Origin of the sequence: Ruminococcus sp. AM43-6 (assembly GCF_003461785.1) — a bacterium.
GTDB classification, from domain to species: domain Bacteria; phylum Bacillota; class Clostridia; order Oscillospirales; family Ruminococcaceae; genus Hominimerdicola; species Hominimerdicola aceti.
In genome coordinates this window covers 230,686-288,356 of sequence record NZ_QTXU01000002.1, presented here as the reverse complement: position 1 = coordinate 288,356, position 57,671 = coordinate 230,686, and the positions used below count along the sequence as shown (strand labels likewise).

At 43.7% G+C, this 57,671-nt stretch carries 50 protein-coding genes (2 of these 50 only partly in view); 7 read left to right on the top strand and 43 right to left on the bottom strand.

Going from position 1 to position 57,671, the window contains the following annotated elements:
* A protein-coding gene (gene groL, locus DW938_RS03010) for a chaperonin GroEL (RefSeq protein WP_117877148.1) crosses the window boundary here: on the bottom strand, nucleotides 1–1,088 show its 5' portion. The gene continues 556 nt to the left of window position 1, outside the view; only the first 1,088 of its 1,644 coding nucleotides appear in the window; its start codon is at nucleotides 1,086–1,088; its stop codon lies beyond the left edge, outside the window.
* Nucleotides 1,089–1,131: 43 nt separating this feature from the next.
* Complete coding sequence (locus tag DW938_RS03005; RefSeq protein WP_022288719.1) at nucleotides 1,132–1,404, bottom strand: co-chaperone GroES; 273 nt, start codon at nucleotides 1,402–1,404, stop codon at nucleotides 1,132–1,134.
* 1,029 nt (nucleotides 1,405–2,433) lie between these two features.
* Here DW938_RS03005 and xylA point away from each other — a divergent pair.
* Complete coding sequence (xylA, locus tag DW938_RS03000; RefSeq protein WP_022287212.1) at nucleotides 2,434–3,759, top strand: xylose isomerase; 1,326 nt, start codon at nucleotides 2,434–2,436, stop codon at nucleotides 3,757–3,759.
* Between the two features lie 106 nt (nucleotides 3,760–3,865).
* Here the strand turns inward: xylA and DW938_RS02995 are convergent, their stop codons facing one another.
* The gene (locus tag DW938_RS02995) at nucleotides 3,866–5,131 is read right to left on the bottom strand and encodes a cation:proton antiporter (protein ID WP_118123830.1); all 1,266 of its coding nucleotides are present in this window, start codon (nucleotides 5,129–5,131) and stop codon (nucleotides 3,866–3,868) included.
* Between the two features lie 220 nt (nucleotides 5,132–5,351).
* Complete coding sequence (locus tag DW938_RS02990; protein ID WP_181984352.1) at nucleotides 5,352–6,560, bottom strand: cellulase (glycosyl hydrolase family 5); 1,209 nt, start codon at nucleotides 6,558–6,560, stop codon at nucleotides 5,352–5,354.
* A 314-nt stretch (nucleotides 6,561–6,874) separates the two neighbouring features.
* Here DW938_RS02990 and DW938_RS02985 point away from each other — a divergent pair, with 314 nt between their 5' ends.
* Nucleotides 6,875–9,589, top strand: a complete 2,715-nt coding sequence (locus DW938_RS02985) for a cellulase family glycosylhydrolase (RefSeq protein ID WP_181984351.1) — start codon at nucleotides 6,875–6,877, stop codon at nucleotides 9,587–9,589.
* Nucleotides 9,590–9,716: 127 nt separating this feature from the next.
* Here DW938_RS02985 and DW938_RS02980 read toward each other — a convergent pair whose 3' ends face one another.
* The 5 genes from DW938_RS02980 to DW938_RS02960 all read right to left on the bottom strand — a co-directional run bounded on the left by DW938_RS02980 (nucleotide 9,717) and on the right by DW938_RS02960 (nucleotide 16,575).
* Nucleotides 9,717–11,480, bottom strand: coding sequence for a glycosyltransferase family 39 protein (locus DW938_RS02980; RefSeq protein WP_118123828.1), 1,764 nt, complete (start codon nucleotides 11,478–11,480; stop codon nucleotides 9,717–9,719).
* A gap of 1 nt (nucleotide 11,481) precedes the next feature.
* Nucleotides 11,482–13,044, bottom strand: a complete 1,563-nt coding sequence (locus tag DW938_RS02975; protein WP_117863606.1) for an NAD(P)/FAD-dependent oxidoreductase — start codon at nucleotides 13,042–13,044, stop codon at nucleotides 11,482–11,484.
* A gap of 17 nt (nucleotides 13,045–13,061) precedes the next feature.
* Nucleotides 13,062–13,523, bottom strand: coding sequence for a GtrA family protein (locus DW938_RS02970; RefSeq protein ID WP_117927943.1), 462 nt, complete (start codon nucleotides 13,521–13,523; stop codon nucleotides 13,062–13,064).
* 333 nt (nucleotides 13,524–13,856) lie between these two features.
* Entirely contained in the window at nucleotides 13,857–15,728 is a 1,872-nt protein-coding gene (locus DW938_RS02965) for a GGDEF domain-containing protein (RefSeq protein ID WP_118123827.1), read from the bottom strand.
* A gap of 148 nt (nucleotides 15,729–15,876) precedes the next feature.
* Nucleotides 15,877–16,575: a hypothetical protein gene (locus DW938_RS02960; RefSeq protein ID WP_118123826.1), complete on the bottom strand. Its 699-nt coding sequence runs from the start codon at nucleotides 16,573–16,575 to the stop codon at nucleotides 15,877–15,879.
* A gap of 584 nt (nucleotides 16,576–17,159) precedes the next feature.
* Here DW938_RS02960 and DW938_RS02955 point away from each other — a divergent pair.
* Entirely contained in the window at nucleotides 17,160–18,470 is a 1,311-nt protein-coding gene (locus tag DW938_RS02955; RefSeq protein ID WP_118123825.1) for an SGNH/GDSL hydrolase family protein, read from the top strand.
* Nucleotides 18,471–18,546: 76 nt separating this feature from the next.
* Here DW938_RS02955 and DW938_RS02950 read toward each other — a convergent pair whose 3' ends face one another.
* The 6 genes from DW938_RS02950 to DW938_RS02925 form a co-directional block, all read right to left on the bottom strand.
* Nucleotides 18,547–19,251: a hypothetical protein gene (locus tag DW938_RS02950; protein ID WP_118123824.1), complete on the bottom strand. Its 705-nt coding sequence runs from the start codon at nucleotides 19,249–19,251 to the stop codon at nucleotides 18,547–18,549.
* A gap of 1 nt (nucleotide 19,252) precedes the next feature.
* Nucleotides 19,253–20,005 (bottom strand): hypothetical protein, encoded by a 753-nt coding sequence (locus tag DW938_RS02945; RefSeq protein ID WP_117927938.1) that lies wholly within the window; start codon nucleotides 20,003–20,005, stop codon nucleotides 19,253–19,255.
* On the bottom strand, nucleotides 20,002–20,865 hold the full coding sequence (locus tag DW938_RS02940; protein WP_118123823.1) for an ABC transporter ATP-binding protein: 864 nt from the start codon (nucleotides 20,863–20,865) through the stop codon (nucleotides 20,002–20,004). Before DW938_RS02940 ends, DW938_RS02945 begins: the two co-directional genes overlap by 4 nt.
* Entirely contained in the window at nucleotides 20,858–21,229 is a 372-nt protein-coding gene (locus tag DW938_RS02935; RefSeq protein ID WP_118123822.1) for a GntR family transcriptional regulator, read from the bottom strand. The genes DW938_RS02940 and DW938_RS02935 overlap by 8 nt, the downstream gene beginning before the upstream one ends.
* A gap of 368 nt (nucleotides 21,230–21,597) precedes the next feature.
* Nucleotides 21,598–22,122, bottom strand: a complete 525-nt coding sequence (locus tag DW938_RS02930) for a hypothetical protein (protein WP_118123821.1) — start codon at nucleotides 22,120–22,122, stop codon at nucleotides 21,598–21,600.
* Nucleotides 22,123–22,318: 196 nt separating this feature from the next.
* Nucleotides 22,319–24,727 carry a glycosyl hydrolase family 65 protein gene (locus DW938_RS02925; protein WP_046439168.1) on the bottom strand — a complete coding sequence of 803 codons (2,409 nt, stop codon included), beginning with the start codon at nucleotides 24,725–24,727 and terminating at the stop codon, nucleotides 22,319–22,321.
* A 343-nt stretch (nucleotides 24,728–25,070) separates the two neighbouring features.
* On the opposite strand from DW938_RS02925, the gene DW938_RS02920 reads away from it, so the two are divergent.
* Together DW938_RS02920 and DW938_RS02915 are read left to right on the top strand one after the other, a co-directional pair.
* Nucleotides 25,071–26,096 (top strand): hypothetical protein, encoded by a 1,026-nt coding sequence (locus DW938_RS02920; protein ID WP_117896600.1) that lies wholly within the window; start codon nucleotides 25,071–25,073, stop codon nucleotides 26,094–26,096.
* A gap of 16 nt (nucleotides 26,097–26,112) precedes the next feature.
* Nucleotides 26,113–26,673 (top strand): hypothetical protein, encoded by a 561-nt coding sequence (locus DW938_RS02915; protein ID WP_118123820.1) that lies wholly within the window; start codon nucleotides 26,113–26,115, stop codon nucleotides 26,671–26,673.
* A gap of 55 nt (nucleotides 26,674–26,728) precedes the next feature.
* Here the strand turns inward: DW938_RS02915 and DW938_RS02910 are convergent, their stop codons facing one another.
* From DW938_RS02910 to DW938_RS02820, 19 genes are all read right to left on the bottom strand, one after another.
* The gene (locus DW938_RS02910; protein WP_038670225.1) at nucleotides 26,729–27,010 is read right to left on the bottom strand and encodes a hypothetical protein; all 282 of its coding nucleotides are present in this window, start codon (nucleotides 27,008–27,010) and stop codon (nucleotides 26,729–26,731) included.
* 234 nt (nucleotides 27,011–27,244) lie between these two features.
* A complete protein-coding gene (locus tag DW938_RS02905) occupies nucleotides 27,245–28,750 on the bottom strand; it encodes a DUF4340 domain-containing protein (protein WP_118123819.1) in 1,506 nt (501 codons plus the stop codon).
* Nucleotides 28,751–28,769: 19 nt separating this feature from the next.
* Entirely contained in the window at nucleotides 28,770–30,494 is a 1,725-nt protein-coding gene (locus DW938_RS02900) for a GldG family protein (protein WP_118123818.1), read from the bottom strand.
* Nucleotides 30,495–30,509: 15 nt separating this feature from the next.
* Nucleotides 30,510–31,214: an ABC transporter permease subunit gene (locus DW938_RS02895; RefSeq protein WP_038670220.1), complete on the bottom strand. Its 705-nt coding sequence runs from the start codon at nucleotides 31,212–31,214 to the stop codon at nucleotides 30,510–30,512.
* Nucleotides 31,214–32,191: an ATP-binding cassette domain-containing protein gene (locus tag DW938_RS02890; RefSeq protein ID WP_022287264.1), complete on the bottom strand. Its 978-nt coding sequence runs from the start codon at nucleotides 32,189–32,191 to the stop codon at nucleotides 31,214–31,216. The genes DW938_RS02895 and DW938_RS02890 overlap by 1 nt, the downstream gene beginning before the upstream one ends.
* A gap of 282 nt (nucleotides 32,192–32,473) precedes the next feature.
* Nucleotides 32,474–33,922 (bottom strand): glutamate--tRNA ligase, encoded by a 1,449-nt coding sequence (gene gltX / locus DW938_RS02885; protein ID WP_022287263.1) that lies wholly within the window; start codon nucleotides 33,920–33,922, stop codon nucleotides 32,474–32,476.
* A gap of 27 nt (nucleotides 33,923–33,949) precedes the next feature.
* Nucleotides 33,950–34,489, bottom strand: a complete 540-nt coding sequence (locus tag DW938_RS02880) for a transposase (protein WP_118123817.1) — start codon at nucleotides 34,487–34,489, stop codon at nucleotides 33,950–33,952.
* Entirely contained in the window at nucleotides 34,486–35,415 is a 930-nt protein-coding gene (gene ribF, locus DW938_RS02875; protein WP_022287261.1) for a riboflavin biosynthesis protein RibF, read from the bottom strand. Before ribF ends, DW938_RS02880 begins: the two co-directional genes overlap by 4 nt.
* Before the next feature lie 26 nt (nucleotides 35,416–35,441).
* Nucleotides 35,442–36,356 carry a tRNA pseudouridine(55) synthase TruB gene (gene truB / locus DW938_RS02870; protein WP_118123816.1) on the bottom strand — a complete coding sequence of 305 codons (915 nt, stop codon included), beginning with the start codon at nucleotides 36,354–36,356 and terminating at the stop codon, nucleotides 35,442–35,444.
* Nucleotides 36,356–37,303: a bifunctional oligoribonuclease/PAP phosphatase NrnA gene (locus DW938_RS02865; RefSeq protein WP_038670212.1), complete on the bottom strand. Its 948-nt coding sequence runs from the start codon at nucleotides 37,301–37,303 to the stop codon at nucleotides 36,356–36,358. Before DW938_RS02865 ends, truB begins: the two co-directional genes overlap by 1 nt.
* Before the next feature lie 15 nt (nucleotides 37,304–37,318).
* Nucleotides 37,319–37,702, bottom strand: coding sequence for a 30S ribosome-binding factor RbfA (gene rbfA, locus DW938_RS02860; protein ID WP_118123815.1), 384 nt, complete (start codon nucleotides 37,700–37,702; stop codon nucleotides 37,319–37,321).
* A 65-nt stretch (nucleotides 37,703–37,767) separates the two neighbouring features.
* Nucleotides 37,768–40,284 carry a translation initiation factor IF-2 gene (infB, locus tag DW938_RS02855; RefSeq protein WP_242992346.1) on the bottom strand — a complete coding sequence of 839 codons (2,517 nt, stop codon included), beginning with the start codon at nucleotides 40,282–40,284 and terminating at the stop codon, nucleotides 37,768–37,770.
* 28 nt (nucleotides 40,285–40,312) lie between these two features.
* Nucleotides 40,313–40,645 carry a 50S ribosomal protein L7 gene (locus tag DW938_RS02850; protein ID WP_038670206.1) on the bottom strand — a complete coding sequence of 111 codons (333 nt, stop codon included), beginning with the start codon at nucleotides 40,643–40,645 and terminating at the stop codon, nucleotides 40,313–40,315.
* Nucleotides 40,638–40,907, bottom strand: coding sequence for a YlxR family protein (locus tag DW938_RS02845; RefSeq protein ID WP_038672821.1), 270 nt, complete (start codon nucleotides 40,905–40,907; stop codon nucleotides 40,638–40,640). The genes DW938_RS02850 and DW938_RS02845 overlap by 8 nt, the downstream gene beginning before the upstream one ends.
* Nucleotides 40,897–41,985: a transcription termination factor NusA gene (gene nusA, locus DW938_RS02840; protein WP_022287254.1), complete on the bottom strand. Its 1,089-nt coding sequence runs from the start codon at nucleotides 41,983–41,985 to the stop codon at nucleotides 40,897–40,899. The genes DW938_RS02845 and nusA overlap by 11 nt, the downstream gene beginning before the upstream one ends.
* Nucleotides 41,986–42,046: 61 nt before the next feature.
* Nucleotides 42,047–42,541, bottom strand: a complete 495-nt coding sequence (gene rimP / locus DW938_RS02835; protein ID WP_022287253.1) for a ribosome maturation factor RimP — start codon at nucleotides 42,539–42,541, stop codon at nucleotides 42,047–42,049.
* A 215-nt stretch (nucleotides 42,542–42,756) separates the two neighbouring features.
* Nucleotides 42,757–43,155 carry a hypothetical protein gene (locus DW938_RS02830; protein WP_242992344.1) on the bottom strand — a complete coding sequence of 133 codons (399 nt, stop codon included), beginning with the start codon at nucleotides 43,153–43,155 and terminating at the stop codon, nucleotides 42,757–42,759.
* 39 nt (nucleotides 43,156–43,194) lie between these two features.
* A complete protein-coding gene (locus DW938_RS02825; RefSeq protein ID WP_022287251.1) occupies nucleotides 43,195–44,112 on the bottom strand; it encodes an LCP family protein in 918 nt (305 codons plus the stop codon).
* Between the two features lie 122 nt (nucleotides 44,113–44,234).
* Nucleotides 44,235–44,891, bottom strand: coding sequence for an SLOG family protein (locus tag DW938_RS02820; RefSeq protein ID WP_242992343.1), 657 nt, complete (start codon nucleotides 44,889–44,891; stop codon nucleotides 44,235–44,237).
* A gap of 80 nt (nucleotides 44,892–44,971) precedes the next feature.
* Between DW938_RS02820 and alr the strand changes: the two genes are divergently transcribed.
* Nucleotides 44,972–46,135, top strand: coding sequence for an alanine racemase (gene alr, locus DW938_RS02815; RefSeq protein WP_118123814.1), 1,164 nt, complete (start codon nucleotides 44,972–44,974; stop codon nucleotides 46,133–46,135).
* 16 nt (nucleotides 46,136–46,151) lie between these two features.
* A complete protein-coding gene (locus tag DW938_RS02810; protein ID WP_118123813.1) occupies nucleotides 46,152–47,429 on the top strand; it encodes an amidohydrolase in 1,278 nt (425 codons plus the stop codon).
* 99 nt (nucleotides 47,430–47,528) lie between these two features.
* On the opposite strand, the gene DW938_RS02805 is transcribed toward DW938_RS02810, so the two are convergent.
* The 9 genes from DW938_RS02805 to DW938_RS02765 all read right to left on the bottom strand — a co-directional run.
* Nucleotides 47,529–48,323: a zinc ribbon domain-containing protein gene (locus DW938_RS02805; protein WP_118123812.1), complete on the bottom strand. Its 795-nt coding sequence runs from the start codon at nucleotides 48,321–48,323 to the stop codon at nucleotides 47,529–47,531.
* A gap of 35 nt (nucleotides 48,324–48,358) precedes the next feature.
* Entirely contained in the window at nucleotides 48,359–48,862 is a 504-nt protein-coding gene (locus tag DW938_RS02800) for a hypothetical protein (protein ID WP_147338942.1), read from the bottom strand.
* A 69-nt stretch (nucleotides 48,863–48,931) separates the two neighbouring features.
* Entirely contained in the window at nucleotides 48,932–49,693 is a 762-nt protein-coding gene (locus tag DW938_RS02795) for a zinc ribbon domain-containing protein (protein ID WP_117896611.1), read from the bottom strand.
* Nucleotides 49,694–49,873: 180 nt separating this feature from the next.
* The gene (locus DW938_RS02790) at nucleotides 49,874–50,704 is read right to left on the bottom strand and encodes a purine-nucleoside phosphorylase (RefSeq protein WP_118123811.1); all 831 of its coding nucleotides are present in this window, start codon (nucleotides 50,702–50,704) and stop codon (nucleotides 49,874–49,876) included.
* Between the two features lie 14 nt (nucleotides 50,705–50,718).
* The gene (locus tag DW938_RS02785; protein ID WP_118123810.1) at nucleotides 50,719–53,694 is read right to left on the bottom strand and encodes an ABC transporter permease; all 2,976 of its coding nucleotides are present in this window, start codon (nucleotides 53,692–53,694) and stop codon (nucleotides 50,719–50,721) included.
* 18 nt (nucleotides 53,695–53,712) lie between these two features.
* Nucleotides 53,713–54,765 carry an efflux RND transporter periplasmic adaptor subunit gene (locus tag DW938_RS02780; RefSeq protein WP_117856908.1) on the bottom strand — a complete coding sequence of 351 codons (1,053 nt, stop codon included), beginning with the start codon at nucleotides 54,763–54,765 and terminating at the stop codon, nucleotides 53,713–53,715.
* A gap of 258 nt (nucleotides 54,766–55,023) precedes the next feature.
* Complete coding sequence (locus tag DW938_RS02775) at nucleotides 55,024–56,073, bottom strand: carbohydrate ABC transporter permease (protein WP_117856911.1); 1,050 nt, start codon at nucleotides 56,071–56,073, stop codon at nucleotides 55,024–55,026.
* A 12-nt stretch (nucleotides 56,074–56,085) separates the two neighbouring features.
* Entirely contained in the window at nucleotides 56,086–57,168 is a 1,083-nt protein-coding gene (locus DW938_RS02770; RefSeq protein WP_242992341.1) for a sugar ABC transporter permease, read from the bottom strand.
* Nucleotides 57,168–57,671 carry the end of a DUF5696 domain-containing protein gene (locus tag DW938_RS02765; protein WP_118123809.1) on the bottom strand. The gene runs 1,974 nt beyond the window's last position, so 504 of the gene's 2,478 nt are visible here — the last part of the coding sequence; its start codon lies beyond the right edge, outside the window — the gene reads right to left on this strand; the stop codon is at nucleotides 57,168–57,170. Before DW938_RS02765 ends, DW938_RS02770 begins: the two co-directional genes overlap by 1 nt.

The window sequence follows — 57,671 nt, the reverse complement described above, 5'->3', positions numbered from 1 at the left end:
AGCTTTTCTCTGTCGAAATCAGAAGTTGTGTTCTCGATCTGTGACTTGATCTGACCAACTCTTGCCTTGATATCGTCGCTGTTGCCTGCGCCGTCAACAATGATAGTGTTCTCTTTCTGAACGACTACCTGTCTTGCTCTGCCCAGCTGCTCCATAGTTGTTTCGCTGAGTTCAAGACCAAGTTCAGATGAAATTACCTGACCGCCTGTGAGGATAGCGATATCCTGAAGCATTTCCTTTCTTCTGTCGCCAAAGCCAGGAGCCTTTACAGCTACGCAAGTGAATGTGCCTCTCAGCTTGTTTACGATAAGAGTTGAGAGAGCCTCGCCCTCAACGTCCTCGGCAATGATAAGAAGCTTCTTGCCAGCCTTTACGATCTGCTCGAGAAGTGGGAGAATTTCCTGAATGTTAGAGATCTTCTTGTCTGTGATAAGAATGTAAGCGTCATCAAGGACAGCTTCCATTTTATCTGTATCTGTTACCATGTAAGGTGCGATATATCCTCTGTCGAACTGCATACCCTCAACGACTTCGCTGTAAGTTTCAGCAGTCTTTGACTCTTCAAGAGTGATAACGCCGTCAGCAGTTACCTTTTCCATAGCCTCAGCGATAAGCTTACCAATGTTCTCATCAGCGGCAGAAACTGCACCTACTCTAGCTATCTCATCAGAGCCTTCTATCTTCTTTGAGTTAGCGACGATAGTTTCAACAGCAGTATCTACAGCCTGATCCATACCTTTCTTAAGTACCATTGGATTAGCGCCTGCTGCGATATTCTTCATACCCTCTCTAACAAGAGCCTGAGCAAGCAATGTAGCTGTTGTTGTACCGTCACCGGCAGCGTCGTTAGTCTTAGTAGCGACTTCTTTTACAAGCTGTGCGCCCATGTTCTCAAATGGATCGTCAAGCTCGATCTCCTTAGCTATAGTAACACCGTCGTTTGTGATAAGAGGAGCACCGTACTTCTTATCAAGAACTACATTTCTGCCCTTAGGTCCCAGTGTTATCTTAACAGTGTTTGCGAGCTTGTCGATACCGCTCTGCAAAGCTTTTCTTGCGTCTTCGCCAAAAATTATATCCTTAGCCATTGTAAATTACCTCCGTTTATATACTATTTAAAATGCAGTGAAATCAGTCAACAACTGCGAGAATGTCGTCCATTTTAACGATAATGAACTCTTCACCGTCCAGCTTAACATTAGTACCGCTGTACTTAGAGATAAGCACCTTGTCGCCCTTATTAACACCCATAGTAACGTCCTTTTTACCAGGGCCTACAGCTATTACCTCTGCGACCTCAGGCTTTTCCTTCGCTGAGCCTGTGAGAATGATACCACTCTTTGTGGTTTCCTCAGCCTCTGTCATCTTAACTACAACTCTGTCCTGCAATGGTTTGATCGCCATGATAAGTTCCTCCTTTTATAATACCTTTTAATATACTAAATTAGGATCCTTCGTGGTCGCACCTATGTTTTCAGCACTCTCACGATCAGATTGTTAGCACTCAGTCTTTCTGAGTGCTAATTATATTTTAGCACCTTTTTCGCAAAATTCAAGTCATTTAAGGTCATTTATGTGATTTTTGTAGGGTTGCACAATATCTATTAAGTCGCAAAATGATTTTGAGAGCATATTGTACAATTTATTGTGGGGTATTGCAGGTCTGAAATCAGATTTTCGGGTGAGGATAAATGTATTCAATGGAGGTATGCGTATCAACAGTATCCATAATTGTAGGGGACGACGCCCCCGGCGTCCCGTTCGGAGAGGTAACGCCGTGGTTTTGGTATCTTCGATGTTGAATTATTCGGGGTGACATTGTTGTGATAATCTCTGTTAATTCAATGGGTGAGGAATATCGGGACGCCGAGGGCGTCGTCCCCTACAGATTTGTTGCCGTTGGGTTCGTGTTTCAGCCGTTTATATTCGATTTTCAAGTTACGTTCGGGGTATGACATTTGGTATTATGTCCTAGGTGTTGCATACACAAAATATCACAATGCACGCCCACGTCCTGATACAAGTACTCTACAGCCTGTTCCAGAATCTCTCATCGTATTCACTAAGTCGCAGGGCTTGTACGTGCCCGCAAGTATCTAAGACGCTTTCTACTTATACACGAAAAACACCTCTTTTGTTGCATAAAAAATGCAACAATTGCAGAAATGTTGCCAAATTAAAAGATAAATCATTTGTTTGCACAAGTTTAGCTGTCAGAATTTGTGCAGTTATTACACAAAATTATTACAGAAATATTGATGAAAGTACGAGAAAAAATAGTGTGTCTATGCAGTTATCCCACAATTTTAATTTATATCAATATATGCGATTTTAATAAAAAACAGTTGACAAATGGGTGCGGTTTGGTGTATTATTATATTGTAATCGTTTAATCGTTAAGATCAAACAATAATATATTCGGAGGTCAAAATTATGGCAGAGTATTTTAAGGATATTCCAAAGATCAAGTATGAGGGTGTAAACTCAACTAATCCCCTCTCTTTTAAGTACTATAACCCAGATGAGGTTGTAATGGGCAAGACTATGAGAGAACAGCTCAAGTTCGCTCTTTCATGGTGGCACACAATGGGCGGCGACGGCACTGATATGTTCGGCTGCGGCACTACTGACAAGACTTGGGGCGAGGCTGCTCCTGAGGCAAGAGCTAAGAAGAAGGTCGATGTTGCTTTCGAGATAATGGACAAGCTTTCTATCGACTATTTCTGCTTCCATGACCGTGACCTTTCTCCTGAGTACGGTGATCTCGGCACAACTAACGCAAAGCTTGCTGAGGTAGTTGACTACATAGCTGAAAAAATGGCTGCTGACCCTACTAAGAAGCTTCTTTGGGGTACTGCTAAGTGCTTCGATCACCCAAGATATATGCATGGTGCAGGTACGTCACCTTCTGCTGATGTTTTCGCATATGCGGCTGCTCAGATCAAGAACGCTGTTGACGCTACTATCAAGCTTGGCGGTAAGGGCTATGTTTTCTGGGGCGGAAGAGAAGGCTATGAAACTCTTCTGAACACAAACATGGGTCTGGAGCTTGACAACATGGCAAGACTTATGAAGCTGACTGTTGATTATGCTCGTTCAAAGGGCTACACTGGTGATTTCTACATCGAGCCAAAGCCAAAGGAGCCTACAAAGCATCAGTATGATTTCGATACAGCTACAGTTCTCGGTTTCCTGAGAAAATATGGTCTTGACAAGGACTTCAAAATGAACATCGAGGCTAACCACGCTACACTTGCCCAGCACACTTTCCAGCACGAGCTGAGAGTTGCAAGAGATAACGGTGTATTTGGTTCTATCGACGCTAACCAGGGCGACCCACTGCTCGGTTGGGATACAGACCAGTTCCCTACAAATGCTTATGATGCTACACTTTGTATGTACGAAGTTCTCAAGGCAGGCGGCTTCACAAACGGCGGTCTGAACTTTGACGCTAAGGCAAGAAGAGGCTCATACACAATGGAAGACATTTTCCTGAGCTACATTGCAGGTATGGACACATTTGCACTTGGTCTTAAGGCAGCTGCAAAGATCATTGAGGACGGCAGACTTGACAAGTTCGTTGATGACAGATATGCAAGCTGGACAACAGGCATTGGTGCAGACATCATTGCAGGTAAGGCTGACATGGAGAGCCTTGAGAAGTATGCAGTTGAGAAGGGCGAAGTTACTGACTCACTTTCTAGCGGCAGACAGGAATATCTGGAGAGCGTTCTCAATCAGATCATGTTCAATCTTTAAGCAGGGGCGTGCCCCTGCACCCATATCCGCTATCATTCGTGGTAGCGGATTTTTTTGTACAAAAAAAGAGCGGAGTTTTTTTTTGCTCCGCTCTTTGCTTTTTTCATTACTTTTCTTTTCTTGAGAGTTCCTGCAGCTCCTGTTCATACTGTGAGAAGCCCTCAACAGACTTCATAAGCTCGTCCTCAACGTGTTCTTCATGATTATCCTTAAACACAAACTTCAGGAATACCGGTGTGATTATCGTTGTTGCAACCACCATGATGATGATAGGTGCGAAAACCTCATCGCCCATAAGTCCAAGCTTTTGTCCTTTAGCCGCTACTATAAGTGCGACCTCGCCTCTGGATATCATTCCCATTGCTATCTGCAAGCTTTCCTGATTTGTATACTTACAAACCTTTGCACCTAGTCCGCAGCCTATTATCTTTGTAATTATTGCCACAACAAGGAGCAAAACTGTGAACAGCACCATTTTGCCGCTCATGTTGATACCGTTCATTGTAAGACCGATGCTTGCAAAGAACACTGGTGAAAGGAACATATACGAAAGTGTTTCAAATCTGTTTGAGATATACTTTACGTCCTTTTCGCTTGAAATTGCAAGACCTGCAACAAATGCGCCTGTGATATCTGCTACGCCGAAAAGCTCTGCTACATACGCCATGAGCAGGCAGAAAACGAAGGAAATGATAACGTGACGTCTAAGGTCTTTTTTATCTCTTTTTCTCCACTTTGTGAACACAACATGGTAAACGACTGTACAGCCGATAGCCACTGCAAAGAACGCTACTATCTTAATAAGGACTGTTGCAACGTGAACGCTTGTATCTGCAAGGCTTGTGATAAGGGTCAATGCGATGATACCGAGGATATCGTCTATGATAGCCGCACCGAGAATGGCATTACCTGCTCTTGTAGAGAGCTTGCCAAGCTCTTTCAGAGTTTCTACTGTGATAGAAACTGATGTTGCAGTAAGCACAACGCCTATGAAGAGGTGCTGCAGAAATGGTGAGCAGGCGAGCTTATCGCCCTTGCCTACGCCCATTGCAGCGGCAAGCCCAAGTCCGCCGAACAGTGGTACGATAACGCCAAGAAGAGCAATTATGAATGACGCTTTACCAGTCTTTTTAAGCTCCTTAACGTCTGTTGTAAGTCCTGCGGTGAACATCAGCACGATAACGCCGATTTCTGACAGCTCTGAGATGAACTCAGTTTCTTTTACAACATTAAGAACGGCAGGTCCGAGTATTACACCCGCCAACAACGCACCGACTACCTGCGGCAGTTTCATTTTCTTTGTTACAAGACCGAGAATCTTGGTCGAAAGCAGTATAAGTGCAATAAACAATATGTAGCTATACTCTTCCATGATTTTACTTCCTTTCCACACCGCCATTGTATGACGTTAATGCGTAAAAATAACGATTCACAGCATTTTACTTTCTGCAAATCGTCATTGATTTTCCGTATCTTATTATAGCATTATGCCGCACTATAGTCAACAGACAGCACAATTTGTTCACAAAAAAGAGCAACAAAAAAGAGCCGCAAAAGTCGGCTCTTTTTGTGATTATTTTATCAAAGTTTGTTTATACAGCTTTTTTGCCGTTAGGGAATATCTTATCCTCGCAGATACCTGCCATTTTCTCTATAGCAGGCTGGATATCCTGCCACAGACCACAGCCATCGTCCTGACCGCTTGTTTTCCATGCAAACACACCGTTCCAACCATTGTTGTAAGCGTCCTCATAAGCTGAGGTGATGTCGAAATCGCTGTCGCTTGCAACGGCTGGGCATTCGCCTATAACGCAAGGCTTTGTACCGTCAAGGCCAAAGTCTGTTGGAGATTCGCTGAAAGGATATCCCCACATTCCCTGCATCCAAGTGTACCAATGAGTTGAATAGAAGTCAACATAGGCAAGGCTCTTGTCATACTTATCACCGCTCAAAACGTTCTGAAGCTCGCTGTCGGATATTTTGTTGCCCTGCTGGCTGTCGGAGTTATACTTTATCATACCCAGACCCACGGTTACAAGAACGTCTGAATTTGCATGGATAGCTGCGGCTGCCTTTGCATAATACTGCTCCAGATAGAGCCAATCAAGTTTGCCGCACTCTTCATTTTCAACTATCCAGTCAGGCTCGTTACAAAGGTCTACAGACCAGAAATAGTCGCTCTTGCCATATCTCTGAACGAGAGGAACTATATAGTTATCTACAAACATATCTGTCTTGTCGCTGTCCTGAATGAGCGTTCTCCAAGCCTGATAATTCTGGTTCTGATCCTTGAAGTTATCAAAGGACTGAACTGTTGCCATTATATAGATCTGATACTGCTCTGCAAGATAGAACAGATTGTCAAGATCCTCCCAATGAGCTGTTGTTGCACCGTCAAATGTACCATCTGCTGAGATAGCCATACCAACGTCGCCGTTGCAGATTATCCATATTCTTGCGGCATTTACGCCTGAATTGTGAAGCTTCTGGAAATGATCCTGCCAGAACTCAAAATTAAAGCCTCCGCCAAAGTCGTTCCACTTATCCCATGGAGCGTTCACTCCATTGAACCAAAGCTCCTTGTCGCCCACCATGAATTTTGTTCCGTCGATCTTGACTTTCGCTGAGCCGTCGGTCGTTGTTGCATAATCCTTTTCAGGCATTGCAGTTTCCGAAACAACGGCAGAGCTGTTGGTTTCTTTGCTTTCAGCCTCTGAGCTTGAGGAATTATCTCCGCAGCCCACGGTCGAAACAAGCATCAGCACTGCAAGTGATGATGCAAGCCACTGTTTAACTTTCATAAAATACACCTTTCCTTTCTTTGGACTAAAGTTTTGAACACATTTGATTATAGCACAATACCGCTTCATTTTCAATAGCAAGGTCTGATTTTTTTGCAGATAATACACTCTAAAATTTTAACATTGTATAATTATATTAGCTCTAATAAATCGGCACTTTTCATATAGCGATTAAAAATATGAACATTTGAGATTTATACACAAAAAGAAGGTATGTTATTTGTTTAATAAGCGTATTCTAATTTGAACAGAGATGTGGTATAATAAAAGATACTGATGAGGTTAATATTTTATATATGAAAGGACGGGAAAGAATGAAATCAGTATCAAAAAGATACCTGAGCTTTATTTTATCTCTTTTAATGGCAATGACCATATTTATTGGTCTTGACCTTGGGGATATAAATGCGCAGGCATTGTCGGGAGATACTCTCAAAAACGCTGACACGGAAGCCATACTTGAGGATATGGGTCTGGGCTGGAATTTGGGCAACTCTCTTGACGCAACAGGCGGTTCGGGTCTTAACACGGAAACATCGTGGAGCAATCCTAAAACAACTCAGGCTCTTATAGACAAGGTAAAGTCTTTAGGCTTCAACACAGTGAGAGTGCCTGTTTCTTGGGGCAAGCACGTATCGGGAAGCAACTACACCATAGACTCAGCATGGCTTGCAAGAGTAAAGGAAGTAGTTGACTACTGCTACAAAAACGATATGTATGTTATTTTGAACATTCATCATGACACAAAGTCATCTGCAAGCGCTTCGGGAGCAGGATATTACCCAAGGTCTTCTGCATATTCAAGCTCTGAGAAATTTGTTACCAGCGTATGGTCACAGGCGGCAGAATACTTCAAGGATTATGACTATCATCTTATATTTGAAACATTGAATGAGCCTCGTCTTATCGGCTCCAGCTATGAATGGTGGTTCAACAAGTGGAGCATTCCGTCAGAGGTAAAGGACGCTATCGACTGCATAAACAAGCTCAATCAGAAGGCTGTTGACACCATAAGAGCCACAGGCTCAAACAACAGGGGCAGACTTATCATGTGTCCCGGTTACGACGCTTCCATAGACGGGGCAACCGTTTCAGGCTTCAAGCTTCCTACAGATATCTCAGGCAACAAAAACCGCATCGCTGTATCAGTTCACGCATACAGCCCTTACAACTTTGCAATGAATGTTGGTCCAGGCTCGACCTCTGCATATACATCTTCAATAAAGAGTGAGCTTCGGGACCTTTTCAACACGCTGAAAAGCAATTTCCGTGACAGGGGTATACCTGTCGTTATAGGTGAGTTCGGCTCAACAGACAAGAACAACACTGCAGAGCGTGTAAAGTGGGCGACAGACTACACCGCGCTTGCAAAGAAGAATAACATTCCATGCGTACTGTGGGACAACAATGCTTTTGCAAGATACAACGGAAGCAGCATTATTCTCAACAGTGAATATCACGGCTACATAAACAGAAAAAACAATACTGTTACAAGCCCTGCAAAGGACGTTATCGAGGCTCTTATGAAGCCTTACGGCAACAGAGTAGATCTTAACTGTTCTTCAAGCGTTACGATAATTGCGGGACAGAGCAAGAACATTGGAGCAAGTTCATCAACAAGCGGGGCTGTTCTCACATACAAAAGCACGACTCCGTCAATATGCACTGTTGACAAGAACGGAAACGTGACCGCTCTCAAGACAGGCACAGGATATGTTACTGTTACGGCTTCTGCAAATGGTTATGACAGCGTTTCAAAGGACGTTAAGATAGTTATTTCAAAGAAGAGCCTTAACAACGGACTTCTTACGCTTTCAGAAACAAGCTATGTTTATGACGGCACATACAAAAAGCCTGCGGCTACAGTTACGCTTGACGGCAAGGTGCTTCAGGCAGGCAAGGATTACACTATCTCATACAGAAACAATCTAAACGTTGGCGTTGCAACTGTTATTGCGACAGGCATGGGCGACTACACAGGTTACACATCAAAGAACTTCACTATCACAAAGCGTGCAATGGCAGGCGGAACTGTTTCAGTGACTTCAAGCGTTTCATTCACAGGAAGCAATATTACTCCGTCAGTTACAGTAAAGGCAGCAGGCAGGACGCTCACAAGCGGCACTGACTACACAGTTTCATACTCAAACAACAAAAACGTCGGCACGTCAAACGTTTATGTATACGGCAAGGGCAACTATTCAGGCTCTCTGAGCGCTAAGTTCGACATTGTTCCTGCAAAACAGCAGATACAGAAGCTTGAAACCAGATACAAGGGCTTCTATATTGATTGGGCGCAGAAAGGCTCTGCAACGGGATATGACGTTGAGTATTCTGTAAACTCAAACATGAGCGGTGCAGTTTCAAAGCATTTGACAGCAAACAAGCCTGACACGCTGACAGTAAGCGGTCTGTCGGGGGACAAGACATATTATGTTCGTGTTCGTTCTTACACAAACGTAAATGGCAAGGTATACTACGGCGCATGGTCTGATGTAAAGGGCATAAAGACAGCTAACAACGACATCACAAAGGCTACTGTTTCGGGCATTTCCACAAAGGCGTTCACAGGAAAGGCTATTACACAGAACGTAACTGTAAAGGTGGGAAACACTGTTCTTAAAAACGGCACTGACTACACAGTTTCATACTCCAACAACAAAAAAGTTGGCAAGGCTACTGTAAAGATAACAGGCAAGGGCAAGTATGGCGGAGTTATCACAAAGACGTTCAAGATAAATCCTGCAAAGCAGAAGATACAGAAGCTTACGGCTAAGTCAAAGGCATTCTTTATCGACTGGGCGCAGAAGGGTTCTGCTACCGGATATGAGATTCAGTATGCAACAAACTCAAAGTTCACTGGTGCAAAGAAAGTGACTATAACAAACAACAAGACAGACAAGACCACTGTTTCAAAGCTTTCTGCCAACAAGAAATACTATGTTCGTGTGAGATCTTACACAACTGTAAAGGGCACAAAGTATTACGGCGCTTGGTCGGCTGTTAAGAATGTGACCACTAAGAAATAAGGCTATATTGGCATAATGAAAATACCGACGGCTCGGGTTGAGCGGTCGGTATTTTTTTGCGATATTTTTCAGTTTGTGGGGAAGCTAGGCGGGCGAACGTTGTTCGCCCCTGCATGGGGTCGGGGTTTTATCCGTTGGTGCTTGCCACAAAGAAGTATGTTATGTAGGACAGGACGATAAATGCAGAAGAAAGATAGCTCAGAGTGCTGACTATGGCTTTGCATGGGGATTTTTCGGAGCGGCTGCAAAGGTCTGTGAAAAGTCCGATATTTATAAGTCCTATGAGCATACATGGGATTATGTATCTGAAATTCATTGTGCAGATAAAAGGATATCTGATACAGAAGTTATAATAGTTGCCTAAGATAGTGGCATAGACCACTGTGAACATGAGTTTTTCGGTAAATCTTGCGTTATCGGTCTTTACAAAAAGCACTATGAGCATTGCGATGAACGCTATGACCGCAAGAACCAAGGCTATCCAGAAAAGTGCATATGGCACAAGCATTGCGTTTTCGGGGAAGAAAGTTTCGTTTATGCCCTCGCCGAAAAGCGAGTTTTTAAGCATTGCCATGGTAGGGTTATACTCTTTATAGCTTTCACCGCCCCACTGCTCAAAGACTATTTTGATCTGTGAGAAGCTGAAGTCTGTAAGGCGGTGTTTGGCTGTAAGGCCGCCTATATACTGGCTGTCGGCATTTGAAAGGCTTGGGACATAGTTTGGTTTTACGCCAAAGCGCAGGTAGTTTCTCACGCTCCACCAAAGTCCAAGAGGACAGCATATTACACCGAAAAGGCACATTTGACCCAGGCGGTTTGCCATATTCTTACGATTTTGCACAAGCGCCATAAAGAAAAGTATGGCTACGGCAGGGGCGATAAGCCCTACGGATATTTTTGTCATCATGCCAAGACCGATACAGAGGGCGGCTTTGACGATATTCTTTGCGGTCTGTTCTCTATACCATTTCAGCACACAATATATTGCTCCCACTGTAAAGCACAGCATGAGAGGGTCGTTATTTATTCCACCTGACATAAGGACAAGGTATGGATACATACAGCACATACCAAACGGGATAGTCAGGGCTTTGCCTTTAAGGTCAAAGAGCCTTAATATCTTATAGACTGTTATTGTTACGGCACAGACATAGAAGAGGGTCAAGGCTTGTATGGCCTCGCACGCCATATAATACTCTATGCCTATGGAGGTACAGAATTTCAGCCACACCGCACAGATTATATGGTGGAGAGGCGGGTGATAATACTGCCAAAGGGTAGTGGGGTCGAAATTTGGCAGGGCGTTGTTATTATAGATATACTCTATATAGCCTGCGTGACCGCCCTCGCCGCCGAAATACCACACGTCATTCTGTCTTGTATAGATATCGGACATAAAGACATAAGAATAGCGCAGGACAAAGCCTGCTCCTGCCAAGGCAAGGCAGGTGACACGGTCGTGGAACTTTTTATCGTTATTGAGCAAAACGACATACATAACAAGCACGGCGCAAAGTCCTGCAAAGCAGATAAAAGCCGCTTTATATTGGGTATGTACGAAATAATTCACTGCCGCAAGGGTCAAAAGGGTCTTGCCTGCAAAGGTCAAAACTGCGCCTGCGGTATGCTTTCCGCTGTCATCGAGCTGTTTCAAAAACCGTCTGAGGTAGAAAAGCTCTATTATCATGAAAACGCCACACACAATGACGCCGTTTAAAAACTTATAGCTATAGCTTCCAAAGCCTGTGAGTGCAAGGCATATGAACGCTGCAACTATATAAGGGTGACGGCTGAGGGTGCGGAAGATCGCCTCAAGCCGTCTGTCGCTTATGGCTCTTCTGTTCATGTCTTTCCGCAGGGACAGAAGAAGTCCACCTTTCTTTTTGTTCATATTAGTTTCCAGATTTTTCTTCGTGATATTCTTTTTCTGTGTTCACGTTCCAAATATCTTTTCTGCTCTTTTTGCCTGTTTTTATGGCTTCGGCTGTTTCCATAGCGGTGAGCATTGAATGGTCCATATTATTATATCTATGCTGACCGTTTCTGCCAACGCAATAGAGGTTCGGGAAAGTATCGAGGAACTTTATCATGGTATCGAAATGCTTATATGTATCAAAATAAGCAGGATAGGCTTTCTTGACCTTTTCTCTATGGGAATCGAGCACTTCATTTTCGGAGATGACGCCCATTTTAACAAGCTCGGCGGTTGCGAACTTCACGCAATCCTCCTCGGACATATTCCAGAAATCGTCCCCCTCGGCACAGAAATACTCAAGGCCTATCCAAACTGTATCCTCAGGCTTTTCCACCATATAAGGCGACCAGTTGTTGAATATCTGTATTCTGCCGAGCTTTACGCCCTTATCCTGAACATATATCCAGCAGTCAGGGACGATATTGCCGAGAGTTGTTTTATTTGTTTCATTTTTAAGGTTGAGCTTATTGACAAGAAGTCCAACTGTGACGAAATCACGGTATGGCAGACCCTTGGCTATCTTTATGACGGTATCGCAAGGCTTTGTGCCGTCCATGCCGAGGATAAGGTCTTTGACAGGCATTGAGGAGATAAAGATATCACCTGTGAAGGTCTTTTCGCCCTCAGCGGTATCGCAGACAACGGAGGTGACTTTTCTGCCCTCACACATTATTTTCTTTACCTGACAGCCTGTGAGTATTTTTCCCCCAAGCTCTTTTACTTTCTCAGCGGCAGTTTCCCAAAGCTGACCCGGACCGTATTTTGGATACCAGAACTGTTCGATAAGGGAGGTTTCCACCTCGCCCTTATTCTTTGTGCCGAACACCTTTTTGAACATATCTTTCAAAAGGGCTGTGATAGAGAGGCCTTTTACACGCTGTGAGCCCCAATCTGCAGATATCTCGCTTGGGTGTCTGCCCCAGAGCTTTTCGGTATAGCCCTCAAAGAACATGGAATAGAGGACTTTTCCGAAACGGTTTATGTAGAAATTCTCAAGGTTGGTTTCAGGCTTTTTGAACACGCACGCCCACAGGTAACTAAAGCCTGCTTTCATGGTGGTGACAAAGCCCATGTTCTTTATGGTTTCGGGCTTCATTGAGATAGGGTAGTCGAAGAAGTGCTTATTGTAATAAATTCTCGACACTCTGTCACGGACGAGCATTACATTATCCTCGGTTTCAGGGTCGGGGCCGTTTTCGGCAAGTGGCTTTTCGTGGCCTAGCTTTTTATCGTCATAGGCAGGCTTGCCCTGCAAAGGCATAAGGTCTGCCCACCAATCCATGACCTGCTGATTTTTGGAGAAAAATCTGTGTCCGCCTATATCCATGCGGTTGCCGTTATATCTCACTGTCTGTGATATTCCGCCCATTGCCTGCGAGCCTTCAAGTATGGTCACGTCATAGTCGCCGCCGTTTTTAAGAAGCTCTATTGCCGCAGTCAGACCGGCTGGGCCTGCGCCTATAATAATTACCTTTTCCATGTGTTATCCTCTCCTGTTCAGTCTTTATTTTTATCAAATATAATAAATTTTCTGCCTGCAAAATTCCATATGAAAACTATCACTGTGGAAACGAGTTTGCCCACAAGATAATATTTATCCTGCGGAAGAAGCGTGCCGAATATGAGCTTTGAAGCAAGGATATCCTTGAAAAACCATATTATTGCGGCATTTATGCCAAGTCCCACAACGCCCACGGCGGCAAATGCCGCAAACTCTGCAAGGCGGTTTTTTATCTTTGAATTTTTGAATATCCAAAACGTACTCAGGGAATAATTCACCAAAAGTCCTGCCACGAAAGAGATAGTTGCAGCAATGACGGGGTCGAAGCGGCAAAGCTCCACAAGTGCGGTCATAATGCCATAATCCACCACAAAGGCAAAGCCGCCCACAAAGACGTATCTGAAAAACTGTATGAATGTATTATCGGTATCACCCGAAAAAAGCTGTTTTATCTTCATTTTCACGTTCCGTTCCTAATATGCTGACACATATAAATGCGTTCACAGGGGCAAAAAGTTGCACACAGGTGGTTACTGCGGCTCAACTTCTCCCTTTTGCACAAATATACGTTCTGCTTTTTGTACACATTGTTAGAAACACATAGTTCACAAAGCATTAATTAATATTATACAACTTTTATGTCGTTTCGTCAAGCAAAATTATGCAAAAAATAAAAAACGGACGGTTTTATCCGTCCGCTGAGGGTGTATGAAAATTTTTGCCGATCGGCTAATGGCAAAAAGAGGGCGACCAAAGGTCGCCCATACAAGTTTTTTCAGAACCATTACAGATCATATTCTGTTATGAGGTTTTTGTCTTTTATCTTCATACATATATTTATCGGCGATGTGCATTACATCGTCAAACCAGAAGTTTTCCACCGGAGCAACGGCTGCGCCCACGCTTACTGAGAGGACATAGGATTTTCCGCTTCGTCTGTTCAGCTCTGCCATTTTATCCTTTATCTCCTCCTTGACCTGCTCGGAAAGGTCTGTATCAACGATAGCGAAAAGGGCAAGCTCATCTCCGCCAAATCTGCCGCAGACTTTATTTTCTATGCTCACGCTGTCGATAGCGTTTGCGGCGGCTCTTATGGCATAGTCGCCTGCTTCGTGTCCGAAATTATCGTTTATGTATTTAAGTCCGTCAACGTCAACGGAAACCACCAATGCAAGCTGGTCGTTTCTTCGTGGGAGAGTTTCAAGGGCATTATAAAAGCCTGTACGGTTATAAAGCCCTGTTAGCATATCGTGACGGTACATTTCTTCGATATGCTTTGTCATATACTTCTGATAGGTGACGCTTCGGAAGCTGCCCAAGGCGGTATTCAGGGAATTTACATAGAGTGGTATTTTAAAATACTCGTTGAGCCTGACAGGAAAATAGAAGCAGGCATAGCCAAGTGGTATGCCGATATAGGCAAGTGCGGAGAATATGAGGGGAACTTTATAGTCCATTATATTCTCTATATCGGGAATGATGTTGGTGCGGTCAAAAGGCTGTGGGATATCTCTGTCTTCCACGGCACGGCTCCGCAAAAGTATCATTTTATCGCTAAAAAGCGGTTCTCTATTGCTTACACGAGGGTCTTTACGTTCGTCAAAGAAATCACCATTCACCACAACAGCCATATCGCCAAAAGCATACTCTTTCAGCAGGGCGGCAAGAGTCTTAGGAGTTTCGCAATTCATGACATTCACTGCAAGCTCATAGAGGACACGCTCCTCGTCCTGATAACAGTTCATTCTGTCTCGGAGCATTCTGATATGCTCACCAGTATTTATCTGCTCCACTGAGGGTTTACAGCCGCAGGAATTTTCAACGGACAGATCATAGTCAACTGTATATACCTTTTCGGCCTTTTCACCAGCCAAAGCTTTACTTATAGTATTGATGATGGTTTTAGCAGTATCATCATAGCTACAGCCGCTTGTTGTAAGCATAGGTGTACAGTACCTAGCCTCTTCAAGTCCGTCAAAGCCTGTTATGATAATATCCTCAGGTATTTTATAGCCACGTCTTTGAAACTCAGCCCCTGCGGCTATAGCCATCATATCGTTTGCACAGATGATCGCTCTTGGGACTTTATTTTCTTCTATCATATCGTCCACTGCTTTCAAAGTAGGTGCTGACCAATAGTCACCGTAATAAAAGACATCATTTCTGAATGGGATATCATACTCCTCGAGTAGCTTTCTGAAAACTGCTATACGCTCTTCTGAATTTTCTTCGTCTTTTCTGCCTGCGATAAAGCCTATATCTCTTACACCATGCTGTTCTATTACATGGCGAACCACTTGTTCAAAGCCTTTTGCATAGTCGAATTTGATGCTTATGCAATCGTCATGCTCTACGCCGACTGATATGACAGGCTTACCATATTCGGCGGCGTCCATTCTGATTTTTGTCATTACATCTTCAGCATACACGCCCTCTTCAAAGGTCACGACGGCATCTGTTATATTATAATCAATAAGGTCAAACACAGACTGCTCGCCTTTTTCAGACAGAGTCTTCCAATAAAGGTCTGAGCAGGTGTGATATACAAACAGCCTGTAATCGTTTTCAACAGCAAAATTATTAAGAGCCCGTATGATTCTATAATTACGCTCATCATAGACTTTACACATACAGACAGCAATTATTTTGATGTTACCGATCATACAGCACAGCTCCTTTCCTATAAATTCAAACACAGTGTTATTATAACATGATTTAATGAATAAATCAAGAGAAAATTGAACAATTTTTAAGAAATTAAGACATAGTTTCGCACACTTGATTAAATAATTAAAGAAAAGGAGCAGGCTGTTAATCCAGTCTGCTCACATCGTTCCATGACCTTACACGCTGATAAGACATTTTATGCTGTTGGAGATACTCGTCGGTATTTTCGGGAGGGCTGGCGATATCCTTCGGTTTATCGCTTGTAAAGATATCCTCATAATCATTTGTTATGACCTTATCGTCCTTTTGGTTATCCAGCAATTTTTGCAGGTTTTCGGTCATTTTATCACGGGTAAGCCCCTCGAAGTCTATACGCTCTTTTCTGCCGTCGAAGGGAAAGTTGGGAAGTTTACGCATGAAATTAAGGTCAGACACGGTTTTTGCGGTGATGACAGCGGCTGCTATAAGGTAGGCGAGCATAACGAAAGTATCGCCTGACACGCTGTCAAAAAGGGCGAATTTCAGACCCATATATAATATCATCACGGCAGGGGAGGCGACTATCAATTTAGTTGTATCCGCCATGAGCAAAGCTCCGCTTGCGGCAAACGCCGCATAGTTAAAAAAGGCATTTGAGCTTGCATCAAAAAATGCGAACATCGCACTTTCCGCCGCAAAATAATTCGCCCATCCTATCATTCCGTATAATATAGCCGCAGGAATAAGCAACGCAAAGGTAAAAGCTGCAAATCGCCGCTGCCTTTTTATAAGCCTGCGGAAATGCCTGCGAAGAGTTTCGTCAGGCAGTGTTTTATAGTCGGCTCTCAGATCAAACATTTCCATGTTATGTCACCTCCTGAATTTATTATAGCATTGGGGGAGGGGATTGTCAAATGGTTTCTGGGGGTGTTAGCACAAACCATGTAGGGGGAGCGGCGCAATTTCTGCTTTGCAGAAATACGACGTCCCGATATTTCTTGCCCGTTAAATTATTGGAGAATTCCACAATAATGTCACCCCGGAATAATTCAACATCAAAGATACAAAAAAATACTGCAGTATTCCTCCGAGTGGGACGCCGAGGGCGTCGTCCCCTACAATCCTGAATTTACAGCAAACTCCAAGCACAGCGAACAATGTTCGCCCCTACATCTCATTCGGGCAAGTTCCTGCCGCCGCAAAATCGCTCCGCTCGGTACTGACTTTTACCTTGTGCTTGTGCACAACTTTGGTCAGCTATGCCAATTCCTCATTCCTCACTTAACTTCACTCCTCATTTAACTCCGCTCCTCACTTAGCCTCGCCCCTGATTTATTCAAATGTAATCGTTTTATACCTATTGCATTAATTTGCTTTTTGTTGTATAATATATTTGTTAATATATACAGCCATTTGGCAAAATCAAGATATGAAAGGACCTTATTACTATGAAGAAATTCCTTGCGGCGGCTCTTGCTCTTTGCATGACAAGCGCTGCTCTCACAAGCTGCGGTAATTCAAACAGCTCTTCTGCTGCTGACTCAAACTCCGCTGCGGCAAACTCTCAGGCTTCCGATTCAAGTGCGGCTGATACCGAAAGTGTTTCAGACAAGCTTCTTGCTGAATACCCTGCATCTACGGAAAAGATAGATGTTAAAAATGGTGCTACTGAGAACATGATCGCCAGAAGCGTTATCAACGAGGGCGACACTTCCCGTCTTGCGGCTAAGCTCGACTACGCTCTGCAAAATCCTAAGGAGACAACAAAGATCTGTTTCATCGGCGACTCTATCACGGCAGGTTCGGGTGCTAACTCCTCAACTAATCAGTATGTAAACCAGTTCAAGAGCTGGTGGGAGGAAAACATAAGCTTTTATGTTGATGTTACTAATGCCGGTATCGGTGCAACTGACTCATACATAGGTGTTCACAGGGCACAGCGTGACGCTTTGGAGGCTAAGCCTGACATTATCGTTATCGAGTTTATCAATGACGCTGATGATGAATTTTATGAGTCCTGCATGGACAGCCTTGTAAGAATGTGTCTTGAGCAGGACAACAATCCTGCAGTTATGATACTTGAGCCTTCAACCGAGGGGGGCACATCTCCGCAGGCTGCACATCTCAAGGTAGCACAGGCTTACAACATTCCTATGATATCTTATCATGACGCTGTTATGCCTGAGATAGAGGCTGGCAACTTCACATGGGCTGACATTTCACCTGACAACGTTCACCCTAATGATGACGGACACGTTATAATGGCTTCACTGCTCACAAAATTCGTTGGCAACATAAAGGACAATATTGACAGCGTTGACAAGGAAGCGAAGGCATTTGACACAAGCACTGTTGCACCGACGGGCGATGTATTCGCTGACGCTACTATCGGAAGCCGTCAGACAGAGGACACTGTAAAGACAACTGACGAGGGAACATTCACAGATGTTACAACATTCCAGAAGTTCACAGACGGTTGGGGAACAACAACAGGCGGCACTATCAAGTTTGAGATAACTGCAAAGAACATTGGTATGATATACTACATGACAGTTGACGGCAAGTCCGGCGTGGCTGCTGTAAAGGTCGATGGCGAGGACGTTGCGACTATCAACGCTGACTTCACAAGCGGCTGGGGCAACTATGCTAAGGCACAGCAGATATACTCATCTGACGAGGTGGCTACTCACACTGTTGAGGTAACTGTCGTTGATGACGCAAAGCCTAACTTCCAGATACTTAACTGGCTTATTTCATAAAATGTGAAACTAATAGCCGCAAGGCATAAAAAAGTGCTGATACGTTTTGTCCGTATCGGCACTTTTTGTTGGCATATTATCTTTTAACGTCCATTCGCCTGCAAGCTACTGCGAAAAATACTGCCAGCTCTGCAACGGCAAGCAGACCCAGAGTTCTGCGGTATACGATGCTTTCAGCAAAATTTCCTGCATACAGCTCAGAAAAAAGTTTTATGAAAAGTGCGGTGTACGCCGCCGCTGTAAGTATAGCGACAGACCTGTTAAAAAGCTTTATCACCACGCTCAAAAGCAGTGCGGACAAAAATATTATGGCAAAAAACATCATTGCCGAAACGAAGCTGCCAAGCCGTGAGCCGCTGAAAAATATATCGAATATCTGCGATCTTTGTTCAAGAAGCTCATATTCGACAGAGCCTGCGGAGCTACCGCACATAAGCTCTATGACACGCAGCCACAGGAGATAGCCGCCTGAAACGAATACCGACATTGTTATCATACTAAGGAGCATACAGGCTATGCCGCATTTTCTTGGGGTATTCTGTGCACAGGTTATCTGAATGGTGTTCGTGCAGACCACATATGCACACACTGCGGTGACGACGCAAGAGGCTATCAGCAGCAAGGGCAGCACCAAATCGCAGGCTATTGCCATATCGCCGCTGCCGCATAAAAATGCAGATACTGTGATGACGCCGTAGAGGCAAAGCATAAAGGCATATATCACAAGGCAGTAATATCTCTGGATCGTCTTGAAAAGTGTGAGTGCTTTGATCTTTCGCATTTTATTTCACACCCCTTTGTCTTTTGATAGGCTTTCTGTGCCAAAAAAGGTAAGCTGTCAATGCGGCGATGATCGTAAGTGCCGCATAGGTAACGGAAAAGGCTATCGGTGCAACATCGGGAACGATATTTTCAAAGAACTCATAGCTCAGCAAAGGACTTCTCAAAGCCTTTGTGAAGATACCGCCGCCGATATTCAGTGCCGCAAGGATAACTATAACGCCGCAGTTGATGAGTTTGCCTGTGCGTTCAAGTCGGCTCATTATAATGAAAAATGCCGAGCCGCTGAAAAATATGAGAAAAGTTCTCACAAACAGCATCGAATAGATATAAGCTGCACTTTTGCTGAATGACAGCGATAAAAGAGAATAATTTTGCAGTATCTCTGCGTGTGTATAGTCCACTGCCACGCCGTCAAGGCGTATAACAGTTCCTTTCAGCTTATCTGCAAAAATAAAGCTCTCTATGCTGTGTGCGGCAACAACTATAAATGCTGTGACAAAAGCACAGATAAGTATTGCAGCAAAGGACGTTTTTCTTGACACACCACAGCAGACGGAAAGTGAGAATATCTCTTTTACCGTAAAAAACGCCGCCGCAAATGCTGCCGCCCCCGTAAGCAATTCATAATATTTCGACACACCCTCCACGCTCAAAGCCTTTGCCGCAAGCAGCACAAGGAAAAACACAAGCACGGCTGCAAGGGGAAGGAGAGTTCTTACAACAGTAGTTTTACAGAGTTTCAGCTCATTCATTGTTCCCCCTCCTCACCTGTCAGATTTATGAACACCTGCTGTAGGTCGGGTCTTGAGATCTCAAGACCTTCGGGGACATTTTCGGGCGTGCCCTTTAGATACGCCGAGCTTATTGTTCCGATGTTTTTCATGCAAAGCACCTCTTTATTCTGACAATAGGCAGAAACTAAACTCTTTGCACCTGTGACGGAATAGCCATCCGTCAAAATATCCTCCGTTTTGCCTGCCGCAAGCACCTTGCCCTTATCTATTATTATGACATCCTCCACAAGGTTCTCGCACTCTTCGATAAGGTGGGTGGATATTACCACACCGCACTGAGTTTCGGCAAAGCGTTCTACCAGCAGGCGGTAAAAAAGGTCACGGTGGTTTGCATCAAGCCCAAGAACAGGCTCGTCAAAGAAGAGAAAGTCTGCACCGCTCGCCAAGGTGAGAATGAGCTTTGAAACTGTCAGATAGCCTGTTGACAGTGCAGAAAGGCGTTTTTTCGGGTCAAGCTTGAACTTTTCGGCAAGAGAATAGGCATAGTCCTTATCAAATCCGCCGTAAAAATCAGCCGTGATATTCACCGCCTGCTTAAAGGTCAGACCTGCCGGCATTGTGACGCTCTCGCTCATTGCGTATATACGATTCAGTGCTTTATCATTTTCCAAAAGGTCTTCGCCGTCAAGAGTACACCTGCCCGAGGTGGCAAAAACACGGTTCGTTATGATATTCATAAGAGTGGATTTACCTGCGCCGTTTCTGCCCAAAAGTCCGTATATCCTGCCCTTTTCTATCTCCACAGACACACCCACAAGGGCATAGTTCCTGCCGTATTTTTTTATGATGTTATCCGCCTTTATAACGCTGTTACTCATTTTCAAATCCCCTTTCTATCATTGCGATTATCTCATTTTTTGATATGCCAAGCTTTTTGGCTTCTGCGCACATTTTGTCAACGTAGGTTTGCTGAAAATCCTGCTGTCTTTCTGCTTTGAGTTTTTCCACTGCTCCGCTGCTCACGAACATTCCAAGGCCTCTTTTTTTGAATATTACCCCTTTATCCACGAGCATATTTATTCCTTTCAAGGCTGTGGCGGGGTTCACTTTATACTCCGCTGATATTTCTGTTGTGGACGGTATCTGCTCTCCCTCAGGTATCGTTCCGCTTATTATCATATCCGACAGCCACTCGCACAGCTGGACATATATAGGCTTTTCGCTTTCCAGTCTGAGTTTCATATCATTTCCCCCTTTCGGTTTCGATCTTTGTTGTCTTTTTTCTTTTATTCTCACAAGTTTATTAGTTAGTTACTCATGTAACTAACTATACAACAAATAGCGGCTTTTGTCAAGCTTTTTGGCAAAAGATTTTTCAAGACAGGCAAGATACACAATTTTATACTGCGTCTTTTATGCAATATAAATGTTATAATATTTTATGAATATACAAAATATTTAGCGAAAACTAAGCAGCCAGCTTAACAAAAACGAAAATAGATATGATATAATAAATATGCTGAAAGAAACAAACACAGCGATAACTTATTGATCCCCTTAATAAGACTTCTCCCGACAGGTTTTCCGACTGTCGGGAGTTTTTTTGCATATTAGTTTTCTTTTTGTTCTGTGATAATATCCGAAAGCTTATTTATCAGATCTTCAGGCACGTTGTAGTAACACTTATTTATCTTCACATTATACGCATCTGCCGTTGTTTGTCTGACAATTATGCTATATTCTTTACCGTCTGATACTTTCCACTGAGCAGTACCCTTTGAAAGCATTCCATTTTTTGCTGTATTTTTATCGACCGCATAGCTTAAACTTTCGTTGAGGAGCTGGCTAAATTCTGTTATAGCCGTTTCATCTGTTATATCCCAGTTTTTTCCCTTTGCATATGGGTCGCCATACTCGGCAGACACGCCAAAGCCATTTATATTGCTGAAATCAAGTTCTGTGATACTATCATTGTCCACCGAAGCTTCACTTTCCTCAGTGCTTTCACTGAGCACAACAGAGCTGTTTGCAGGCGTTGGGGCGGCACTGCTTTCTGTGGTATTTCCGCAGGCTGTCATTAGAGCTATTCCTGACAAGGTGAAAATAAATAATATTTTATATTTCGTTTTGTTCATAATATCTCCTCCTGTAATAATTATACTCGAATTGGATAATTATTTCAATTGGTGAATTTAACATATTACTTGTTTATGTTTTGTACAATTTACTAAATAAATCTAAATATTATTAAAAATCGTCAAAAAAATCGGCAGCAGGCACATGATAGCGTCTGCTGCCGATAGTTTTATATTGTTTTAAGCATTAAAGCAATTATCCAAGAACAACAACGATGTTTGTCTGCTCTGTCATCTTGCACTCGCACACGAAGTTGCCTTCAACTGCTTCACCGTTGACTGTCATAGACTTTACGCCGCTCTGAACGTGGTCTGGGTTCTGGATATCAATAGAAAGGTGCTTGCCACGGAAGTTCTTTTCGATCTTGAAGCCGTCCCATGTGTGTGGGATAGATGGGCTTATTACAAGTCCCTCTGCGTTTGGTCTCATACCGCAGATACCCTCTACGCAGCCTACCATTACTGTTGAGCCTGTACCTGTCAGCCAATGAACGTGTGAACGTCCTGCATATGGTGAACGTGTTGACTCTGTAAACTGACCGTGAACGTATGGCTCAAGTATTCTTACTTCTGCCTTATCGTTCATGTTAGCAGGTGAAGACTCGAGGAAGTACTCGAATGCTCTGTCACCGTGACCGAGAAGTGACTCTGCAAGGATAGCCCAGCCCTGTGTCTGCGAGAAGATACCACCGTTCTCCTTTGTATCAGGGTTGAAGATGTGCATGAGAGCACCGTCAAAGTAATGATCTACATAAGGTGGCTCCATGATCTTTACGCCAAATGGAGTATTGAGTATCTCGTGTACCTTTTCCATAGCAGTTTCAGCCTGCTTCTCAGAAGCGAAGCCTGAGATAACTGACCAAGACTGTGGGTTGAGCCACATTGAAGCCTCTGGATCCTTCTTAGCGCCAACGATCTCGCCGTTCTCTCTGTAGCCTCTGATGAATCTATCCTCGTCCCAGCAAGCTTCAAGGCTCTTGCCAAGTTCAGGCTGTACCTTGTCGATATATGAAGCGTACTCATTATCGCCTCTGTCAAGTGCATAGCCCTTGATGATGCTCATTGCATAGTAGAGCTGGAATGCAACGAATGTTGACTCGCCCTTCTTGCCAAGTCTGAGGCAGTCATTCCAGTCAGCATAAAGACCTGCTGGCATTGTATGAGCGCCAAGTCTTTCCATTGAGAAGTTGATAGCTCTCTTAAGATGCTCGTAAACTGTATCCTCGCCGCCGTTTGCGTATACGATGACCTCATCGAGGAACGCCTTGTTTCCGCTCTCACCGATATACTTATTAACTGTTGGGAAGAGCCAGAGAGCGTCGTCTGCTCTATAGCATGGGTGGCCTGTTTCCTTAGCGTAGATAGAGTTCTCATCGTTCTCGTCCGGGCAAGTTTCGTGGCCTGCCTTGTGGTCGAACTTAACAAGTGGAAGTCCGCCGCCGTTATCTACCTGTGCAGAGATCATAAATCTGATCTTTTCAGCAGCAAGCTCAGGGTTGATATGGATAATACCCTGAATATCCTGAACTGTATCTCTATAGCCATAGCCGTTCCTCAGACCGCAATAGATGAATGATGCGGCTCTTGACCAGATGAATGTGATGAAGCACTGATAAGCGTTCCATACGTTTACCATGTTATTGAACTCGTCAGAAGGAGTTTCGATCTGGAAGTTATTGAGCTGACCATGCCAGTAAGCGATAAGCTCCTTTACCTCAGCGTCTACCTTGCCAGGCTCGTTATATGCAGCGAGTATCTCGTCTGCTACCTTAGGATTCTTCTGACCAACGACATAGATGATCTCCTTTGTCTCGCCAGGAGCAAGGATAATGTCAGACTGGAGAGCGCCGCAAGCGTTTGAGTTATAGTTGAGCTTGTTATCGCAGAAGCCTCTTTCAACTGCAACAGGGTTGCCGTATGTTCTGTAAGAGCCGATAAAGCTGTCCAGATTACCGTTATAAGCGGAAACAGGAGCGCCAACTACGCCGAAAAATCTTTCTCTCCAGTTAGAGCCGTTCTCGTCCTTACCGCTGTTCTCATTGATGTGCTGAACGATCTTATTGCCCTCAAAGCTTGTTCTTGTGATGAACAGTGTATACTGGAGGTTTACCTGATCCTGCTCGTAGTTGTTCTCATTTGTGAACTCTACAAAGCCGAATGTTGAAAGGTTTCTGTATCTGTCAGAGTTATTTGTGATCTTAGTTCTCCATACCTCATATGTTTTGTTCAGAGGAACATAGTATGTAAGCTCGGAGTGGATATCTGCATAGTCAGACTTGATAGTTGTATAAGCTGTACCGTGGTGGCACTCTGTCTTATACTGGTCGAGAGGCTTGCCTACAGGCTGCCATGTGCATGACCAATAATCCTTGGCGTCGTTATCTCTGATATAGATATATCTGCCAGGAAGACCGATATTTGAATTGAAACGGTAACGGATTATTCTTCCGTTAGCACCGCTCTTTACAAAGCTGTATCCGCCGCCGTTGTTGGATACGATAGCACCGTACTCTGGTGAGCCGAGATAGTTAGCCCAAGGTGCAGGTGTGTCAGGTCTTGTGATGACGTATTCCTTGTGTTCAAGGTCAAAATAACCATACTGCATATTTTTTATACGCTCCTTTTCAATATTTTAAAGTTGTAAACGTTTCACCAAAATGGCGTAAACGTTTCCCTCATAGATCCCGTCATTATTCATAACGCTTATATTATTTTAGCATACTTCCGATAGCTTTACAAGGGGGTAAAGCCAAAAAAATGGGCGTATTTTCAAAAAACTTTTTCGGGATTGTTGACTTTTGAAACTTAAACGATTGAAAATCGTCATGCTTTTTGTCGTTGTTCAAGTCGCACTAATAACTGATATTTATTTGTATATATTGGATATTGACAGTGATACTTAAATATGGTATATTGTGTATATAATAAATTATAGGAGGTTTACCATTATGAACATTAAAGGAAGAGTTTTAGCTATGGTTTCTGCTTGTGTTGTGATTTTCTCACAAAGTTCAATCGCAACGTTTGCTCTTGATAACCAGGAGGTTCTTACATTACCAACTTCTGTTTCAGATTTAACCAGCGCTGAAAACATGGGACAAGTGGTTAAAATTCACAACTTACATGGAGCAGATGAAGGAACCATTGCTTTCTGCGCTGAAATGGAGTCGGGATATGTGATATATGATTTGTCAGGAAATACAATAGAGTATAGTCCTACATCATCATCTCCATATAGCGACTTACAAGGCGATTTATATTATGCTGGTCCACTTGAATACTTGACTAAAACAAGCACTGATTACAAAAATTTGCGAACAGGTGAGATTTTAACAGACGAGCAATTCAACGAAGTTACTGAGAGTTTTACTAATGAGAGCATAAAACTTTCATCAACTAATTTTATAAGTTCAAGTGCTTCCAGGGCTAATTCAGGATTGCACACAACGGTTTCAAAAGTATCTGGAACACCTAGAAAACTGAACTACAACACATCTAATCAATGTGGGGCGTTAGCAGCTGTTATCAACTTATGCTATATTGATGACTACAAAGACAACAATTGTTTGAGCGATTCTTATTCTAATAATCCCAGAAGTCTTTTCAACACCCTTAACAATTATATTCCGAGAGAAACAAGCCGAAATGGAATAATAAATGGACTTAGTAACGCAAAAAAGGATAAAATATGTAGTTTTACTTCATCGCCTGATGCTTACTATGGCGGTGATTCATGGGGATTTTGTTTTTACAGGATACTCACGTCAAATTCTCCAACCATATTACTTATTATAAAGCATCCGAATTATGGCGGAAAAAATGATAAAAATCATTGGGTACTAACATATGGCATTGTTCAATGCTTCGATAATAATAATAAATTAGTTGATAAATATTTTATTGTTAACGATGGGTATGGAAAAAATGATATACGGATTCATTACACATATCAGGACGACTGTGTTTACATTTAAGGGTAGGTGACAAAACATGAAAAAGACAGTTTATTTGGTTTTAGCGCTCTCACTGCTTCTTTGCTCATGCTCACAGACAACAGACAATGATAACAAAAGCAAGGTCAATGACAGCAGTACAGTTGTGACAACAGCTTCTACAACAATGACAACTACCACAACTTCATCATCAAAGGTTGATGAAAATGCTGAAATTTCGGCATATTATATTCATCACTGGTATGGAGAAGAACCATATGAGATAACAGACAAGGACACTATCGACAAAATAACTGCGTGGATAGAGAACGCTAAATCGGTATGCAAGGATTATCCTTACATTGACGGCTTAGAATACGGTGGCGCAGACTCTTATGGAATCTCTCTCGAAAAGGATGAATCAAGTGATGCGTATGAGAGCATTTGTGTTATCGATGTTTCACAGTATTCGTGGGACACCTCAGGCGGTATGCACTCTGAAAGTAAAATATGCAATTTTAGCATAAAAGATGATACAGGCGAATTTCAGGATTACAATTTGCCAAAGGAAATGATAGATGAAATAATGCCCCTTATAACAAGACCGAACGTTGAATAACACATACAAAACCGGCGTGTATCTTCGTGATACACGCCGTTTGTTTTTTGATGTATTATGATACCTTGAGCCATGCGCAGGCAAAATCAAGTGCTTCATAGAGGCTTGATTTCTCTGCCACCTTAACTATCTGCTTATTCGGAGGCAGTGTGCTGTCTGTTGCAACTTTTCTTATTCTTACCTTATTTGCAACGTCGATACCGCCGACCTTTTCTGTAGAAAGTATTTCTATCATGACTACGAACTCGTCATACATATTTCCAAAATAGATATTATTTCCTTTTCTCACCAGTGGAACGCCCTTATAGGTGAAAAAAGCTTTCTTTTCTTCTGCCATTTATCTCTCCGCCTTTCTCATAATATATTTCTCTTTTTGTTTACTATTTTATTATACCATACTTTTCACATAATTAAAAGAGCTTTTGACAACTTTTTTTGCGCAGGTTTTCAGCCTTGCTTTATGTGGGATACATATTGTATCACATATTCTTTGCGAAAGCTGTCGAAACATGACCGTAGGGGCGAACTCTGTTTACCCGTCAGATCATATGCTTAGCATGGGATATGCGTTTTAGTAGTTTTCGTCCACAGCCTCGCCTTTAAGAAGTCTGTCCATATTTGCAACGAACGTATCTACCCAAGTTGACTGTATTCTGAATGAGGTTTCACCGTTTAGCTTGACCACAGAACGTCTTGAAGAATCCTTATAAAGCTCCATAACGTCCTTTTTGCCGTCCTTGCGGTCGAATGTTATAGTCAGATAGCTTTCGCCCTCAGGGTCTGTGAAGTAAATCTCATTTGTCGGGCAACCCATAAGATACTGATAGAAGGTCTTGAAGTTGTCAACGTCAAGCTCCTTGCCGTCTGTTGTGACCTTTGTTACCTGTGCGGTAGTTTTGCCGTCAGAATCAGTATCAGCACTTGTGCCTGAGCTTTCTACCTCATAAACGGTCTTTTTACCATTATAGACTACTTCAACGTCTTTAAGGTCAACAAGGTAATTTGAAGTCATAAGGCTTGTTATAACGTCCTCTGCTTTGATCGTTGCCCATGGGAGGTTATCGGCTGAAACGAGGTATATAGCGTCAACGCCCTTTACGCCCTCAAAGTAGCAATAATATGCAGACACTGTATCTGTTGTTTCACTGCTGTCGCCTGCGGTAGCATAGACAGGGTCGCCTATTTTAAGGGTATAGTCATAGCCGTCTCCCGAGAGTCTTACTGTTGCGAACGGGTCGGAAAGTCCATGCTCCTTCATTGCAGTTTCATCAGGTGCGATGACCTCACAGCTCTGTGCTGTAAGTCCCCACATACCATGGGTAGTTGCTGAAGAATTTGTGATGTTCAGGTATGAGAAGATAGGCTCTGTCATTACCTGACCTGAAAGTCCCTCTATTTCGTTCGGGTTATTTTCAAACGCCATTTCATAGTCCAGATCTTTTCTTGTAACTGTTTCCTTGCCATAGTCAGGCCAATCGTCGTCAGACGGCTTTGTGAGCAAAGTGAGGTTCGCATATGCGGTCACCGGATCTGTATAGTATGAAAGCTTTGTTCCCATTACCATATAGACGGTCTTTTCATCGTCAAGGCTCACATAGCTGTATCTTTCGTTGCTTGGTGAAACAGAGCCTACATGAAGGGTAGTGGCAGTGCCGTCGCTGTATTCAACTGTGAGATCTGCTGTGGGCTTATCAAGACCGTATTTTGACATATCCTCAACGTTTTCTTCAACGAGCTTTTTCGCCTTGAAGCCGTCAAGATTCGATATCATGGAAGCTTCTGCGGTGGTATTGGCATTGAGAGTGCCAAGCTCAGGTATGCTCCATGTGGATTTGCCTGACTCGGACTTATTAACGGAATACTCGCCATGTTCGTTTGAAACCTTTACGCTTGTTATATCGTCGCTTGACTTTGTAAGGATAACAACGCTCTCGTCCTGACTTGAAACTGCCGCTGTTGACGATGAGCTGGAGTCTGCGTCTGATTTGCCTGAGGTGGAGTTGAGAAACGCCATTACTCCCACCAGACAAGCGGCTGTGACTCCGCAGATAATGATACCCTGCAATTTACCATTCATTTGTGATTACCTCTGTGTTTTACTTATTCTTTCTTCTTGCCCAGATAACGATACCCACTATAAGAACTACAACAGGTACGCCAAGGCAGAATGTCCATTTAAGAACTGTTTTCTGCTGCTGAGTGATGTCGAAAACATTGCCTGTGATAGTTTTTGGTGTGATAGTGATACCTGCGGTCTTTCCGGTAAGACCGTTTATAACGCTTATGAAATACTCGCTGTTCTGATACTGTGAATACTGCAAGTAGGTATCAGACAGCATACCCTCTGAACCTACTGCGATAACATTGCTATAGAGAGTTTTGTTATCGTCTGTAAATTTTGCCTTTGAGCCGACAGCCATATAATTCTGCTGACCCTTTACCAGAGCGTCGCCTATATTCACCTGACCTGTAGTCTGTGATATATCAACATTTGCGGTATAGGCAGAATCTGAGGACTTGAGGTAGGCGTCTGTAGACACCATATCCTGCTCGTCAAAGAGTGTGTTTACAGGACGGCAGAGTGCTGAAAGGATAGCCGGGTTCTCTGTAGAAACGTCCTGAGTGAAGTTATCGGAAACTGTGGAAGCTACTGTTATGCAAGGCGAGTTATAATACTTGCCTGAGTCGCTTTCGCAGATAACGCCCTTGCCGACAGAAAGTCCATACTCTGACAGGAACTCATCAAGATTAGGGGTGTCCTCCTGACCATAAGAAGCGATATAGAGAAGCTGTTTGCCAAGATTTCCGCCATTATTGAGGAAGTCGCTGACCTTTTTGATATCCTCCTCCAGATAGTCAGTCTTAGGAGCAGGGATAACCACAACGTCTGTATCGGCAGGGATATCCTCGGAGGTTATATCCACTGTGTTCACGTTATAGCCGTTAGCTGTAAGAAGCGTCTGGAAATATGTGAGCTGTGTAAGCTCGCTTCTGCCTGTGAGGACAGTAACATAGACAGGGTTAGGGTCTGTTACTGTCATAAGTGCAGAAGTGAAAGCCTGCTCTGCGTTTGAGGACTCAACATAGCTGCCGTAATAGGACAGGAATGAAAGGTCGCCGCCTGCCTGCTGAGCAAGGGTATCTATGCTGTAGCCTGATTGTGACAGCTTCTGCTCGAACTCGTCTGTGAATGTAAGAAGGTCGAGCATACCGAGCTTTCTTGTTCGGCTTATCTCTTTGCCGTCAACCTTTGTTTTTGTTTCAAATATCATATCGAACTGGCTGATAGTATCGGTATACTCCTTAACGATCTCAGGGTGTGAGTCGATATCAACGAAACGATATGTGATATGGTGATTGAGCTTACAATAGTTTTTCAAAAGCTCAACAGCCTGCTTATTATAAGAGCTGTAATTTGTATAAGTATTCTCGTCTGCGAAGATAGTTACCTGAACGTCTACGTTCACTTTCTTTACATAATCCTCTGTATCGTTTGAAACTGAATATATCTTATTTGTAGTCAGGTCGATAGTGATAGGATATCTGTCAAAGAGCATTGTTGTGACAACGTTCACGAGAACAAGCAGAGCGACAAAAACGCAGGTGAACACTGTTGCCATTGTTCCATGCTTGAGCTTTTTGGCATTGAACTTTTTGCCGTCCTTTGTCTTTTTCTCTTTTTTATCTTTCTTTTTGTCTTTATCTTTTTTATCCTTTTCTGTATCCTTTGGAGCGGTCTTTGCTGCCTTTTCGTCTGCTACAACGTCTTTAAGCAGGTCTGCTCCTGATACAGAGATCTTTTCGTTATTATTCTCTTCCATTTAAACAGCCCTCCTTTAGCCCCAGCGGCGTTTTTCAAGCACTCTCACCGTGAGGAAAAGAAATGCCACTATTGCACTCAGAAAGAACACAACGTTAGAAAAATCAAAAAGTCCATAGGTGAATGAATAATATCTCTCGCCGAATGACACCTTTTCGCACACTGTTGTGAGCCATTCAAAAGGCAGAAGATTGCCTATAGTTGACAGGAACGACACGAAGATAAGTGCGATAAAGCTTATTACTGCGGCAACTATCTGGTTTTCTGTGAAAGATGAGCAGAAGATACCGATAGCGATATAAGCGCCGCCAACAAGTGCCAGAGCGACGATATTGCCCACAACGACGTTCCAGTCAGGCGTACCGAAAGCGGATACGATAACTGCGAAAACGCCTGTGATAGCGATAGCTATGATATAGATAAGAAAAGCGGCAAGGAATTTACCTACAACTATGCTGCCAAGGCCCACAGGGGCGGTGAGCAGACACTGGTCTGTTTTTGTTCGCTTTTCCTCGGATATGGTCCTCATGGTGAGGACAGGTATAAGCACTATTATGATTATAAGAAGCGCACTGAAAACGGAATCAAGTCTTGTATAGCCGCTTTCAAGGCTGTAGTTTGCAAACATTACGCCTGAATAGGCATAGAATGCTGCAAGGAAAATATAACCGATAGGTGAGGTAAAATAGCTTCTTACCTCTCGTCTGAATATTGCGCCCATTAGTCATTTCCCTCCTTATCGGAAGTATTTTCAAGGGCAGGCAAAGCCTCGCCCATTGTGAGCTTGAGGAATATATCTTCAAGTGAAAGCTCGGAGGTCTTAAGTTCAAGCATATACCAGCCGTTTTTAACAACTGTTTCAAAGACGTCACGTCTGATATCCACGCCCTCTTTTGCCTCTATTCTTATATCGTTCACGCCGTCTTTATGGCTTGCGTCGCAGATGACTTTTTCAACGCCCTTTATGCCCTGCATTGCTCTGACGATCTTATCCTTATCGCCCTGTATCTTTGCAGTGAGCTTATGCTCGCCTGAGAGCTTCTGTGAGAGGTGTTCCTCTGTATCGTTTGCGACGACCTTGCCCTCGTTGATGACGATTATCTTATCGCAGACAGCCTGCACCTCAGAAAGGATATGGGAAGAAAGGATAACGGTATGATTTTTGCCGAGCTTTCTTATAAGAGTTCTTATCTCGATTATCTGCTTAGGGTCAAGACCTACTGTAGGCTCGTCCAAAATAAGAACCTTTGGGTTGCCGATAAGAGCCTGAGCAAGACCTACTCTCTGTCTATAACCTTTTGACAGGTTCTTGATTATTCTGTTATAAACATGGTCTATCTTTACAAGTCCGCATATATCTTTAAGATGCGACACCTTTGGAAGCTTACACTTTTTAAGGTCATAGACAAAATAGAGATATTCTTTTACGGTCATATCCATATAAAGGGGCGGAAGCTCAGGGAGATAGCCTATCTGCTTTTTAGCCTTGATAGGGTCTTCAAGGATATCTACGCCGTCTATAAGGGCTTTGCCGTCTGTACAGGATATGTAGCCTGTAAGGATATTCATAGTGGTGGATTTTCCCGCTCCGTTAGGACCGAGGAAGCCGAGAACTTCGCCGTCCTCCGCTTTGAAAGAGATATTATCGACAGCTTTTTTGTCGCCGTATCTCTTGGTAAGGTTTATAACCTCTATCATTTTATTTCCTCCTCTTAGGAAAAGCATTCATAAGTCTTTACAATTTTATAATACTTATGTGACAGGGGAGTGATAGCTGTACGAAATACAGAGCATTTTAAGTAAATTTAAAGTAGCAAATACTCAAAATGCTCCGTTGTTGAATTATTTATCTGTCTAAAAGCGATGTATCTATGTAATTTGTAGGGGAGCGGTGCAATTTCTGCGTTGCAGAGATCCGACATCCCACTTGTTTGGAAATTATTTCGCCCCTACACTTGTTCAACATTTTCGTAATTTTTATTATGACAGCTTCTCAATGCCCTTTCTTATTCTTGCAAGAGTATCCTCCTTGCCAATGAGATATGATATCTCAACGCCGCCGCCCGGAGTGAACGCCTTACCTGAAACTGCAACTCTAAGAGGCCACAGAACGATACCGTTCTTTACGCCAAGCTTGCCGATAAGGTCAAAGAGTGCGTCATGGATATTTTCCTCTGTCCAATCCTCAACGCCCTCGAGAACAGGGAGAACTTCTTTGAGAGATTCCAGAGAATTTTCAGGGTTCGTTTTCATTTTCTTATGTGTATAGAGAGCTATATCATACTCAGGGAGAGCGTCGATAAAGTCTACCATTTCAGGTATCTCTGTGAAAAGCTCTGTTCTTGCCTGCAAGAGCTTTGCGATCTCGTTAAGGTCAACGTCCTCTCTATGAACGGACTGCTTGATATAAGGGATAGCATACTCAGCAAACTTCTCAGGGGTCATAGCCTTTATATACTTGCCGTTGATAGCTTTAAGCTTAGCAGGGTCAAAGATAGCAGGGGACTTTGAAAGTCCGTGGATATCGAATTCCTTAACAAGCTCTTCAAGTGAGAATATCTCGTTCTCGCCCTTTGGCGCCCAGCCAAGCAGAGCGATATAGTTTATAACGGCTTCTTTAAGATAGCCCTTTTTCATAAGATCCTCGTAAGATGCGTCGCCGTCTCTCTTTGAAAGCTTATGCTGTTTATCTTTCATGATATGCTCAACATGGATATAGGTTGGTATCTCCCAGCCGAAAGCCTTATAGAGCAGGTTATACTTAGGTGCAGACGCAAGGTACTCGTTACCTCTTACAACGTGGGTGATACCCATAAGGTGGTCGTCAACGACGTTTGCAAAGTTATAGGTAGGCATACCGTCTGTCTTTATAAGTATCTGGTCGTCGAGAGTAGAGCAGTCAACAGTGATATCGCCGTAAAGCTCGTCATGGAAAGTAACTTCGCCCTCTGTAGGTATTTTCTGTCTGATAACATAAGGAACACCTGCGTCAAGCTTTTCCTTTATCTCTTCAGGTGAGAGGTTGCGGCAATGTCTGTCATACATTGGAGCGATACCGCTTGCTTCCTGAATGGCTCTTACTTCCTCAAGTCTTTCCTTGTCGCAGAAGCAATAATAAGCCTCGCCCTTTTCAACGAGTTCCTCGGCATATTTCTTGAACATACCCATTCTCTGTGACTGGATATAAGGACCTACAGGTCCGCCGATATCAGGGCCTTCGTCCCAATTAAGACCAACGTCTTTAAGTGTCTTATAGATGACCTCAACTGCGCCGTCAACATAACGCTCCTGGTCTGTATCCTCGATACGGAGAATAAAGTCTCCTCCGTTCTGCTTTGCAATAAGATAGGTAAAGAGTGCTGTTCTCAGGTTACCTATGTGCATATAACCTGTTGGTGAAGGTGCAAATCTTGTTCTTACCTTGTTCATTTATATCTTCCTTTCAAAATTAGAGTCTTATTTCATATCCTGCTCATCAAATGCAATTTTTACATATTTCGCAGGATTATTTGCAATATACTGCCTTATTTCTGCGTGTTGCTTTCTGTTTTTGATTATCGTATCATAAAAAGATTTTTGCCATATGGAATAACCTAGTTCTTTTGTGACAGCCTCTTTGAAATGTTTTATGACCCTTGAAAGTGTCGGTGTTTCACTTGTAGGGGTGGACAGTGTTCGCCCGTTTTTCGGCTGTTTTTCAATTTTGATTATAATATGCACATGGTCAGACATGATACAAGACATCTCTACAAAAACGTCGGGATAGTGCTCAGATATCTCTGTGAGTTTTCTCTTTACAAGTTTTCCTGTAACAGAAAGTTTTGGGTGCAGAATTTCATTTGCAGTCAGCGGGCGAACACTGTTCGCCCCTACATTCTCCCACAGGACTTGGTATTTTTCAGTAACACATATCGTCACAAAATACAAGCCGTTCGCAGAATAATCATAACCCTCAAGACGTATTTTCTTTCGTCTTGGCAAATCTTCACTTGTCATATTTTATTTTCCTCAAAATATCTGACCGCCTGCTCTTTGTTTTTTGCTATCTCTTCACGGAGGCTGTCAAAGCTGTCAAACATTTTTTCGGGGCGGAGAAATTCATGCAGTTCAAGTTTTAGCTTTCTGCCGTAAAGATCCCCATGATAATCCATGATGAAAGTTTCCGCAAGGGGAGCTGTTTCAACATGGACGGTAGGCTTTACGCCTATATTTGTCACGCCTGCATACTTATTTCCGTCTATTTCAACAGCGGAGCAATAAACGCCGAATTTCGGCATTACCCTGCCCTTTGGTATCTGCTGATTTATCGTGGGGAAATCCCACGTTCTGCCACGTTGAAAGCCGTGTTCCACTTCAAGGCAGAATCCAAAATGATAACCCAGCATTTCATTTGCTTTGGCTATCTCGCCCTCACGGACGCATCGTCTTATCTCAGTGGAGCTTATGACCTCACCGCCCATGAGCAGTGGACTTACTATTTCCACATCTATATCATATTTTTCACCGAGCCTTTTAAGGTCAACAGCCTTGCCCTGTGCGCCTTTGCCGAATGTAAAATCGTTTCCGCACACTGCGCCGCTGCAATTGAGCCTTTCTTTCAGCACCTTTTTCACAAAATCCTCCGGTGACATTCCTTTGAACTCTGCAAAATCAGGTGAGAAAAGCACCTCGACCCCAAGCTCTGCCATTTTTTTATGCTTTTCCTCGTCGCTCATAAGCATTTCTATCCTGCCGTCATGACCTTTTGAGGTCACTGTGTCGGTCTTGAAACAGAAAACTGCCGAATGTCCGTCAAGGCTCTGAGCCTTTTTCACAGCCGTTGTTATTATGAGCTGATGTCCTCTGTGGACTCCGTCAAAAAGTCCAAGAGCGCAAACTGTCCTTTTTTCGGGGATAAACCCGCTGTTTGTTATATCCGTCAAAATATCCCTCCGAATAAAACAAATTATCAGAAATTTTTGAAGCTTCTGAAACTGCCATCCTGATAAATGCCAATACCAAGAAAGCTGCTGTCGCTGCCGTAGACACGGTAAAGACCGCCGTCGGCAAGCTCTTTTACGCCCGACTGCTCAGGTCTGAGCTTTACGCCGTTTTTATAAAGCTTTGTTTCCCACTGACCAAGCGTGGTCTTTTCATAGCTTTCAAAGGCCCTGTCAAGTGGGATAAGCATTTCTGACAGCTTATCCTGCCCACAAAGCTCGGCTATCTCCTCTATGGTATAGCAATCTTTTATATCGACGCCCCCTGAATAGGAACGCTCAAGTGAGGTCATCATTCCGCCGCAGCCAAGCTTATCGCCTATGTCGCTGATAACGGAGCGTATATAAGTGCCTTTTTCGCAATCAACTTTCATTACTCCGCTGCGTGAAGCTTCGCCATATTCTATTATATCAATGCTGTCGATATGGACAGCTCTCGGCTCACGCTCTATTTCTTTGCCTGCTCTTGCAAGCTCATAGAGCTTTTTGCCGTTCACTTTTATTGCAGAATACATAGGCGGCACCTGCATGATATCGCCTACAAAACTGCTTTTTGCACATTCAAGGTCGGCTCTGGTAACTGCCTTGTCGCTTGTTTTTAACGTCTTTCCTGTGCTGTCTAAGGTATCGGTGCTTACCCCAAGCTGAAAGCCTGCGGTATAGACCTTTCGTCTGTCGGGAATAATATCGCAGGCTTTTGTGGCTCTGCCAACGAAAACAGGCAGAACGCCTGTTGCCATAGGGTCAAGGGTCCCTGAATGACCCAATCTTTTTATCCTTATGACTCCTCTGAGCTTTGCGATAACGTCAAAAGAAGTCCAACCCTCGGGCTTTTTTACAGGCAAAATGCCGCAGATATTATCCTTGCTGTTATCCAAGCTCATCAGCCCAAGACCTTTTCCGCTTGCTTGAGAAGCTTAGCCTTGACTTCTTCAAGGCTTCCTGTTATCTCACAGCCTGCGGCTCTTATATGTCCTCCGCCGCCAAACTCACGGCAGAATGCAGAAGCGTCTATCTCATCGTCGCTTCTTACTGATATTTTAAAGACGTTCTCGTGTCTTTGCTTAACTGTTATGCCTATTTTCACGCCCTCAACGGACAATGGTATAGAAGCAAGTCCCTCGAACTCGGCAGCGTCAACGCCGCTTTTCTCCATAAGCTCTTTTGTAAGCACTATCATAGAGCATTTGCCACCGCAGTAATACTCCATATTCGCTGTAACGGACTGCTCCACCATAAGTCTGCCCTTGCTTTTTACATCAAACATTTTTCTGTTGATATAAGCAAAATCTATGCCATATGACATAAGCTCAGCACAGGCGATATGAGCCTGCGGAGTTGTGTTTTCATACTTAAAGCAGCCTGTATCCGTTGCAATGCCTGTATAAAGGCATCTCGCTATCTGACGTGATATCTTTCTGCCTGAAGCTTTGAATATCTTATACATTATAAGTGCTGCGGCAGAAGCGTCTGCTTCTACATATGACTGCTTCGCAAAATACTTGTTTGAGATGTGGTGGTCGATGCAAAGGTCGATCGCACCCTCCTCGGCATACTTTGAAAGGTTGCTGCCAAGAAGATTTGTGTCTGCGATATCCACTGCGATAACGTACTTCACATCAAATTCCTGAGGGTAATAGCTCTCATAGATAAGATCATATCTTTCGGGAAAGCTGTCGGAATTTACAACGTTAGCCTTTTTCCCCATATCTCTCAGAAAAGCGCACAGGGCAAAGCCTGAACCAAGCGTATCGCCGTCGGGGCTTTTATGAGTTAAAATAAGAAAATTGTCGTTTTCTTCAAATATTTTAAGAATATCCTGAAATGTCATAATATCCTTTCTCCTCTATTGTTCTTCGCCGTCTTTCTCTTCTTTTTCTTCTTCGGGCAGAACTTCTTTAAGAAGCTTGTTTATCTTTGCTGAATGCTCGATAGAATTATCTGCGATAAATTTAAGCTCAGGGCATTTTTTCAGCTTCAGCACGTTTGATATCTCCCTTTTGAGAAATCCTGTTGCCGACTCAAAGCCCTTAACGGCTTCCTTTGCCTTTTCATAGCCCTCAAAGCTTGAAACATACACTTTACAGAATGAGCCGTCGCCTGCCACGTCGCAGCGGACGATAGTGAGCATATCTCCTCCGTGTATCCTTGGGTCTTTAAGGTCTCTCATTTTGCCCGATATTATTCTTCTTATATCTTCGGACATACGTCCTGCTCTGTAACCTGTCATAATATCTTTATCTCCTGCTTAAATATGCTCTTACGGGGCGGCTGTCCGTCCCGTAAGCATCATTATCAATCTCTGTATTCTTCCATATAGAACGCCTCGAAAATGTCGCCCTCCTTGATATCGGTGAACTTTTCAAGAGTGATACCGCACTCAAAGCCTGCGGCAACTTCCTTGGCGTCGTCCTTAAATCTCTTAAGGCTTGACATCTTATCCTCGGCGATAACGATACCGTCTCTTACGACTCTTATCTCGTTATTTCTGCCCACCTTACCGTCAAGAACGTAAGAACCTGCTACAGTACCAACATTGGATATCTTGTAGACCTGTCTTACCTCGATACGAGCTGTTTCCACCTCTCTGTACTTAGGAGCGAGCATACCCTTCATAGCGTCTGTTATTTCTTCTATTGCATCATAGATTATTCTGTAAAGTCTGATATCAACGCCGCTCTGCTCTGCATTCTGCTTTGCAACAGGGTCAGGACGAACGTTAAATCCAACGATGATAGCGTTTGAAGCGTTTGCGAGCATAACGTCGCTTTCAGATACAGCGCCTACGCCGCCGTGGATGACCTTAACTCTGACCTCGTCATTTGAAAGCTTTTCAAGTGACTGCTTAACGGCTTCAACTGAGCCTTGAACGTCAGCCTTGACGATGATAGGAAGCTCTTTCATTTCTCCCTCAGCTATCTGGCTGAACAGATTGTCGAGAGTTACCTTCTGATGCTGCTGGAACAGTTCTTCCTTAGCTTCATGCTTTCTCTGCTCAACAAGCTCTCTTGCAAGCTTTTCGTCTGCAACTGCGTTGAAAACGTCGCCTGCACTTGGAACTTCGCCCAGACCTGTTATCTCAACAGGTGTTGACGGGCCGGCTTCCTTAATGCTTCTGCCCTTATCGTTTGTCATCGTTCTGATACGTCCGACAGAAGTGCCTGCGATTATAACGTCGCCTGACTTCAAAGTACCGTTCTGAACGAGGAGTGTAGCAACAGGGCCTTTACCCTTATCAAGTCTGGCCTCGACAACAGTACCTCTTGCAAGTCTGTCAGGGTTAGCTTTAAGCTCCTTGACCTCTGCAACGAGGAGAATGTTTTCAAGAAGTTCGTCTATACCCATACCGGTCTTTGCGGAAACAGGAACTGCGATAACATCGCCGCCCCATTCCTCAACGACGAGGGACTGCTCAGTAAGCTGCTGCTTAACTCTGTCAGGGTCTGCGCCTTCTTTATCCATTTTATTGATAGCAACGATTATTGAAACGCCCGCTGCCTTTGCGTGGTTGATAGACTCGATAGTCTGCGGCATGATACCGTCATCAGCGGCAACAACGAGGATAGCGATATCTGTAACGTTCGCACCTCTTGCTCTCATGGCTGTGAAAGCTTCATGACCCGGAGTATCCAGGAACGTTATCTTCTTGCCCTCATACTCTACCTGATATGCACCGATATGCTGTGTGATACCGCCTGCCTCAGTGTCAGTAACGTGAGCGTTTCTTATTCTGTCGAGGATAGATGTCTTACCATGGTCAACGTGACCCATAACGACAACGACAGGGCATCTTTCCTGCAGGCTCTCCTCCGGATCTTCGTCAGTTTCGATAAGTCTTTCTTCTATTGTAACGTGTACTTCCTTTTCAACCTTTGCGCCAAGCTCTTCTGCAACAAGTGCGGCGGTATCAAAGTCGACTACCTCGTTGATAGAAGCCATTACGCCAAGACCCATAAGCTTTTTGATGACCTCGGTAGCTGTTACTTTAAGTCTGCTTGCAAGCTCTGAAACAACGATCTCGTCAGGTATCATGACCTTGAGCTGCTGCTTTCTTGCTCTTTCAAGCTCCAGTCTGCGAAGCTTTTCGCTCTCAGTTTCCTTCTTATGTGAGAACTGCTGTTTCTTTCTCTGCTGAGATTTCTGAGTGAGCTTCTGCTTCTTTGTAAAGTTATCCTTGCTCTTGTTCTGCTTTGAGTTTGCAAGGTTATCATACTTCTCGTTATACTTATCAAGCTCTATATAGCTTCCTCTTGTGTCGATAGTTCTCTGTGTGCCGAACGAATCGTTATCCTCAGAGATAGTATATCCGCCTGAAGCTTCTTTCTTATCAGAAAAACCGCCAAGCTGCTGACGAACGCCATGCTCTTTCTTCTTTGCTGGCTTCTGTGGAGCTGGCTGCTTTTTCTTCTGTTCAGGTGCAGGCTGTTTTGTTTCGGCCTTGACCTCCGGCTTCTTTTCCACCTTTGGCTCTGCCTTAGGCTCAGGCTTTGCTTCTGCCTTTGGAGCCGGCTTAGGCTCAGGCTTCTTTTCAGCCTTTTTCTCCTTTTTCTCAGCCTTTACAGGCTTCTTATCTGCCTTCTTTTCTTCCTTGGCAGGCTTTACGTTATTTGCATAGAAAGCATCAAAGCTGTCCACCTGATTGTTCTGTGTATAATACTCCAGAACATAAGAGATCTCCTCAGGGGTAAGCACTGACTGTGTTTTCTTTGGCTCTCCGCCGAGCTTGCCAAGACACTCGATAAGGTCGTTATTTGTAACTTTCAGATCCTTAGCCATATCGCTAAGCTTATATTTAGTTGTTTTCATACTCATAGGCTATAAAATACCTCCTCAATAAATGCTAAATGCTATAAAACTCATTTTCGTCTATAGGGATCTCCTCAAGCCCTTTGGCGCAAGCCTTTGCGAAGCCTCCCTCGCAAATAGCGATAACGCCTGTTCTTTTGCCAAGGCCAAAATGGATATCGTCCATTGTCATGCCAAGACTGTAAAGCTTTATCCCGTTTTTGTAGCAGTTGAACTTTATCTCTTTAAGAGATTTAGGTGAAAAATCCGTTGCCGCAAACACCGCGCAGGCTTTGCCTGTATTGCAGGCGTCCTTCACCATATCCATACCCATTACAAGCTTTCCTGCTTTTCTGCACATTGTAACAAGCCCTATTTTATTATTCATTTTCCCTAAGCTCGCCCTCCATGCTGTTATATATATCCTCGCTTATCATGCAGGAAAAGCTTCTTTCAAACTTTCTTGCTTTTCTTGCTTTTTCAAAGCATTCGACGCTTTTGCATATATAAGCGCCTCTGCCTGATTTTTTGCCTGTGAGGTCAAGGGAGATATCCCCCTCTTTTGACTTCACCACTCTGATAAGCTCTCTCTTGGGTTTCATTTCACCGCACCCAAGACACATTCTCATTGGTATCTTCTTAGTTTTCATCATCAGCAGCCTCAGCCTTTGCAGAGCTTTCGGATACGATATCTATTTTATAGCCTGTCAGACCTGCGGCAAGCTTTGCGTTCTGACCCTTATTACCGATAGCAAGTGAGAGCTGGTTATCAGGAACAGTAACACGGCACTCTCTTACGCCCTCCTCTTCGCTGAGAACAACGTTTATTACCTCAGCCGGAGCAAGAGCCTTTGCGATAAACTGTGCAGGGTCTTCGCACCAATTGATAACGTCTATCTTCTCGCCCTTAAGCTCGTTCACAACAGAAGTTATTCTTGACTTTCTAGGACCGATACAAGCGCCTACAGCGTCAACATTAGGGTCCTTTGAATAAACCGCTATCTTGCTTCTTGCGCCTGCAACTCTTGAAATAGCCTTTACTTCAACAGTGCCGTCTGCTATCTCAGGAACTTCAAGCTCGAAAAGTCTTTTAACAAGCTCTCTGTGAGTTCTTGATATCTTGATAGAAGGCTTTCTGTCAGGGTTTGCGATACCCACAACATATACCTTGATGATATCTCCTGCCTTGAGTGTTTCGCCTGGTATCTGCTCGTTTCTTACAAGATAAACTTCGTTCTTGTCGATAGTAAGTATAGCGTTCTGAGTAGCAGGCTCGACCTTCTGAACTGTGGCAGAAACGCACTCATGCTCCTTATCGTGATACTGCTCGATAAGTCTTGCTCTTTCAAAATCCTTGATATCGTGCTTGATAGACTGCTTTGCATTCTGAGCGGCAACTCTGCCGAACTTTGCAGGGTCGAGAGGTATCTCCACCATATCGCCCACCTTGATGTTAGGGTCATAGACCTTTGCTTCGTCAAGGAAGATCTCGTTGTCAGGGTCGTCAACATACATAACGTCCATAACTTCCTTGAGTATTCTTATATCGAGCTTTCCTGTAACAGGGTCGATATCCACTCTGATATTCTCGCAGTAAGGATAATCCTTCTTGATAGCCTTTTCGATACCTGATTTTATTTTCTCAATAAGTATATCGCTGCCAATATTATTTTCCTTTTCCAAATCCGTCAGAGCTTCAAAAAATTTGCTGGTCATTTCCTTATTCATTTTCTGATCAATCCTTTCACACTTGATTCGGGCTTTGCCCATATTTATTAAATTTCTTCATTCAGAACAGGTCTGCATCATCATTGAGCTTTACATAAGCACAATCTGCAAGCTTGAACTCTACATTCTCCACGCCGTTCATATCCTCGTCCAGCTTCTGACAAAGTATCTTATCCTTGTCATATCCCACAAGACCCACAACGAATTCTTTTTCACCGTTTTCGTCAGGTCTTATGAGCCTTACTCTTATAACGTCGCCTATGCAGACCTCAAAATGCTCGGGTCTTCTAAGCTCTCTGCCAAGTCCGGGACTTCCGCACTCCAGCACATAGCTCTGAGCTATAGGGTCTGCCTCGTCAAGCACCTTGTTCATCGGTCTTGTGAAAGCCTCGCAATCGTCCATATCTATGCCGCCGTCCTTGTCGATAAGCACCCTGAGGTACCACGTTGCTCCCTCCTTTTCAAACCTTACGTCCCAAAGGAAAAAGCCAAGCTCGTCTGCGATAGGCTGTGCAAGCTCTCTTACTTTTTCTACCGTAGTTTTCTTTACTTCCATACAGCACCTCCGTTAATGCTTCACAAAGCAAAGCCATCAGGCTTTGCCATGAAAAAAAGCCCCATACAAAACCAAAAGACCGGAAGTCAAGTTCCAGTCTTTCATTAAAAGCCTATTGTGATTATTATACCACACAAAACAGTTTTTTGCAAGGACATTCAAAAGTTTTTAATGAAAAGAATTAAATATTATGTTAATAGTCTGTAAACATTTCGTCAACTGACGTTCTTTTCATTCTCCTTAGGGATATCCTTAGGTTTTGCTTTTTCTTTATCCACGGGTTTCTTCACTGTTCCCTCGACGAAATCCAGCGGAACGGTGAACATTATTCCCGTATTGGGCTGAGATAGATCGCCCACAGTATTATAAACTATCTTTCGTGCGGTATCCAGCTGATTATTTTTTATTACTGACAGGATAGTTCTGTTATCCTCGTCGCCGCTGAAAAGTCCTCGGATAGAGGCGCTGAGAAAGCTGCTGTCAAGTCTTGAAAGGGTCATTGCCATACCTGACGACTCGATTATAGTCGCACCCTTTATGCCTGCTGCTGAAAGTCCCTCCAGCAAATAGTCAAGCACGTCTGTTTTATTAAGGATTATGACCAGAAGTTTCACGTTATATCGCCCCCTGTTAAAATTTCAGCCTTTACGTTTTTACTTCTCCGCTGCTGACGGTGCAGTATCTTTGAGCATTGTCTGAACGCTCTCCTTGAACTTATCAGACACCTTAAAGTGAGAATCGTCCGTCCACTCGCCCTCTGGCACAAGAGCTTCTGCAGGAGTAAGGTTCTGATCCAGCATATCCTTGAGATATGACTTTTCTTCCTTATACTGTGCACTTGTCCAATCGGTATCGCTGTTTGCGGTGAATATATTATAGAAGTTATCAAGATTATCCTTAGTGATATTCGTCTGCTGGAAAGCGTTGTTTATAAGCATTGTCACCGCAGTTCCAAGAAACTTCATATTACCGTTCCTGCCCTCTTTGAAAACAGGATACTGACAGATAAGTCTTATCTGATGACCGCTGAGGTTAGTCAGATCGCCGCTTGGGATAGCGATATCGTTCTCGTCATTATCCTGAGAGAGATAGTAAAGCTCTTCATCAGGAGTATATGTAATTCCGCCCACAATATCCGCCGCATTCTCGAATGCGTCATTTGTGAGAGAAACGTAATTGTCTATAGTGATACCGAAAGTGTCTGCAACGGCTGCTTCAAGCTTCACCATGCCGCCCTCTTCGTGTATCTCACGCATTGTCTGGCTTCCGCTCACTGTGAACGCTGAAACAGGCATTATGATTATCTTCTTTGCGTCCGGTGCAACTCTTATGACTGTTGCGTCTGCAAGAACACCCTTGCTGTTCACTCTTGCAAAAAGGGTATTATAAACCGGGCTTTTTATGCCTGCGTCGCTGTCGCTGTCATCATTGCCGATAACACCAAACTCTCTGAGGGCATACAGTGCAAGCATGCCGATAACAAAGAGGAATATTATCATCGTTATGAAGTAGACCAGAGCGATAGGAGCCTGAGATCTTCTTTTTTTCTTGTGAGCTTTCGTCTGAGCCATGTTATTGATCTCCTTACTTTCAAATATATACAGGCAGGCATACTGTCCGCCATATTTTCATATATAAACTTTTTCGGAAAAATTCTCGAAAACTATTGAACAATTTGCAATTTAGGTGTAAACTAAATAGGACGGCTGTCTGAGTCTGAGTCGATATAAAAAACAGGATTATCGTCAAGGCATATGATGTTCAGCGTAAGGCCTGCACGCTTTGCCATGTTTATGGTCTGCAAAGTGCCTGAGCCTTTGGCTTTCTCTTTTATGACCCCGATCAGACGAGAGGAATGTTCCACCATAAAACTGTTTCGCTTTTTATAACAGCCGTTTTCATACTTGGGGCTTATTATCACGACCGCACTGCAAGAGTTCAGAATAAGCGAATATGTATAGCTGTCCAAGGGTGTTTTCATCTCTGTACGCTGACCTGCATAGGGCAGAACGCACACGAGCTTCATATCCTTATATTCGGGCTGAGCCGAAAGGCTGTGGACTATCTCAGCACAGCGCAGGTCGATACCTTTTGACATACCTGATATAAAAGTACGGCAGCCTTCGCTATATGCTTCCTTTATCATAAGGACGAGCATACTCAGGAGATTTTTCATACCCTGCTTATGGACATCGCCGCCGAAAGGCAGATCCCTGTCCCTATGACCTGTAAAGCAGCAAGAGGTATCTCGGTTGCAGAAAAATTCTTCTGCGGGGACGATATTACTCACATCAAAGCCTCCTGAAAGATTTGGCGACACAATGCCCATGATAAGAACATTATAACACATTGATTTATCTTTTTCAATAGAAAATGACAAATATTTTGTGCAAAGGCACAATTATAAAACCGAAAGGGAAGAAAAATAAAATGGATTTTTTGAAGAGAGCATGGGCTGAGGTAGATCTTGACAGCATTGAATACAATCTGAAAGAATACCGCAGGCTCATAGGGGAAAAAACAGAGATAATGTGCGTTGTAAAGGCGAGCTGCTACGGACATTTTGACAACGGGGTAGTTCCGTTTCTTGAAAACGAGATGGACATTCGCTGGTTTGCGGTATCGAACATACACGAAGCCCACAGGCTCAGGGATATGGGCATAAAGGGCGAGATACTCATTTTGGGCTACACACCTCCTGAGAATGCTAATTGGCTCACAAGGCTTGACATCATTCAGGCTTGCACAGAGCTTTCATATGCTAAAGCACTTTCAGAAAACGCTGACGGCAAGGTACGCATACACGCTGCTATCGACACGGGCATGACGAGGATAGGTCTTCACGGGGGAACCGACAAGATATACGGTGAGCTTAAAGAGATATCGAAGCTTGAAAACATTGCGCTGGAGGGCATTTTCACCCACTATGCGGTGGCTGACAGCCTGAGAGAGCAGGACGAGAAATACACAAAGGCACAGACGGAGAAGATACTTGCCGTTGCTGACAAATGCGAAGCAGAGGGGCTTCACCTTGAAAAAGTGCATTTTCTCAACTCAGCCGGCGGAGTATACTATTATAATGAGAGAAGCTCTCTTGCAAGACTTGGAATAATACTTTACGGGCTTTATCCTGACCCTGCAAAGGCTCTGCCTTTTGAGCCAAAGCCTGCTATGGAATTTAAGGCGGCTGTTGCGCAGGTAAAATACATAGACAATGGCACTGACGTAAGCTACGGCAGGACTTACACTGCAAATGGAAAAGTAAAGCTTGCAACTGTTACGGCAGGCTATGCAGACGGATATCCCAGGGCGCTTTCAAACAAGGGATATGTGCTTATCAACGGAAAGAAATGCCCTATCACAGGCAGGATATGTATGGATCAGTTCATGTGTGATGTAACTGAGGTAGAGGACGTAAAGGCAGGGGACGAGGCTGTCCTCATAGGCGCACAGGGAAATGAAAAGATAACCGCTGACGATATCGGCAAAATGACAGAAACGATAGGCTACGAGATAGTTTGCGGAATATCTGCAAGAGTGCCGAGAGTTATCTCACGCCATGGAGAGCAGACGGCTGTTCTTGAAATAGAGTAAGGGAGGATAAAGAGCCATGATAAGATTTTTCGGCGGCAGGGTAATGACCCTTGCCAACGGCATAGAAACGCAGGATATAGAGGTCTGGACGGAAGGCTCAAAGATAGTTTTCGTTGGCAAGCCTAAGGCTGAGGAGCTTGACGGAAAGATTTTTGAACGTGAATATGACCTCAAGGGAAATCTCCTTATGCCGTCATTCAAAAATGCGCACACTCACTCGGCAATGACTTTTCTGCGATCATATGCTGACGATATGCCTTTGCAGGACTGGCTTTTTAAGCAGATCTTTCCAATGGAAGCAAAGCTTGACGGTGAGAAAGTTTACTGGCTCACGAAGCTTGCTATACTTGAATATCTCACAACAGGCTGTACGGCGACATTTGATATGTACTTTGAGCTTGACGATTATGTAAAAGCCTGCACGGAAAGCGGCTTCCGCTCTGTGCTTTGCGGTGCGGTGAGCGGTGACAAGTCTAATCTTGAAAGGCTTGAAAACAACTATCTGAAATACAACAATGCTGACCCTCTTATAAGCTTTATGCTTGGCTTCCATGCAGAATACACCTGCGAAAAGGAGCTTATGGAGGGCGTTGGCAAGCTTGCGGCAAAATACAAAGCGCCTGTTGCAATGCACAACTCGGAAACCGCAAAAGAAGTCAGAGAGTGCATAGAGAAATACGGCATGACGCCAACTGAGCTTTTTGACAGCTTCGGAATTTTCGACTTTGGCGGTGCAGGCTTCCACTGCGTTCACATGAGCGACAAGGATCTTGAAATATTCAAAAACAAGGGCGTATGGGCTGTTCACTGTGCAGGCTCTAACGTAAAGCTTGCAAGCGGCATTGCACCTATCGTAAAAATGCAGGATATGGGTATAAACATTGCTATAGGTACTGACGGTCCTGCAAGCAACAACTGTCTTGATATGTTCAGAGAAATGTTCCTTATGACAGGCTTGCAGAAGATAGCTTGCGATGATGCTTCTGCCTGCCCTGCTGAATCGGTGCTGAAAGCGGCAACTGTAGGCTCTGCAAGGGCAATGGGGCTTTCTGACTGCGACATTATCGCAGAGGGCAAGCAGGCTGACCTTATCGTTATCGACCTTTTTCAGCCTAATATGCAGCCTCTTAACAACATAGGCAAAAACCTTGTTTACAGCGGCTCAAAGCAGAATGTCAAGCTCACGATGTGTGCAGGTAAGGTGCTTTACGAGGACGGCGAGTTCAGGATAGGCGAAGAGCCTGCTGTTATTTACAAGAAAGCTAACGAGATAATAGAGAGCATGAAAGATTAAATGTAGGGGCGGCCTTAGGTCGCCTTTATCTTTTACGCAGATCACAGTATTGACACACAAAAAAGGGACGCTTTGAAACGTCCCTTTTTACATTATATTCTATTCTTCAAAGAAAAATGCTTCGTCAGCTGTATCGTCAGCCTCGTCTGCCAGTGTTATCACTGCACAGCCATTTGAGCTTTCGTCCTTTTTTCCGAATATCTGATCTCTGAAAAGCCAGAAAACGTCAACGCAGATAACAGCAAGTATAAGAATGATAAGTATTATCGGCACAAGTGCGCCTGCACCCTTTCCAGGTGTAACGCCGTTCATTTGATTCATCTGATTTGGCTGGATAGGCTGTCCACCCTGATTCATCTGTGGCATTGCATTGTTCACAGGCTGAGCAGGCTGCTGATAGCCCTCTGGTGTAAGAACTCTTTCAGGCTGCTGAGGCTGTGGGGCAACGTTCGGTGTTTCAGCAACTGTTGGCGTCTGAGGTATTTCCACAGTTCTTGAAGCCATTGCAACTTCCTCGGCTGTCGGCTGTGCAGGCTGAACAGGCTTTGCAGGCTCTTGCCCTGGCAGATAAACGCTGTCCATAGTCGGCATATCAGGAGTCGTTGGCGGGATAGTCTGATTTTGCACAGGAGTATCGTCAAAATGCAGCTCAGGCACTTCGATAGACTCCATTTCAGGATTTCTCTCGTCCACTGCAGGCTCGTCGGCAGGCGTTTCGTCCTGCGGCACGGCTGTTCCGCAGACATTACAGAACTTAGCCCCTGCATTAAGTGTGTTTCCGCACACTGAGCAGATCTTGCTCTTTATAAGCTTCTGCGGCATTCTTGTTCCGCAGGCAGCACAGAACTTTGCGCCGTCGGCAACAGGCAGACCGCATTTTGGACAATTTTCCATATTAATACCCTCTTTTCATATTATTATTGATCCCCTCAGCCCTTTTGACTGAGATCAAATTTCTCGATAACTTTTCCAAAAATATACCAGTTGTTTTCTATTTTGACCACTGTTATCTCACGGCTGGCAGACAGCTCGCCGCTGTCGGTGGTCTCTGTGAGCTTTGCTGTCATTTTAACAGCTTTTTTTATAGTCACATTTTTGTGATAGCTTTCCTTATAGCTTTTTTCAAGGTCTTTCAAGCCGTCGCTGTCAAGCTCTTTTTTATTGCTGAGCTTATAAGAAAGCTCTGTTTTATCCTCGCCCCTTGTGAGCAAAGTTTCCGCAAGAGCTTCGTTATAGCTGTCGCTGTTTTTATACTCCGCCTCCGCTTCCGGGGTAAAGCAGGAAAGATATGACTGTGTATCGCTATACTGTGCTGCTGTGACAAGTGTCGCCACGGGCTGTTCATATCCAAGGACCGCTCTTTCTTCCTTTCCGCAGGAGCAAAAGAGCATTGCCACACACAAAAGCATACACAGAACTGATATTTTTTTCATTGTGCAAACACCGTATTTTTTCAAAAACGGGCGGAAAATTCTCCGCCCGTTACTGATAGTTTATATATCTTAGAAACCTGTGCTTATTGGAAGGTCGCCCTCGTCGAGAAGTACCCATGTGCCGTCCATCTTGCCAACAATAACAGTTGTCTTGTCGGTCTTGTCAGCGTCTTCGCCTTCGATAGTGTACTTGATCTTTACCTTGTAAGCCTTTGTGAGCTTATACTTCTTAGCCTTTTTAACACTAAGCACAGAGGCAAGATCTGACATATCGTTGTAGCTGTCGATATCGTCTGAGTCTACCTCAGTCTTTTTAACGACCTCATAGCTTATCTCAGCGTCATCGCCGTATTTCTTTGTAAGTCTATCTCTCTGCTTTTCAGCCTCTTCATCAAAATCCTCGTCGCTTATCTCAATGATACCGTCCAGAGCGTCTGCCATATCTTTATAATAAGGAGGCATAAGCTCTTCATAAGCCTTACCGTCACCGTCATTGAGAACGTCCATAACGTTATTGATAGGAGTTTTCCAGCTTCCACCGCCGAAGATCAGACAAAGGATAACGACTACCAAAATAACAAGCACGAGCAAAACTGCCAGAACTGCGATAGTGAGCTTATTAGGCTTGTTTTTCAGATTTTTGATATTTTCAACAGAAACAGCGTCCTTGATAGCGTTCATGTCAATATTCTTGGCTGCCTGCTGAAGATTTGCCATTGGTGAAGCGGTCTGCTGTGCAGGCTGCTGAGGTGCTATTGTTGCACCGCACTGAGTGCAGAAAGTCGCATTGTCGTTAAGCTGAGCTCCGCACTGTCCACAAAATTTTGCCATATAATTCTCTCTCCATATTCATTATAATTTTTTTTGAAGACATTTACTTCATAATAATAATATTAAACCAAAGCGTTTGATTTGTCAATAGTTTTTCACAAAGTTTAGCAAAAAAGTACACATCATCAGCCCTTTTCGCACATTTGTTACATATTATTTTGAAAAAGCTGTTACAAAACCTTAAAGCTGTTTACCTATTCTTATGATGCTTTCAGTGATAAGCTTTTTGAAAAGGGGAGCAGCCTTGTCTGCACATTCCTGAACTTCAGCATGAGTGAGAGGATTATCCGTCATGCCTGCTGCAAGGTTTGCAACGCAGGATATTCCGCAGACTTTCATGCCTGCATGATTTGCGGCGATAGCCTCGCAGGCTGTTGACATTCCCACTGCGTCAGCACCGATAGTTCTTGCCATTCTTATTTCCGCAGGGGACTCGAAAGACGGTCCGGTGAGCTGGAGATAAACGCCATGGCGGAGGGTTATATTAAGATCCTCCGCTGCACCTGAGATGATATCCCTGAGCTTTTTGTTATATATCTCGCTCATATCAGGAAATCTTGTTCCAAGCTCGTCGATATTCTTGCCGATAAGAGGATTAGGAACAAAGCTTGAGATATGGTCTGTTATAAGCATGAAGTCGCCTGCCTTGAAGCCTGCATTCACTCCGCCCGATGCGTTTGTAAGGAAAAGCACCTGTGCGCCCAACATTCTCATAAGTCTTGCAGGAAGCACAACGTCCTCCATTGCATATCCCTCATAATAATGCACTCTGCCCTGCATTATAACAACAGGCACTTCGCCAACATATCCGAAAACGAACTGACCCTTGTGACCCTCTACCGTTGATGTAGGGAAGCCCTCTATATCCTTATAGCTGAGGGTGTATTTCACGTCTATGGAATTTGCATAATCGCCAAGACCCGAGCCAAGCACAAGGGCTACCTTTGGCTCAAAGTCTATTTTACTTTTTACGCACTCATAACATTTTGTAAGCTTTTCATAAGCTGTCATAAAATTTCCTCCTATCAATCCTCACCAAGCTTCAGCGCCTGACTTATCTTTATCTTCTTTATAAGTCTGCCAAGCACCACAAAGGCTGTGAGCAGCATTACTCCTATAACTGCATAAAGCTTCAGATAGTCGCTGCGTTCAGGTATCACTGCAAACGGCGGCACTGACTGGCTTGCGTCGAATATGCTCTGGAACAGCGGTACGAAAAGGTCGCTCGTTACGCCACCGATAAAGATAGCGGCGAATATTGCAACGCCTGACACCAAAAGCTGTTCATAGACTATCATCATTATTATCTCTCTGAACTTCATTCCCATTGCTCTTAGGATACCAAACTGCAAAGTCCTGCTCTTTATGGAGAGTATCCAATAGATAAGGAAACCTATTATGCACATCACCATGATGATGATAAAGCCGAGAGTGAGAGCGCCGTTCATGCCCTGGAGCATAGGGTCGTTTTTCTTTTCTATGGTCTGCTGGCTTGCAGATTCAAGGGTGAGGGGTTTAATGCCTGCTTTATCTATTGAGTCATAAAACTCCTGAACGGAAGCTCCGTCTTTGAGCTTGAACCATACCTCATAAGGCTCCATGCTTGTCTGAACGTTCACATAATCGTAGTTCATAACGGCAAAGTCCATATAACCGCCGTTTTTCGCCTCTTTATAAGGGCTTAGTCCCGGCCAGTAGTCAACAAAGGCAAGGACGGTCACTTCAAATGACTCGTTTCCGCCCCACTTACACTCTACAGTATCACCAAGCTCCAGACCGTAGCTCTTGAAGCTTGAAGAGAGGATAACTCCCGGGGTGTACTCTGCGAGGGCGTTCAGGTAGTTATTTAACTGAACAGGCAGAAGTCTGTCCTCAAATTTGCAGACCTTTGAGAAATCGCTAGGCACTATGGTCATAAGCTGGACATTGCTTGTTGAGCTTTTGCCTGAGCTTGTGTCAACGCTTTGGTCAAGGAAATCGTCACGGGTCTTTTCCTCATCGTCAGATTTTGTCTGCTGTCTTGGAACGTTCATTTTGTTTGAAGATATGGTCACGTCGTCTTTTCTGAAAACCTTTGTGACATTTTCCACTCCTGCGAGCTTTTCAAATCGCTCAAAAACAGGCTCTACATACTGTATGGTAGTTTCTGTATCTTCTTCGTCGCTTTCTTCGGAAGTCTGCTTTGTGCCTGATTGAGCTGCCTGAGATGCGCTTTGAGGAGTGGACTGCTGTGCAGATTCTATTTTACTGCTATACCACTGCTCTGTAAGAACAGCGTCGCAGCCAACCCCATAGGCAACGCTTTCCTCTGCATTTCTGTTCAAGGCTCTTGCAGTATTTGCAAAGAACACGCCCAATGATACAGTAAGAACAAGGAACAGCATCAAAAATCTTTCCCTGCCCGTTGAGGAGCGACCGATATTAGTCAGTGAAACATACTGTGCAGGCGACCACACTCTTCTGCCTATTCTTGCAAGAAGCCTTATTATATAAGGATATATCCTTATAAGGAACAGACCAAGGCCAAGTATAAAGGCAGTGGAAGCCACGAACATTATAGGGTTTACTGTTGCGGTGGTGTCTGTTACACCCTCTGCAACAAGCTTTTCCTGAGTTTTGTTGTAATAATAAAGCCAGCCAACTGAACCGCCCACAAGGATAAAATCAAGGCAGACCTTTTCCCACAGAGCGTGCTTTTTCTTTTTGGCTTTTGACTGCTTATGCTCAACGATAGTTGTTTTGGTGGCAGGAACGATCGGTATCATAGTTGTGACAAAGAACACTGCCACGGCTATTGCCGCATAGACGACAGCTTCTATTGTCATATGAACAGGGAGCGAACGCCTGTTGACAAACTCCAAGAATCCGTTTGACGCACCAAGTACCTTGCAAAGTCCAAGACCTGCGAATGGTCCTATTATAACGGTCAGAACGCCCAGCACGAGAGATTCCAGAGCATAAATGCCCATTATCTGCAAGCGGCTTGCTCCACGGCTTTTGAACACCGCTATCTCGTTACGCTCCTGCTCAACGTTGAGCTGCGACACCATAAAGAGATAGAATATTATCATAAGTATGACAGGTATCTGCAAAAGCCACAAAACAAGCTGGAGCTGTGATGAACGGCTCTCATAGTCCTTGAGGATATCTGAGGCAGGCATCGAAAAGCCTATGGAATTTTCACCAAAATAGGTCTTTTGCTTTGCTATCATCTCGTTTGTGCTTGCAAGGTCAGTCATATTCATGGAAGCATAATCCACCGCATAGTTATGGACAGCCTTTGTGATATTCACAACGCCAGTATCAACGCAATCCCCGAGCATTGTGTCATAATCTGTAAAGACAACGGCTGTATACTGAGAATCAAGGCCCTCTGCCCAATATGCGTCATTTTCGTCCTTAACGTCAAAAACGCCCACGATCTCTATTTTTATTGACTTGTTATCATCAAACACGTCGGCTATCTCATAGACTGTGTTTATAGCAAGCTCTGTGCTTTTCAGGGCTTTTTCTGTGGCAACGCACTCGTAAACGCCGTCTGAACGCTTGCCTGCAGTGAACATTCTGCCCTGCTTTATGCTGATATGGTCAGAGATATCCGTCATACCGCCGAGAGTGAATCTTGCCTGCGAATTGCCATCTGAAACGGCAAGTGAACGCACATAGAGATACTCGTCACTTATATACTTCTTATCAAGCTTTTCAGGCAGACCAAGCTCCTTGAACTGAGCCTCCACTTTGTTATTATAATTCTCAACAGCTTTCTGCTGCTCACTGCCTGAGATATCCATTTTCAATCCATAGCTGGTATTATACGCACCTGGATAGATCTCATATTCTGTCTGGAACGACTCAAGATCCTTTACAAGCATTCTTTGCAGAGAAGCGTTCATATAAATAGGGATAGTGCTCATCATGGCAGACGCCATAACAAAGCCTATCAGCAGGCAAAGCACCATCCATTTGGTGTTTCGCATTTTACGGAACAATAAGGTGAACATAAGCTTATCCTTTCAAACCTATCTGATAACAATTTCGTCGCCCTCTTTAAGACCCGATCTTATCTCGGTCTGAGAGCCTGTAGAAAGTCCTGTTTCCACTTCAACGGCAGTTTTTTCACCGTTTTTCAGCACATAAACTACCTTTGTGCCGTCAACCTTTTTTATCAGATTATTTGAGATAACGATAGCGTCCTTTACGCTGTCAAGGACAAGTATCGTATCTGCAAGCTGACCCACTGTTTCCGCAGGGGCGGTATCCTTGAAACGAACATAGATAGTATCCGCCTGATAATCTATACCTGTATCGTCAACATTATTGTGATCCTCATTCTGCTCAGCCTGATAATCAGCAAGCTTTTTAGGAGTCATAAAAACAACACCGTCATAATAATCCTCGCCTATCCTTATCTGCACTTCTGTGTCGATATCATACTGGGTGAGGTCGTCAGGCTGTATTGCGATATAAAGAGCCGAAGTATCTATAACAGTTGCGATAGTCTGACCAGGATTTACGTTGTCGCCTGCTCTTACGTCAGAGAGTGACGAAACAACGCCGTCTATAGGTGATTTCAGGCTTGAATCCTCCTTCTGAGCCTGCAATTTTTCAAGCTCTTTTTCAAGGAGCTGAACGTCAACATAAGCAGAGTCTATCTCTGCCTGAGTGCCGCCGCCCTCATAAATTATATCAACTTTAAGCTTTGCTTTTTCGAGGTAAAGCTGTTTTTCTTCTATCTGATAGTCAAGGTCATATGTATCAAGGTCACAGATAACATCACCCTTTTTGACCTTATCGCCTGCTTTTACATAAAATTTTGACACTGTGCCGCTCTGCTTTTCATAAGAAAGAGTATACTGATTTTCCGCTGTGACAGTGCCTGTTGCGACTATCTTCTTTTCAAGGTCTTTTTTCTTTGCCGTCACTGTGGAATATGTAACATCGCTTGCCTTCACGGTCGGTGCATCAAGGACTTCCTCCTCGTCAGGAAGCAGATAGCAGCCCCCTGCGGACAGGCACATTATCGCTGATACTGCGGCAGCAAAAAGCTTTTTTAAATCAACTTTTATATTCATGTTCAGACTCCTAACTGAATATTTTTATAAACAACTTACCATGGGCAATAATACCCAAAGTAATTATATCAAAAAAAAGATGTTTTTTCTATACACGATTGTACTAAATTAACCTGACATTTCAAAGCAATATGCACAATTGCGTTGCTTTATATATGTACAAATTTAATAAGTCTTAAATATATGAACATAAAAAGGCTTTACGCAAAAAAAAGTCCCACACCGAAGTGCAGGACTTTTGATAAGCATATTTGCAAATTAGTTTGCAAGACCTGATCTTTCAACACCCTCGATAAAGTATCTCTGAAGGAATACATACATGATAAGGATAGGTGTGATAGAAAGCAGACAACCTGCTTCAAGCCATACGATTATCTGTCTTACAGATACCGCCTGACCGTCGAAGAGCTGCTGAGTCAGGTTTGTATTCAGGTTCTTCAGCATAAGAGCAACAGTGTCGTTCTGTGTGAAGAATGATGATGATACATAGTAGTCGTTCCAGTACCAAACGATAGAGAACAGGAATACTGTCAGGAACGATGACTTTGCGTTAGGACACATGATAACAAGGAATGTTTTCAGTGGGCTGCAGCCGTCGAGGTATGCAGCATCTTCAAGCTCCTTAGGAAGTCCTCTGAAGAACTGACGGAAGATGAAGATAAACAGACCTGCACGGAGTCCGTTTGCAAACAATGCAGGAAGATACATTGTCCAACCGCTGTTGATAAGCGATGTTGATTTGCCAAGTGTGAATACCTTAGCAAGCCACTCCGGCTTGAAGTAAGCATACTGGAGGTAAAGTGGGATAGTTGTGATCTGTGGAGGTACGATGATCATAAGAACAACGATACCGAACAGGATTCCCTTACCTTTAAACTTAAATCTGGCGAAGCCGTAGCCTGTGATAGAGCAGGTGATAACCTGAAGGACAGATGCCACGAGGTTAAGGATAACTGTGTTTACAACAGTATCTTCAAACTTCATTACTCCCCAAACGTCCTTGATGTTATCAAGTGTGAAGCTCTTAGGGATCCAAACTACTGATGGGTCGTTCATCTGCTCATTTGGTCTGAACGCAGTTGAAAGCATGAATATCAGTGGATAGAGGATTACGAAGCACAGACCAAACAGGATAAGAAATCTGAAGAACGGCCAAACCATTCCGATAGCTCTTCTTCTTCTGTTATAGCTGATCTGCTCAGGGGTGAGATATTTCTCAAGACCCTCCTCTTTCATCTTCTTATAACGGGCTTTAATAGCAGCCTTTCGTTCTTTTTCGAACTCTTTTTCTTCTTTTTTAGTTGCCACTTAAATCCCCCCTTATTCTACTTCATAGTAAACGAACTTATTAACAAGTGCTACGACAAGTGCAAGGAATACTGCTACGATAAGGAAGTATGCCCAAGCCATTGCCGCTGAGTAGCCATGCTCCCAGTTGCTTGCCTTGTTAAGAACGATCGTCATAACTTCGTTCTGTGGATCGACGAATGAGTCAACGATTGTATAAACCACGCTTGAAAGTATCATTGGGCTGATATAAGGAATTGTGACTTTCCAGAAGAACTCCCATGAAGTTGCACCCTCGATCTGGGCTGCTTCCTTAGCTGAGAGCGGTATACCTTGAAGTGCTGAAAGCACCAGAAGTATCTGGATACCTGAGTTCCATACAAGGTTCAGGATGTCGGTGGTCAGCGAGTTTATCATCATAGTGAGCTTATCACTGATGTTGTAGATACCGAGGAAGTTCAGCAACTGGTCAACGAGGTCAGCCTCGAACATTGAGCTGAACTGCTCAGATCCGCCTGCATATCCGCCTGTGCTCATGTTACCGTTGATGATGTCGATAACAGGACCTGTAGCGATGATAACAGGGAGGAAGAATACTGATCTTGCGAATGTTCTTCCCTTGAATTTCTGATTAAGGATAACTGCGATAAAGATAGAGAATATGAGGATAAGAGGAGTTCTCAAAACCGTATTCTCGATCATTGCTACCAGAGCCTTGGAATAATCCTGATCCTTACGGAAAGCGTTTACATAGTTTTTCCAACCGATAAAGGACATTTTCATTCCGCCCTGAGTTACCTCAGTTTTGTTGAATGAGTAAATGAGAGATTCTATAAGAGGCAGGATAAAGAAGTAGATAGTACCCAGCGCCCAGATCGCTATAAATCCGTAGCCGTAAAGTCCTTTTCTTTTTTCATAAGAAAGTCTGTGCTTCTTTTCCTTCATCACAGGTGCAGGAGCGACTGCCTCAGTGGCAGGCTCTTCTGCGATTATCTCCTCTGTTGAAATTTCTTCTATAACAGCCTCAGCGTCATTTTCCTTTTCGACTGTATCTTCAAGATCCTCAGCCTTAACAGCCTCGATCTCTTCAGGAGTGTTTTTGATCTCTTCGCTCATTATTCTGTCAAACCTCCTTCTATACAATCTGCAAGGTCATAGACCTCTGTGCCTACGGTAGCTGTTGCGTTCTTCTTATCAACACTGATAACAACGTCTGAAGCTCCGTCCTTTGAATAAGTTGTGGTAAGAACGTTCTTGTCGTCGCTCAGCTCATACTTTGTGATCGTATAATCTGAAACGCCTGAAAGTATGCTGCTTACCTTTTTGTACTGATTAGCCGCAAGATCTGTCCAGCCTGCATAGTTTGAATAATACAGGTCGTCATATTCTGTATCCTGAAGCGTATCAGCGTCAGCGTATGTCATATCATAGTGTATCTGTGAGCCTGAAGCCAGTGAAAGCAGGAATGTTTCATCTGAATTTGAGCTCTTATTGATAGGTGTTGAAGCGTAGTCAACATATCCGTGAATGACCATCTGATAGAACGGGATATCGAAATCTGTTACGTTGAATCCACTGGAGTAAACAGGAACGTTTGAAACGTTTGTTACATATGGGAG

Coding starts and splice junctions, on each gene's coding strand:
- DW938_RS03005 (WP_022288719.1), bottom strand. CDS start 1,404: ATGGCGATCAAACCATTGCAGGACAGAGTTGTAGTTAAGATGACAGAG.
- xylA (WP_022287212.1), top strand. CDS start 2,434: ATGGCAGAGTATTTTAAGGATATTCCAAAGATCAAGTATGAGGGTGTA.
- DW938_RS02995 (WP_118123830.1), bottom strand. CDS start 5,131: ATGGAAGAGTATAGCTACATATTGTTTATTGCACTTATACTGCTTTCG.
- DW938_RS02990 (WP_181984352.1), bottom strand. CDS start 6,560: ATGAAAGTTAAACAGTGGCTTGCATCATCACTTGCAGTGCTGATGCTT.
- DW938_RS02985 (WP_181984351.1), top strand. CDS start 6,875: ATGAAATCAGTATCAAAAAGATACCTGAGCTTTATTTTATCTCTTTTA.
- DW938_RS02980 (WP_118123828.1), bottom strand. CDS start 11,480: ATGAACAAAAAGAAAGGTGGACTTCTTCTGTCCCTGCGGAAAGACATG.
- DW938_RS02975 (WP_117863606.1), bottom strand. CDS start 13,044: ATGGAAAAGGTAATTATTATAGGCGCAGGCCCAGCCGGTCTGACTGCG.
- DW938_RS02970 (WP_117927943.1), bottom strand. CDS start 13,523: ATGAAGATAAAACAGCTTTTTTCGGGTGATACCGATAATACATTCATA.
- DW938_RS02965 (WP_118123827.1), bottom strand. CDS start 15,728: ATGATCGGTAACATCAAAATAATTGCTGTCTGTATGTGTAAAGTCTAT.
- DW938_RS02960 (WP_118123826.1), bottom strand. CDS start 16,575: ATGGAAATGTTTGATCTGAGAGCCGACTATAAAACACTGCCTGACGAA.
- DW938_RS02955 (WP_118123825.1), top strand. CDS start 17,160: ATGAAGAAATTCCTTGCGGCGGCTCTTGCTCTTTGCATGACAAGCGCT.
- DW938_RS02950 (WP_118123824.1), bottom strand. CDS start 19,251: ATGCGAAAGATCAAAGCACTCACACTTTTCAAGACGATCCAGAGATAT.
- DW938_RS02945 (WP_117927938.1), bottom strand. CDS start 20,005: ATGAATGAGCTGAAACTCTGTAAAACTACTGTTGTAAGAACTCTCCTT.
- DW938_RS02940 (WP_118123823.1), bottom strand. CDS start 20,865: ATGAGTAACAGCGTTATAAAGGCGGATAACATCATAAAAAAATACGGC.
- DW938_RS02935 (WP_118123822.1), bottom strand. CDS start 21,229: ATGAAACTCAGACTGGAAAGCGAAAAGCCTATATATGTCCAGCTGTGC.
- DW938_RS02930 (WP_118123821.1), bottom strand. CDS start 22,122: ATGAACAAAACGAAATATAAAATATTATTTATTTTCACCTTGTCAGGA.
- DW938_RS02925 (WP_046439168.1), bottom strand. CDS start 24,727: ATGCAGTATGGTTATTTTGACCTTGAACACAAGGAATACGTCATCACA.
- DW938_RS02920 (WP_117896600.1), top strand. CDS start 25,071: ATGAACATTAAAGGAAGAGTTTTAGCTATGGTTTCTGCTTGTGTTGTG.
- DW938_RS02915 (WP_118123820.1), top strand. CDS start 26,113: ATGAAAAAGACAGTTTATTTGGTTTTAGCGCTCTCACTGCTTCTTTGC.
- DW938_RS02910 (WP_038670225.1), bottom strand. CDS start 27,010: ATGGCAGAAGAAAAGAAAGCTTTTTTCACCTATAAGGGCGTTCCACTG.
- DW938_RS02905 (WP_118123819.1), bottom strand. CDS start 28,750: ATGAATGGTAAATTGCAGGGTATCATTATCTGCGGAGTCACAGCCGCT.
- DW938_RS02900 (WP_118123818.1), bottom strand. CDS start 30,494: ATGGAAGAGAATAATAACGAAAAGATCTCTGTATCAGGAGCAGACCTG.
- DW938_RS02895 (WP_038670220.1), bottom strand. CDS start 31,214: ATGGGCGCAATATTCAGACGAGAGGTAAGAAGCTATTTTACCTCACCT.
- DW938_RS02890 (WP_022287264.1), bottom strand. CDS start 32,191: ATGATAGAGGTTATAAACCTTACCAAGAGATACGGCGACAAAAAAGCT.
- gltX (WP_022287263.1), bottom strand. CDS start 33,922: ATGAACAAGGTAAGAACAAGATTTGCACCTTCACCAACAGGTTATATG.
- DW938_RS02880 (WP_118123817.1), bottom strand. CDS start 34,489: ATGACAAGTGAAGATTTGCCAAGACGAAAGAAAATACGTCTTGAGGGT.
- truB (WP_118123816.1), bottom strand. CDS start 36,356: ATGAGCTTGGATAACAGCAAGGATAATATCTGCGGCATTTTGCCTGTA.
- DW938_RS02865 (WP_038670212.1), bottom strand. CDS start 37,303: ATGACATTTCAGGATATTCTTAAAATATTTGAAGAAAACGACAATTTT.
- rbfA (WP_118123815.1), bottom strand. CDS start 37,702: ATGACAGGTTACAGAGCAGGACGTATGTCCGAAGATATAAGAAGAATA.
- infB (WP_242992346.1), bottom strand. CDS start 40,284: ATGAGTATGAAAACAACTAAATATAAGCTTAGCGATATGGCTAAGGAT.
- DW938_RS02850 (WP_038670206.1), bottom strand. CDS start 40,645: ATGAATAATAAAATAGGGCTTGTTACAATGTGCAGAAAAGCAGGAAAG.
- DW938_RS02845 (WP_038672821.1), bottom strand. CDS start 40,907: ATGAAAACTAAGAAGATACCAATGAGAATGTGTCTTGGGTGCGGTGAA.
- nusA (WP_022287254.1), bottom strand. CDS start 41,985: ATGAATAAGGAAATGACCAGCAAATTTTTTGAAGCTCTGACGGATTTG.
- rimP (WP_022287253.1), bottom strand. CDS start 42,541: ATGGAAGTAAAGAAAACTACGGTAGAAAAAGTAAGAGAGCTTGCACAG.
- DW938_RS02825 (WP_022287251.1), bottom strand. CDS start 44,112: ATGGCTCAGACGAAAGCTCACAAGAAAAAAAGAAGATCTCAGGCTCCT.
- DW938_RS02820 (WP_242992343.1), bottom strand. CDS start 44,891: ATGTGTTATAATGTTCTTATCATGGGCATTGTGTCGCCAAATCTTTCA.
- alr (WP_118123814.1), top strand. CDS start 44,972: ATGGATTTTTTGAAGAGAGCATGGGCTGAGGTAGATCTTGACAGCATT.
- DW938_RS02810 (WP_118123813.1), top strand. CDS start 46,152: ATGATAAGATTTTTCGGCGGCAGGGTAATGACCCTTGCCAACGGCATA.
- DW938_RS02805 (WP_118123812.1), bottom strand. CDS start 48,323: ATGGAAAATTGTCCAAAATGCGGTCTGCCTGTTGCCGACGGCGCAAAG.
- DW938_RS02800 (WP_147338942.1), bottom strand. CDS start 48,862: ATGAAAAAAATATCAGTTCTGTGTATGCTTTTGTGTGTGGCAATGCTC.
- DW938_RS02795 (WP_117896611.1), bottom strand. CDS start 49,693: ATGGCAAAATTTTGTGGACAGTGCGGAGCTCAGCTTAACGACAATGCG.
- DW938_RS02790 (WP_118123811.1), bottom strand. CDS start 50,704: ATGACAGCTTATGAAAAGCTTACAAAATGTTATGAGTGCGTAAAAAGT.
- DW938_RS02785 (WP_118123810.1), bottom strand. CDS start 53,694: ATGTTCACCTTATTGTTCCGTAAAATGCGAAACACCAAATGGATGGTG.
- DW938_RS02780 (WP_117856908.1), bottom strand. CDS start 54,765: ATGAATATAAAAGTTGATTTAAAAAAGCTTTTTGCTGCCGCAGTATCA.
- DW938_RS02770 (WP_242992341.1), bottom strand. CDS start 57,168: ATGAGCGAAGAGATCAAAAACACTCCTGAAGAGATCGAGGCTGTTAAG.